This is a genomic window from Bilifractor sp. LCP21S3_F8, assembly GCF_052117805.1.
In the GTDB taxonomy this organism is placed as follows: domain Bacteria; phylum Bacillota; class Clostridia; order Lachnospirales; family Lachnospiraceae; genus Bilifractor.
Genome location: NZ_JBQKIK010000002.1, coordinates 1 through 57,671, shown reverse-complemented (window position 1 = coordinate 57,671; position 57,671 = coordinate 1). Strand labels below are relative to the sequence as shown.

The 57,671-nt window shown below is 50.9% G+C and carries 45 protein-coding genes, 1 tRNA gene, 1 rRNA gene and 1 other RNA gene (1 of these 48 running past the window's edge); 42 read left to right on the top strand and 6 right to left on the bottom strand.

What is annotated here, in order from left to right; translation table 11 throughout:
* The 11 genes from acsE to queA form a co-directional block, all read left to right on the top strand.
* Positions 1 to 581, top strand: partial view of a carbon monoxide dehydrogenase/acetyl-CoA synthase methytransferase subunit gene (gene acsE, locus ACTQ3A_RS01480; RefSeq protein WP_441099184.1) — the 3' portion only. The gene continues 205 nt to the left of window position 1, outside the view; 581 of the gene's 786 nt are visible here — the last part of the coding sequence; its start codon lies off the left edge, out of view; it ends in the stop codon at positions 579 to 581.
* 305 nt (positions 582 to 886) lie between these two features.
* Complete coding sequence (gene acsV / locus ACTQ3A_RS01475) at positions 887 to 2,815, top strand: corrinoid activation/regeneration protein AcsV (protein ID WP_441493947.1); 1,929 nt, start codon at positions 887 to 889, stop codon at positions 2,813 to 2,815.
* Between the two features lie 385 nt (positions 2,816 to 3,200).
* Positions 3,201 to 4,892: a formate--tetrahydrofolate ligase gene (locus tag ACTQ3A_RS01470; protein WP_441493946.1), complete on the top strand. Its 1,692-nt coding sequence runs from the start codon at positions 3,201 to 3,203 to the stop codon at positions 4,890 to 4,892.
* 428 nt (positions 4,893 to 5,320) lie between these two features.
* Complete coding sequence (locus ACTQ3A_RS01465) at positions 5,321 to 5,983, top strand: cyclodeaminase/cyclohydrolase family protein (protein ID WP_441099314.1); 663 nt, start codon at positions 5,321 to 5,323, stop codon at positions 5,981 to 5,983.
* A gap of 180 nt (positions 5,984 to 6,163) precedes the next feature.
* Positions 6,164 to 7,018, top strand: a complete 855-nt coding sequence (locus ACTQ3A_RS01460; protein WP_441493945.1) for a bifunctional 5,10-methylenetetrahydrofolate dehydrogenase/5,10-methenyltetrahydrofolate cyclohydrolase — start codon at positions 6,164 to 6,166, stop codon at positions 7,016 to 7,018.
* Positions 7,015 to 7,326: a hypothetical protein gene (locus ACTQ3A_RS01455; protein WP_441493944.1), complete on the top strand. Its 312-nt coding sequence runs from the start codon at positions 7,015 to 7,017 to the stop codon at positions 7,324 to 7,326. Before ACTQ3A_RS01460 ends, ACTQ3A_RS01455 begins: the two co-directional genes overlap by 4 nt.
* A 294-nt stretch (positions 7,327 to 7,620) precedes the next feature.
* A non-coding RNA gene (ssrS, locus tag ACTQ3A_RS01450) (6S RNA) lies at positions 7,621 to 7,804 on the top strand.
* A 907-nt stretch (positions 7,805 to 8,711) separates the two neighbouring features.
* The gene (pheS, locus tag ACTQ3A_RS01445) at positions 8,712 to 9,731 is read left to right on the top strand and encodes a phenylalanine--tRNA ligase subunit alpha (RefSeq protein WP_441099313.1); all 1,020 of its coding nucleotides are present in this window, start codon (positions 8,712 to 8,714) and stop codon (positions 9,729 to 9,731) included.
* Positions 9,732 to 9,900: 169 nt separating this feature from the next.
* Entirely contained in the window at positions 9,901 to 12,327 is a 2,427-nt protein-coding gene (pheT, locus tag ACTQ3A_RS01440) for a phenylalanine--tRNA ligase subunit beta (RefSeq protein WP_441493943.1), read from the top strand.
* Positions 12,328 to 12,346: 19 nt separating this feature from the next.
* A complete protein-coding gene (locus ACTQ3A_RS01435) occupies positions 12,347 to 13,051 on the top strand; it encodes a histidine phosphatase family protein (protein ID WP_441493942.1) in 705 nt (234 codons plus the stop codon).
* Positions 13,038 to 14,066: a tRNA preQ1(34) S-adenosylmethionine ribosyltransferase-isomerase QueA gene (queA, locus tag ACTQ3A_RS01430; RefSeq protein ID WP_441099312.1), complete on the top strand. Its 1,029-nt coding sequence runs from the start codon at positions 13,038 to 13,040 to the stop codon at positions 14,064 to 14,066. The genes ACTQ3A_RS01435 and queA overlap by 14 nt, the downstream gene beginning before the upstream one ends.
* 94 nt (positions 14,067 to 14,160) lie before the next feature.
* Here queA and ACTQ3A_RS01425 read toward each other — a convergent pair whose 3' ends face one another.
* The gene (locus tag ACTQ3A_RS01425) at positions 14,161 to 15,027 is read right to left on the bottom strand and encodes a DegV family protein (RefSeq protein WP_441099177.1); all 867 of its coding nucleotides are present in this window, start codon (positions 15,025 to 15,027) and stop codon (positions 14,161 to 14,163) included.
* Positions 15,028 to 15,486: 459 nt separating this feature from the next.
* On the opposite strand from ACTQ3A_RS01425, the gene ACTQ3A_RS01420 reads away from it, so the two are divergent.
* From ACTQ3A_RS01420 to ACTQ3A_RS01390, 7 genes are all read left to right on the top strand, one after another.
* Positions 15,487 to 16,833, top strand: coding sequence for a butyryl-CoA:acetate CoA-transferase (locus ACTQ3A_RS01420; protein ID WP_441099176.1), 1,347 nt, complete (start codon positions 15,487 to 15,489; stop codon positions 16,831 to 16,833).
* 263 nt (positions 16,834 to 17,096) lie between these two features.
* The gene (locus tag ACTQ3A_RS01415) at positions 17,097 to 18,287 is read left to right on the top strand and encodes an acetyl-CoA C-acetyltransferase (protein ID WP_441099175.1); all 1,191 of its coding nucleotides are present in this window, start codon (positions 17,097 to 17,099) and stop codon (positions 18,285 to 18,287) included.
* Positions 18,288 to 18,386: 99 nt separating this feature from the next.
* The gene (locus tag ACTQ3A_RS01410) at positions 18,387 to 19,181 is read left to right on the top strand and encodes an enoyl-CoA hydratase-related protein (RefSeq protein ID WP_441099174.1); all 795 of its coding nucleotides are present in this window, start codon (positions 18,387 to 18,389) and stop codon (positions 19,179 to 19,181) included.
* A 107-nt stretch (positions 19,182 to 19,288) separates the two neighbouring features.
* The gene (locus ACTQ3A_RS01405) at positions 19,289 to 20,164 is read left to right on the top strand and encodes a 3-hydroxyacyl-CoA dehydrogenase NAD-binding domain-containing protein (protein WP_441493941.1); all 876 of its coding nucleotides are present in this window, start codon (positions 19,289 to 19,291) and stop codon (positions 20,162 to 20,164) included.
* A gap of 213 nt (positions 20,165 to 20,377) precedes the next feature.
* Entirely contained in the window at positions 20,378 to 21,544 is a 1,167-nt protein-coding gene (locus tag ACTQ3A_RS01400) for an acyl-CoA dehydrogenase (RefSeq protein WP_441099172.1), read from the top strand.
* An 89-nt stretch (positions 21,545 to 21,633) separates the two neighbouring features.
* A complete protein-coding gene (locus ACTQ3A_RS01395) occupies positions 21,634 to 22,428 on the top strand; it encodes an electron transfer flavoprotein subunit beta/FixA family protein (protein WP_441099171.1) in 795 nt (264 codons plus the stop codon).
* 17 nt (positions 22,429 to 22,445) lie between these two features.
* Positions 22,446 to 23,492: an electron transfer flavoprotein subunit alpha/FixB family protein gene (locus tag ACTQ3A_RS01390; protein ID WP_441099170.1), complete on the top strand. Its 1,047-nt coding sequence runs from the start codon at positions 22,446 to 22,448 to the stop codon at positions 23,490 to 23,492.
* Positions 23,493 to 23,778: 286 nt separating this feature from the next.
* Here ACTQ3A_RS01390 and xylB read toward each other — a convergent pair whose 3' ends face one another.
* The 5 genes from xylB to ACTQ3A_RS01365 form a co-directional block, all read right to left on the bottom strand.
* The gene (xylB, locus tag ACTQ3A_RS01385) at positions 23,779 to 25,236 is read right to left on the bottom strand and encodes a xylulokinase (RefSeq protein ID WP_441493940.1); all 1,458 of its coding nucleotides are present in this window, start codon (positions 25,234 to 25,236) and stop codon (positions 23,779 to 23,781) included.
* Between the two features lie 78 nt (positions 25,237 to 25,314).
* Positions 25,315 to 26,808: an L-fucose/L-arabinose isomerase family protein gene (locus tag ACTQ3A_RS01380; protein WP_441099168.1), complete on the bottom strand. Its 1,494-nt coding sequence runs from the start codon at positions 26,806 to 26,808 to the stop codon at positions 25,315 to 25,317.
* Between the two features lie 181 nt (positions 26,809 to 26,989).
* Positions 26,990 to 27,610 (bottom strand): DUF4867 family protein, encoded by a 621-nt coding sequence (locus ACTQ3A_RS01375; protein ID WP_441099167.1) that lies wholly within the window; start codon positions 27,608 to 27,610, stop codon positions 26,990 to 26,992.
* Between the two features lie 327 nt (positions 27,611 to 27,937).
* Positions 27,938 to 29,230 (bottom strand): 3-phosphoshikimate 1-carboxyvinyltransferase, encoded by a 1,293-nt coding sequence (aroA, locus tag ACTQ3A_RS01370; RefSeq protein ID WP_441099166.1) that lies wholly within the window; start codon positions 29,228 to 29,230, stop codon positions 27,938 to 27,940.
* A gap of 131 nt (positions 29,231 to 29,361) precedes the next feature.
* A complete protein-coding gene (locus ACTQ3A_RS01365) occupies positions 29,362 to 30,456 on the bottom strand; it encodes a prephenate dehydrogenase/arogenate dehydrogenase family protein (protein WP_441099165.1) in 1,095 nt (364 codons plus the stop codon).
* Positions 30,457 to 30,750: 294 nt separating this feature from the next.
* Here ACTQ3A_RS01365 and ACTQ3A_RS01360 point away from each other — a divergent pair, with 294 nt between their 5' ends.
* The 24 genes from ACTQ3A_RS01360 to ACTQ3A_RS01245 all read left to right on the top strand — a co-directional run.
* Positions 30,751 to 32,841, top strand: coding sequence for an elongation factor G (locus ACTQ3A_RS01360; RefSeq protein WP_441493939.1), 2,091 nt, complete (start codon positions 30,751 to 30,753; stop codon positions 32,839 to 32,841).
* A gap of 337 nt (positions 32,842 to 33,178) precedes the next feature.
* Entirely contained in the window at positions 33,179 to 33,730 is a 552-nt protein-coding gene (locus ACTQ3A_RS01355; RefSeq protein ID WP_441099163.1) for a hypothetical protein, read from the top strand.
* Positions 33,727 to 34,578 (top strand): hypothetical protein, encoded by an 852-nt coding sequence (locus ACTQ3A_RS01350; RefSeq protein ID WP_441493938.1) that lies wholly within the window; start codon positions 33,727 to 33,729, stop codon positions 34,576 to 34,578. Before ACTQ3A_RS01355 ends, ACTQ3A_RS01350 begins: the two co-directional genes overlap by 4 nt.
* A 450-nt stretch (positions 34,579 to 35,028) precedes the next feature.
* Positions 35,029 to 36,063: a branched-chain amino acid aminotransferase gene (locus ACTQ3A_RS01345; protein ID WP_441099161.1), complete on the top strand. Its 1,035-nt coding sequence runs from the start codon at positions 35,029 to 35,031 to the stop codon at positions 36,061 to 36,063.
* A gap of 228 nt (positions 36,064 to 36,291) precedes the next feature.
* Entirely contained in the window at positions 36,292 to 37,911 is a 1,620-nt protein-coding gene (locus ACTQ3A_RS01340; protein ID WP_441493937.1) for an aminotransferase class I/II-fold pyridoxal phosphate-dependent enzyme, read from the top strand.
* A gap of 38 nt (positions 37,912 to 37,949) precedes the next feature.
* The gene (locus tag ACTQ3A_RS01335) at positions 37,950 to 38,702 is read left to right on the top strand and encodes an exodeoxyribonuclease III (protein ID WP_441099159.1); all 753 of its coding nucleotides are present in this window, start codon (positions 37,950 to 37,952) and stop codon (positions 38,700 to 38,702) included.
* A gap of 194 nt (positions 38,703 to 38,896) precedes the next feature.
* The gene (locus tag ACTQ3A_RS01330; protein ID WP_441493936.1) at positions 38,897 to 40,780 is read left to right on the top strand and encodes a Type II secretory pathway, pullulanase PulA and related glycosidase; all 1,884 of its coding nucleotides are present in this window, start codon (positions 38,897 to 38,899) and stop codon (positions 40,778 to 40,780) included.
* Positions 40,777 to 41,331, top strand: coding sequence for a DUF5662 family protein (locus tag ACTQ3A_RS01325; RefSeq protein ID WP_441493935.1), 555 nt, complete (start codon positions 40,777 to 40,779; stop codon positions 41,329 to 41,331). The genes ACTQ3A_RS01330 and ACTQ3A_RS01325 overlap by 4 nt, the downstream gene beginning before the upstream one ends.
* Complete coding sequence (locus ACTQ3A_RS01320) at positions 41,328 to 42,647, top strand: aspartate kinase (protein WP_441493934.1); 1,320 nt, start codon at positions 41,328 to 41,330, stop codon at positions 42,645 to 42,647. The genes ACTQ3A_RS01325 and ACTQ3A_RS01320 overlap by 4 nt, the downstream gene beginning before the upstream one ends.
* Positions 42,648 to 42,757: 110 nt before the next feature.
* On the top strand, positions 42,758 to 43,453 hold the full coding sequence (gene pyrH, locus ACTQ3A_RS01315; protein ID WP_441493933.1) for a UMP kinase: 696 nt from the start codon (positions 42,758 to 42,760) through the stop codon (positions 43,451 to 43,453).
* A gap of 22 nt (positions 43,454 to 43,475) precedes the next feature.
* A complete protein-coding gene (gene frr / locus ACTQ3A_RS01310; RefSeq protein WP_441099154.1) occupies positions 43,476 to 44,030 on the top strand; it encodes a ribosome recycling factor in 555 nt (184 codons plus the stop codon).
* A gap of 191 nt (positions 44,031 to 44,221) precedes the next feature.
* Entirely contained in the window at positions 44,222 to 44,923 is a 702-nt protein-coding gene (locus ACTQ3A_RS01305; RefSeq protein ID WP_441099311.1) for an isoprenyl transferase, read from the top strand.
* 58 nt (positions 44,924 to 44,981) lie between these two features.
* Entirely contained in the window at positions 44,982 to 45,818 is an 837-nt protein-coding gene (locus ACTQ3A_RS01300; RefSeq protein WP_441493958.1) for a phosphatidate cytidylyltransferase, read from the top strand.
* 180 nt (positions 45,819 to 45,998) lie between these two features.
* Complete coding sequence (locus ACTQ3A_RS01295) at positions 45,999 to 47,147, top strand: 1-deoxy-D-xylulose-5-phosphate reductoisomerase (RefSeq protein ID WP_441099153.1); 1,149 nt, start codon at positions 45,999 to 46,001, stop codon at positions 47,145 to 47,147.
* A 15-nt stretch (positions 47,148 to 47,162) separates the two neighbouring features.
* Positions 47,163 to 48,464 (top strand): site-2 protease family protein, encoded by a 1,302-nt coding sequence (locus tag ACTQ3A_RS01290; protein WP_441493932.1) that lies wholly within the window; start codon positions 47,163 to 47,165, stop codon positions 48,462 to 48,464.
* A 195-nt stretch (positions 48,465 to 48,659) separates the two neighbouring features.
* Positions 48,660 to 49,217, top strand: coding sequence for a phosphatase PAP2 family protein (locus tag ACTQ3A_RS01285; RefSeq protein ID WP_441493931.1), 558 nt, complete (start codon positions 48,660 to 48,662; stop codon positions 49,215 to 49,217).
* A 195-nt stretch (positions 49,218 to 49,412) separates the two neighbouring features.
* Positions 49,413 to 49,496, top strand: a tRNA-Leu gene (locus ACTQ3A_RS01280).
* 212 nt (positions 49,497 to 49,708) lie between these two features.
* Complete coding sequence (locus tag ACTQ3A_RS01275; protein WP_441493930.1) at positions 49,709 to 51,106, top strand: diguanylate cyclase domain-containing protein; 1,398 nt, start codon at positions 49,709 to 49,711, stop codon at positions 51,104 to 51,106.
* Entirely contained in the window at positions 51,084 to 51,650 is a 567-nt protein-coding gene (locus ACTQ3A_RS01270; protein ID WP_441099149.1) for a DapH/DapD/GlmU-related protein, read from the top strand. The genes ACTQ3A_RS01275 and ACTQ3A_RS01270 overlap by 23 nt, the downstream gene beginning before the upstream one ends.
* Before the next feature lie 763 nt (positions 51,651 to 52,413).
* Entirely contained in the window at positions 52,414 to 53,826 is a 1,413-nt protein-coding gene (ltrA, locus tag ACTQ3A_RS01265) for a group II intron reverse transcriptase/maturase (RefSeq protein WP_441493929.1), read from the top strand.
* A gap of 298 nt (positions 53,827 to 54,124) precedes the next feature.
* On the top strand, positions 54,125 to 54,517 hold the full coding sequence (locus ACTQ3A_RS01260; protein ID WP_441493928.1) for a GntR family transcriptional regulator: 393 nt from the start codon (positions 54,125 to 54,127) through the stop codon (positions 54,515 to 54,517).
* 45 nt (positions 54,518 to 54,562) lie between these two features.
* Entirely contained in the window at positions 54,563 to 55,258 is a 696-nt protein-coding gene (locus ACTQ3A_RS01255) for an ABC transporter ATP-binding protein (protein ID WP_441493927.1), read from the top strand.
* Entirely contained in the window at positions 55,252 to 56,034 is a 783-nt protein-coding gene (locus tag ACTQ3A_RS01250; protein WP_441493926.1) for a hypothetical protein, read from the top strand. The genes ACTQ3A_RS01255 and ACTQ3A_RS01250 overlap by 7 nt, the downstream gene beginning before the upstream one ends.
* 628 nt (positions 56,035 to 56,662) lie before the next feature.
* Positions 56,663 to 57,671 (top strand): 16S ribosomal RNA (locus ACTQ3A_RS01245); the annotation flags it as partial.

The following is a 57,671-nucleotide window of genomic DNA, read 5'->3' as shown; positions in this document are numbered from 1 at the left end:
GCAATTTTGATAACGTTCCGCTTGCGCTGGATACCTCCAACAAAGCAGCGATTGAAGCGGGAATTTCTGTTTACAACCGTTCCAAGGGCAAACCGATCGTGAACTCCGCGGACGCAGGAGACCGCATGAGCAACATCGATCTTGCAGCGGCAAATGATGCAATTGTTATCGCGCTTTGCTCCAACGGACCGATCGCTGCCGATAACGATGAGCGTATGATGCATTGCCAGAATATGCTTGAGCACGGCATGGAGCTCGGAATGGAAGCTGAGGACCTCTGGTTTGATCCGCTGTTCGTCGTTGTAAAGGGAATGCAGGACAAGCAGATGGAGGTTCTGGAGTGCATCAAGATGTTCTCCGATATGGGACTGAATTCTACCGGCGGTCTTTCCAACAACTCCAACGGAATGCCGAAGAACATTCGCCCGATCATGGATTCCGCACTTGTTGCCATGGCAATGATGCAGGGTCTTACCTCTGCAATTGTGAATCCGTGCGATCAGAGACTGATGGAGACAATCAAGTCCTGCGATGTATTCAAAGGCAACACACTGTATGCAGATTCCTATCTGGAGCTGTAATCACAGAGGATGGAAAAACAGGCTCCGGGAAGAATACTTCCCGGAGTCTGTTGCTGTATAAGGCTGTCGTCAGGCGGGCGGTTTCTGGGCATGCGAAGCAGAACAGCGGCGCAGGGACATATATAGCTTGTGACGCTTTTTATCGTATGCAGCGCGTGTAAGGATACCTCATGCTATTCGGTCTGCGATTGATAACACACAGGCTGTTTTATCATATGCAGCGCGTGAAATGATACAGATTGGTAACCAGTGAGTGAACGACCGGATCCGTTGCCGGAGTAAACAGTAGAAGGTGGAGGTAAGGTATGTACAAGATTACATTTGTGACAGAGGAAGGCAGCCGGACGGAAGCCTTTGCAAATGATGGAGAAACGATTCTGTCTGTAGCGCAGAAGAGTAATGTCGCGATTGACGCACCCTGTTCCGGGAATGCTTCGTGCGGAAAGTGCCGGGTAAAAATCGTGTCAGGGGAAGTGGAGTCCAGGCAGACGCGGCACATCACGGATGAGGACTATGCGGCAGGATGGAGACTGGCCTGCGCCAGCAAGGTGATCGGGGATGTCACAGTTGAAGTTCCGGATATTGCTTCCGCCTACAAGAGCAGAATGCGGGTCGCGGATTTGAGTTCTCCTGCTGAGCTGAAAATCTTCCGGGATGCGACGGATCAGGTAAAGAAGGCGGGGATTGAGTACCGGAATAATATGGATGTTATCGAGATCCGGATGGATGCCCCGACGCTGGATGATACCAGACCGGACAATGAGAGGGTTGTGGATGCAATCAGGAAGAAAACCGGGATCGGGAAGGTGAGGCTTCCTTATTCCGTCATGAGGAAAATGGCACATGTCCTTCGTGTGAGCGATTTTCATGTGAAATGTGTCGTCCGGACGACCGGGAAAGATGTGTTTGTATATGACATGCTTCCGGCCTCCGTTGATGTTGTGATCGGCGGACTCGCGGTAGATATCGGTACCACTACCGTTTCAGCGGTGTTGCTGAATATGAAAACCGGAGAAATTCTCGGAAAGGCGTCCTCGGGCAATGGGCAGATCCGTTATGGAGCCGACGTCATCAACCGGATCATTGAGTCTCAGAAACCGGGAGGTGGTAAAAGGCTTCAGGACGCGGTGATTAAGGAAACGATCAATCCGCTGATTCAGGAAATCTGCCGGGCGGCAAAATTTCCGAAGAGCCACATCTATCGGATGGCCGTTGCGGGAAATACGACGATGAACCATCTTCTGTTCGGCGTCGATGCGGATCCGATCCGAAAGGAGCCGTATATTCCCACTTTCTTCAAGACAAATTCACTGTTCGCCTCGGATATCGGAATCGACATTCACCCGGATGCACACATCATTCTGGCTCCGAATATCGGAAGCTATGTGGGAGGCGACATCACAGCAGGAGCGTTCATCAGCATGATCTGGAACCGTCCGGAGATGTCGCTGTTCATTGATCTTGGAACGAACGGAGAGCTGGTGTTGGGAAATTCCGATTTTCTCGTGAGCTGCGCATGTTCAGCAGGACCCGCGTTTGAGGGAGGCGATATCAGCTGCGGTATGCGCGCGACAGACGGCGCGATCGACGCGATCACGATCGACAAGGAGACGATGGAGCCGACGCTCAGCATCATTGGAGATAAGGGGCAGAAGCCCGTCGGCCTGTGCGGATCAGGGCTGATTGACACTATCGCTGAGCTGTATATCAACGGGATTATCAATCCGAAGGGAAAGTTTGTCCGTGAGGGGGAGAGAATCCGACACGACAAATACGGAATGGGAAGCTATGTCATTGCATATGAGAAGGATGCAGACAGCGTTAAGGACATTGAAATCACAGAGGTTGACATCGACAACTTCATCCGTGCGAAGGGAGCCATTTTTTCCGCAATCCGCACGATGCTCAGGCAGCTGGAGCTTCCTGTCGAAGTTATCGATGATGTATATGTGGCAGGCGGAATCGGCAGTGGCATAAACATGAAAAACGCGGTTACGATCGGAATGTTTCCGGACATACCTCTTGAGAAATTCCATTACATTGGCAATTCCTCTCTGACGGGTGCGTACAGCATGCTGCTGTCCGGAGATGCTGAACGAAAGGTGTATGAGATTGCGCGCAGCATGACTTATATGGAACTTTCCACAGTGAATACGTATATGGATGAATTCGTCGCATGCTGCTTCCTGCCGCACACGGACAGCACGCTGTTCCCGTCCGTAAAGCTCAGATGACGGCAGAAATCTTTAATTGAGCAAATTGTACAAATAATTTCAAAAAGATTCCGCAAAGATCACGGACGGCCTGATTGTTATTTATTTCACACAAATATTGGTTAGACTGAACAAAAAACAGGAGATTGAGTCAAAAAGATATGATTCAATCTCCTGTTTTTTGTAGGAGCTTGCACAATTTTTGAGGAAAATTATTTGCGCCAGAACGAGAAAATGACAGTAAATAAAAGATATAAAAGCATACATGATTGAATTATATTGAATATAATTAGAAATAACAGAATAATATTAAAAAAAGAAGTAGATGACTATTGTAAACTGTGTTACAATAATTACCGGTACAGTATAGTATATGAGATGCTGTCTTAAAGGAGGATATTTTAGTATGGGCTACAAATCAGACATTGAGATTGCTCAGGAATGTGTAATGGATCCGATCTCGAAGGTCGCTGAAGCAGCGGGTATCGACGAGGAGTATCTGGAGTACTACGGAAAGTATAAGGCGAAGATCTCCGACAAATTAATGGACAAACTGGATAAGCCGGACGGAAAGCTGGTTCTTGTCACCGCAATCAATCCGACTCCGGCAGGCGAGGGCAAGACAACGACTTCCATCGGTTTGATTGATGCCCTTTCCAGATTAGGCAAGCATCCGGTAGGTGCGATTCGTGAGCCTTCGATGGGACCTGTATTCGGTGTCAAGGGCGGAGCCGCAGGCGGCGGCTATGCTCAGGTTGTGCCGATGGAGGACATTAATCTTCATTTTACCGGCGACATGCATGCTATCGGAGCTGCGAACAACCTTCTCGCGGCAATGGTAGACAATTCCATTCAGCAGGGAAATCCGTTCAACATTGACCCCAGAAAGGTGATCTGGAGACGCTGCGTAGATATGAACGACCGTCAGCTCAGAAACGTAATCGATGGTCTTGGAACCAGACTTGACGGTGTTCCGCGTTCTGACGGATTTGATATCACGGTTGCTTCCGAGGTTATGGCTACCTTCTGTCTTGCAAAGGATCTGATGGATCTGAAGCAGAGACTGTCAAAGCTTATCGTCGGCTACACCTACGGCAAGGCGTCAGAGGAGAAGCCGGTTACAGCCGGAGATCTCGGCGCTGCAGGAGCGATGACCGCCCTTCTGAAGGACGCTATCAAGCCGAACCTGGTTCAGACGCTGGAGCATACGCCGGTTCTGGTTCATGGAGGTCCGTTCGCCAATATCGCGCACGGCTGCAACTCCGTTATCGCCACACGCACAGCTCTGAAGCTCGGTGATTACTGTGTGACAGAGGCCGGATTCGGCGCGGATCTGGGAGCGGAGAAATTCCTGGATATCAAGTGCCGTTTTGCAGGTCTTAAGCCAAACGCGGTCGTGATTGTCGCTACCGTTCGCGCTCTGAAGTACAATGGCGGAGTCGCAAAGGCAGATCTGAACAATGAGAATCTGGAAGCTTTGGAAAAGGGCCTTCCGAATCTGCTCAAGCACGTAAGCAATATCAAGAACGTATATCATCTTCCCTGCGTGGTTGCGATCAATGCGTTCCCGACCGATACAAAGGCGGAGCTTGATCTTGTTGAGGAGAAGTGCAAAGAGCTCGGCGTAAATGTCTGCCTGTCCGAGGTATGGGCAAAGGGCGGCGAAGGCGGTATTGATCTTGCAAAAGAGGTAGTTCGTCTCTGTGAGCAGGACAACTCCACATTCACCTACAGCTATGAGCTTGAGGGCACCTCAATCGAGGATAAGCTGAACGCCATTGTCCAGAAGGTATACGGCGGAGATCATGTCGAATTTACAGCGAACGCGAAGAAACAGCTGAAGAAGCTGGAAGATGCTGGATACAGCAATGTTCCTATCTGCGTGGCAAAGACTCAGTACAGTCTCACGGATGATCCGACCAGACTCGGCGCTCCGAGCGGTTTCGTAGTAACTGTCCGTAATCTGAAGATTTCGGCGGGAGCAGGCTTTATTGTAGCGCTTACCGGTGAAATCAGCACAATGCCGGGACTTCCGAAGCATCCGGCGGCAATGGACATCGATGTGGACGAGAACGGCAAGATCACAGGCCTGTTCTGAGATGATCTCCTGTGTCCGGCTGATCCGGTTAAGTCTATAAGGATTGTACATTCTTGTACAGGGTGAAATAATTAGTGTGCCTGCGGTTTTCTTGCTGTTCAACGGCAGTTGCCGCGGGCACATTCTGTATCTGCGCGGGCGGAAAAACGCAGCCGGGGCAAAGAGGATCAGAGGTCGGGATAATGTTACGAAATCCGCGGAGTGTACCTTATCTCGTCAGCTAAAAGATAAACGTCCAATACATTGTGCCATGAGCTGTATTAATTTATAAAATCTATAATGAAGGTCCGGATTTATATGCGCTGCGGATTCCGCGACGGGTGATCTGTCTGCGTTTCCGGATAATGAATAACGGATGGTGTATGTAGTGATCTAACGTTTCAGAATCAGAAAAGGAGGCAGACTATTCAGTGAGTGATGAAAAAGTAATGAATCAGAAGGATTCAGCGGGACAGACTTACAGATTCACAGATCTTTCCTGCGAAGAGTTTACGGAAAAGCTTTCCTCGAAGGCTCCTGTACCCGGCGGCGGCGGAGCTTCAGCTCTTGTAGGCGCCCTTGGGGCGGCGCTCTGCAACATGGTGGGGAATCTCACGGTTGGCAAGAAGAAATATAAGGATGTTGAAGCGGAGATTCTGGATCTGATGGAAAAGGTCACGAAACTTCAGCAGGAGCTGCTCGAGTGCGTGGAGGAGGATGCAAAGGCGTTTGCTCCGCTGGCAGCCGCATACGGACTTCCTCATGCGACACCGGAAGAACAGGCACATAAGGCAGAGGTTCTTGAGGAATGTCTGAAGGGCGCATGCAGCGCGCCGATGCAGATCATGCACAAGATCTGTCGCGTGATCTCTATGATCCGTGTCTTCCAGACGAAGGGATCGGTTCTTGCGGTAAGTGATGCGGGAGTTGCGGCGGCTCTCTGCAGCGCAGCTCTCCGGGGAGCGAGTCTGAATGTGTACATCAACACGGGATCCATGAAGGACCGGGAGTACGCGGAGATGCTGAACAGAGATTGTGATGAGATGCTGGATATCTATTGCTCCCTGGCGGATCAGATTTATCAGGAAGTACTCCGGAAGCTGAATCCGTGACAGGGTTCACTGTATCGACAGACCTCTTGCAATTTCATGGAGAAGAAGAGACCGGAATGGTCTGTCAGATCTTGTGACGTGGAGTCAAAGAGATGTGAGTGACTTTTTAAACCTGTGGAAAAGCAGAGCTTTGGGCGGCAATACGAATCAATATCATTATAGAAAGAGGGATTGACAGAAATGGCAAAACAGTTATTGGGCAAGGAAGTAAATGCGGATCTGAACCAGCAGATCATTGACCGGGTCAATGCGCTGAAGGAAAAGGGTGTCGTTCCCACCCTCGGAATCATTCGTGTAGGCGAAAAGGACGCGGATCTGTCATATGAGCGCGGTGCAACCAAGCGCTGTGAAAAGCTCGGTGTTGAATACAAGAAATTTGTATTTCCCGAGAACGTTTCTCAGGAAGAGCTGATGGGCGTCATCGATCAGGTGAACAAGGACAGTTCGATTCACGGAGTGCTGATTTTCCGTCCGCTGCCGAAGACGCTGGATGAGAAGGCGGTCATTGCGGCTCTCGATCCGGAGAAGGATATCGATGGAATCACAGACGGATCCATGGTAGGTGTCTATACTGGTCAGAAAAAGGGCTTTCCTCCCTGCACAGCACAGGCAGTAATGGAGATCCTCAGACATTATCAGGTGGATCTGAAGGGAAAGAAGGCTGTCGTCATCGGAAGAAGCCTGGTTATCGGAAAGCCGGTTGCAATGATGCTGCTGAAGCAGAACGCGACCGTTACCATCTGCCACACCAAGACAAAGGATATGGCAGCGGAGGCGAGAGAGGCGGATGTTCTTGTGGTCGCAGCGGGACACCGCGATGTGGTTGATGACACTTTTGTGAGACCGGGACAGATTGTAATCGATGTGGGTATCAACGTGAATGACGAGGGGAAGCTCTGTGGAGATGTTTCCTACGACAAGGTGGAGCCGATTGTTGATGCGATTACACCGGTGCCGGGAGGCGTTGGAAGCGTAACGACATCTGTTCTTGTAAGCCATGTTGTTGAGGCGGCTGAAAGGAGTCTTGAGAAATGAGTGCATTCGATGAGAAATTCGGGGAATTGAAGAATTCCGCGAAAGAGCTCGGAAGCAGAATCGGGAAGGGTGCGCAGGATCTCGGAAGCGCGGCTTCCACCAAGGCAAAGCTTGAGATGGAGAAAGCAAAGCTTAAGGATATCTATGCGGAGCTGGGCTCGCTTTATTACAGAGAAAACAAGGATACACCGCCTTTTGAATACTCGGATCTGTTCGAGAGAATTGAGAAGGGAGAACAGGCTGTCGCTGATTATGAGGAGATCATCGACAAGAACCTCAAAAATTTGAAAAAAACGGAACAGTCCTGAGCTGTGGCGGTATTCCATAACGCAGGGTCAGGCATACGCCGGAGAGATGATTTATTCGATTGCTCCTGGTTAGAAGATGCTTTTTGCGATTGAAAAACAGAGAACAATCATATATAATCTAATTAGATGAAGCGGTCGGCAAATTCACCACTAGTCATATGAAGTGGTCAGCAGATATAACGTTTATCTGGAGGATTGCGAGAACGCAGAGCACGGAGCAATCTGAAGCCTGTACAGAGTGTGGTAGAATGGATCGCATTTCAGTTTAATGAATAACACGAAATGTTGAAATGAATTTTCCTGGGGTGTTCGATCCCCTGTCTATTATGAACCTACATTTACTTTAAAACGGGATTCCTATATCAAGGTACGGCTGTCAGGCCTCCGTTTGCAGAGGAAGGCAAAAGTACGTTTGCGGTTGCCCACCTGGAATTTATTTCTAGGAGTCAAATGGCAGGAACGGCATTTCGGGTCGGAGGAGAGTGTATGCTCTCCTCCCTTTTTTTACGCGAACAGTGAGCCGCAGCCGAATGCGAAGTATTCGTGTGCGGCGAGCGTCGCGATAGCGAGATCTGCAAGTTCGGCGCTTCCGTTGGCATGACCGGGCGATCGTATGCTCCCCCTTTTTGCGAGAGCTGAAAGAGGAAATAAATCCACCACATACATTTTATGCCGTTTTTCTTGACACTGTTAGGGGAAGAAGCTAGAATAACAGGCAGTGAAAAGCGTTGAAGACGTATGTATGGGTATATTGACCCGCAGAGAGGAAGGATCGATGGCTGAAAGTTCTTCCGGGCTCCGGTATATTCAGAGTTTCGCGTCGGAGCTTCTTTTCTGAACGCCGGAGTTTTTCCGGCCGGTAGGATCAGACGTGTCTGCACGTTACAGCAGCTATGAGTGTCCGTTTTTTCTGTGTGGAGAACAGCCTGCGGCAGCAGGGAGAATCATGCGGGAGAATCGGGAATCAGGGTGGTACCGCGAGAGTTTTGCCTCGTCCCTAGACAGGGATGGGGCTTTTTTTACGCGAACAGTGAGCCGCAGCCGAATGCGAAGTATTCGTGTGCGGCGAGCGTCGCGATAGCGAGATAAAACTCGCGCAGCGTGTTTTATCTCGTTGCGCTTCTGTTTTCAGCTGAAGGAGCGGCATTCAGACGGAAATAACATTTTTTCGTCGGAAGGCGGCCTGGCCTTGACCGGAATGCAGCATTCGTCGGAAGCCCGTTGACAGGAATGGTGCCGGCGGCCTTCCAGTGATGCGGAGGAGTTACTGGTAAGACAGCGATGGGGCCCTGCCCGGGCGGTGAATCAGAGAGCACCGCTGAAGTATCATGTAAAGATCAAAAAAGATCAAAGATGAAAGAGGAAAAACAATGAGTGATGTAAGCATGAAGGAAAAACTGGAAGCGATTGTCGGAAAGACATTGGAGAGCCTTCGGGAAGCTCACACTCCGGATGCGTTGAACGAGATCCGTGTCAATGTACTTGGAAAAAAGGGTGAGCTGAAGAATCTGATGAAAGCCATGAAGGATGTGGCGCCGGAGGATCGTCCGAGGGTCGGGCAGCTTGTCAATGAGGCGAGAGATACAATTTCGGAGAAACTGGATGAGGCAAGGCAGAAGATTGAACTGGAGCAGATGAATCTGCGTATGAAGCAGGAAACCATCGATGTGACGCTTCCGGCGAAGAAGGCTGAGATCGGTCATCGTCATCCGAACACAATCGCACTCGAAGAGATGGAGAGAATCTTTGTCGGAATGGGATACGAGGTCGTGGAAGGACCGGAAGTTGAGTACGACGAGTATAATTTTACAAAGCTGAACATTCCGGCGAACCATCCGGCAAAGGACGAGCAGGATACCTTCTACATCACAAAGGACATCGTGCTGCGTACGCAGACATCTCCGGTTCAGGCCAGGAGAATGGAGCAGGGAAATCTGCCGATCCGGATGATCTCACCCGGACGGGTATTCCGCGCGGACGAGGTGGATGCCACCCATTCTCCTTCCTTCCATCAGGTGGAGGGCCTTGTCATCGACAAAAATATTACATTCTCAGATCTCAAGGGCACCCTGGAAGAGTTCGCAAAGGAAATCTTTGGACCGGACACGAAGACAAAGTTCCGTCCGCATCACTTCCCGTTTACAGAACCGAGTGCAGAGATGGATGTCAGCTGCTTCAAGTGTGGTGGAAAGGGATGCCGTTTCTGCAAGGGCGAGGGATGGATCGAAATCCTCGGATGCGGAATGGTTCATCCGCATGTACTGGAAATGTGCGGCATTGATCCGGAACAGTACACGGGCTTTGCGTTTGGCGTGGGACTTGAGCGTATCGCGCTTCTGAAGTATGAAATTGATGACATGCGCCTTCTGTACGAGAACGATGCGCGGTTCCTGAAGCAGTTCTGATGATCCGGAGAGATAGAAACGGAACATGGATGCGCCGGGTTCAGAGAAATAAAAAACTGAGGCATGGATAAAGCCGCAGGTGAGGATAAAGCCGCAGGCGAGGATAAAGCCGCAGGTGAGAATAAAGCACAGGCGAAGACAAAACCCTGATCAGATATAGGAGAGAAAAATGAATACATCTTATTCATGGATAAAAAAATACGTACCGGATCTTAATGTCACCCCGCAGGAATATTTTGACGGGATGACGCTTTCCGGAACAAAATGTGAGACCTACGAGGTACTGGATAAAAATCTGAAAAATATTGTGGTCGGACAGATCCGATCGATCGAGAAGCATCCGGATGCTGACCATCTGGTGATCTGCCAGGTGGATATCGGAACCGGGACGATACAGATCGTGACCGGCGCGCCCAATGCGCACGAGGGCATGCTTACCCCGGTTGTTCTTCCCGGAGGAAAAGTCGCCGGCGGACATGACGGAAGCGCGCTTCCCGAGGATGGCATTGAGATCAAGGACGGTATGCTCCGCGGAGTTCCGTCGCACGGAATGATGTGCTCAATTGAGGAGCTCGGAAGTTCCAGAGAATTCTATCCCGAGGCGCCGGAGAACGGAATCTATGAGTTTTCAAAGGATGACGGGGTGAAGCCCGGAGATGACGCGATTGCAGCGCTCGGTCTCCACGACGTGAACTTTGAATACGAAATCACCTCGAACCGCGTAGACTGTTATAGCGTGATTGGGATCGCCAGAGAGGCGGCAGCTACCTTCCATCAGAAGTTTTATCCGCCGGTGATCAGGGAGACAGGCAACAACGAGGATGTCAATGACTATATCAGGGTAACCGTTGAGGACCAGACTCTATGCCCGCGCTATACGGCAAGAGTCGTGAAAAACATTCATCTGGCACCGTCGCCGAAGTGGATGCAGAGATGTCTCGCTTCAAACGGCATCCGTCCCATCAATAATGTCGTGGATATCACGAACTATGTGATGGAGGAATACGGGCAGCCGATGCATGCTTACGATCTCGATACAATTGCCGGAAAGCATATCATCGTGAGACGGGCAGATGACGGTGAGAAATTCACCACTCTGGACGGAAAAGAATACACGCTGGATTCCTCGATTCTGACGATCCGTGACGATGAGAAGGCGGTAGGCCTGGCCGGAATCATGGGAGGAGAAAATTCCATGATTACGGACAATGTACACACCATGCTTTTTGAAGCGGCCTGCTTTGACGGTACCAATATCCGTCTTTCCTCAAAAAAGATTGGAAACCAGACGGATGCATCCAGAAAATTTGACAAGGGCCTCGATCCGAATACTGCCCTTGAAGCGATGAACCGCGCCTGCATGCTTATCGAAGAGTTCGGGGCAGGAGAGGTAGTCGGCGGAGCCATTGATATCTACCCAGTTAAACGAGAAGAGTCGAGAGTTACGTTTGAGCCTGACAAAATCAACCGCCTTCTGGGCACGAACCTTTCAGCGGAGGAGCAGCTGAAGTATCTTGCCTCTGTGGAACTCAGATATGATAAGAAGACGAATGAGATCGTGGCTCCGACCTTCCGGCAGGATATTCACAGAACCTGCGATATTGCGGAGGAAGTCGCGAGATTCTTCGGTTATAATAATATCCCGACGACACTTCCGACCGGAGAGGCAACTACTGGAAGACTGTCCTTCAAGAACAGGGTTGAGGCCAAGGCAAGAGACGTGGCAGAGTACTGCGGATTTTCTCAGGGCATGTGCTACTCCTTCGAGAGTCCGAAAGCCTTCGACAAGCTTCTGTTCCCGGAGGATGACCCGGTCAGAAAGGCTATTTCGATTTCCAACCCGCTTGGTGAGGATTTTTCGATCATGCGGACCACTTCTCTGAACGGCATGCTGACATCCCTGGCGACCAACTACAACCGGCGCAACAAAGATGTCCGTCTCTACGAGCTCGGAAATATATATATCCCGAAGGAACTTCCGCTGAAAGAACTTCCGGACGAGAGAATGCAGTTTACTCTGGGCTTTTACGGCAAGGGCGACTTCTACGATATGAAAGGTGTGGCAGAGGAATTCCTCGGACAGATCGGCATGCATGACAGGGTAGAATACGATGCGAAAGCCGGAAAACCGTTCCTTCACCCCGGACGCCAGGCACTGATCCGATATGACGGAAATATTATCGGGTATCTCGGCGAAGTTCATCCGATGGTACTGAAAAACTACGGAATCGGTGAGCGCGCATATGTGGCTGTACTTGATATGCCGGAGATCCTTCCGTTCGCTTCCTTCGATCGTAAGTTTGAGGGGATTGCGAAATTCCCCGCGGTAACCCGTGATATATCCATGGTAGTTCCGAAGGAAATCGAAGCGGCAGTTATTGAGAAAATGATCCGACAGAGGGGCGGAAAGATCCTGGAGGATCTGAAGCTGTTCGATATCTATGAGGGAGAACAGGTTGAGGCAGGACATAAATCCATGGCTTATTCGCTGACATTCCGTTCCAGAGAAAAGACGCTGGAGGAGTCGGATATCGCGTCGGCAATGAAGAAGATTCTGAACGGACTGTCAGGTCTCGGCATCGAGCTTCGGCAGTAATGTAAGAGGAGTGGTAAAGGTGAAAATATACGCAATCCGGCATGGCGAAACATCCTGGAACAAGGAGAGACGGCTGCAGGGACAAAAAGGCAGTGATCTGGACAGCGAGGGAGTATTGCTCGCGGAGATGACTGCGAAAGCGCTCCGGGAAGTGGAATTTGATCTCTGCTACACAAGTCCCCTGGTTCGTGCCCGTCATACGGCTGAAATTATTCTCGCGGACCGCAAGGTTCCGGTGATTCCGGAGCCGAGAATTGAGGAAATCGGATTCGGAGTCTGGGAAGGATTGTGCTGCGATGCGGATCATCCGGAGAGAATGCAGATTCCGCTGCATGAGTATATCCGGTTTCAGGAGGATCCGCTTCATTATATTCCGCCAGCGGGCGGGGAACGGATACAGGATGTTCTGGAGAGAACTCATAGTTTTTATGAGGAGCTGATTCACAACCCCGATCTGCAGGACAAAACCGTACTGGTATCCTCACATGGCTGCGCCGTCCGCGCTTTTCTGAACAATGTATACGAGGACAAAAAAGATTTCTGGCACGGAGGTGTGCCGATGAACTGCTCCGTCAGCATTATTGACGTGGAAAACGGAGTGGGAAGGCTGGAGGCATCGGATCAGGTATTTTATCCGAAAAAATACTATCACAGTTTTTACAAGCATCCGTCAGATGCCGGTGATCAGAAGGAGAAAAAGAAACATGCCGATGAAAACAAGTGATTTCTATTACGACCTGCCGCAGGAACTGATTGCCCAGGACCCGCTGGAGGACAGAAGTTCCTCCAGACTGATGTGCCTGAACAGAGAGACCGGAGAGGTGCGGCACGAACACTTCACACAGGTGATAGATCATCTGACAGATAAGGACTGTCTGGTCATCAATGATACAAAGGTGATTCCTGCCCGTCTTTACGGGACCAAGAAGGATACTGGCGCGGTGATCGAGGTTCTGCTTCTGACACGGAAGAAGGATAATATATGGGAGACGCTGGTGAAGCCCGGAAGGAAATGCAAGGTTGGAACGGAACTTGTTTTCGGACACGAGGGAATCCTGACAGGCACCGTCGTTGATGTGACGGAAGACGGAAACCGGTTTATTCAGTTTCATTATGAGGGAATTTTCGAGGAAATTCTGGACAAGCTCGGAGAGATGCCTCTTCCGCCGTACATCAAACACAAACTGAAGGACCGCACCAGATATAATACCGTCTACGCGAAGAATGACGGATCGGCAGCGGCACCGACGGCAGGGCTTCATTTTACAAAGGAACTGCTTCAGCAGATCCGGGACAAGGGCGTGAAGATTGCGCATGTGACGCTTCATGTGGGCCTCGGCACCTTCCGTCCGGTAAAGGTGGAGGATGTCACGAAGCATCAGATGCATTCCGAGATGTATATTGTAGAGCCGGATCAGGCAAAAATCATCAATGATACGAAGGCAGCAGGAGGCCGGGTGATCTGTGTGGGCACAACCAGCTGCCGCACACTGGAATCCGCGACAGATGAGAATGGAATCCTTCAGCCGGGCAGCGCCTGGACCAGCATCTTTATCTATCCGGGCTATCAGTTCAAGATCATGGACGGACTGATCACGAATTTTCACCTCCCGGAATCCACACTGATCATGCTGGTATCCGCGTTTGCGGGTAAGGACAATATCATGAATGCGTACCGCATCGCTGTGCAGGAAAAATATCGCTTCTTCAGCTTCGGGGATGCGATGCTTATAGAATAATAGCAAAATCTCATTATTTGCGGTTTGCGGCCGCCTGTGGCCGTAAACACGATTAAGGGCGGCTGTTCTGCTTATGCAGAACAGCCGCCCAAGCTTATACAGTGACCGCAGCGATGCCCATGGCACCTTTTCCGCCGTGGCAGGAAATGGTGCAGCCGGTCATGACATACTCAGTATTCCGGAATCCACTCTCGATGGCGATTTCCTTCATGCGGTCCAGAACATCCTGAGCGAGTCCCTTTCCGTACATCAGATACAGGGTATCCTTGCGGCAGTCATAACGGCTGAGAAAATCCCGATAGAACTTATCGACAATCTTGCGCATGGAACCCCGGTATTTCCTGGTTGCGATCAGGTGACCGGTGCTGTCAATCTCGATCAGAGGTTTCAGATTGAGGATGTTGGCGGCAATGTATGAGGCATTGGATACTCTTCCGCCAGCCCGCAGATATGCGAGTGTCGCCGGGATGAACTGGCATTCGATATGATCTGAGATGGATCGGAGTTCATCCGCGAAGGCGCTGTAATCGGTGATATGCTCCCCGCGTTCCCGGATCAGACGGTATGCTTCTGAAATGTAAGCGGTGCAGCCTCCGGATACAGACTTTGTATCAATCAGATAGACATCCTGAAAACCCTCGTCATCAATGGCAAGCCGGGCGTGGTCATATGTGCTTGATGCGGCGGCAGAGTAGGCAAAGTGATAAATCACACATCCGGGATGCTCTTCCTGCAGCTTGTGGAAAAAGTCGATGTATTCGCCTTCATTTACCGCGGATGTCGTCGGTATCCTCCCGGTTTCGTCAAAATAGTCAAAAACGCGGTCAATCGGAAAATGACCGTCGTCAAATGACTCGCCGTTCATAATGACATGCATTGGAACAACATGGATCTGATATTTTTGTACAAGTGATTCCGGAAGATCGGATCCGCTTTCTGTTGATATGAGAATCTCTCTCATATATATTCTCCTGTCCAGCGCCATGAATTTGAGTTGTTGCAGACGCTTAAACTCAGTATATCCTTTTTCGAAAGAAATGAACAGTGCAAAGCAGGAATTTTCGCTGTTCTTGCTGTTCCGGTCAGACTGTTGGTGGAAAATTGTTCCGTTTGTGGTGCTTCCTTCGGCAGGGCTGTTCCATGAAGACTGCCCTTGAGGTGTGGCGGATAATGTGAAAAAACTGTCTTTTCTAACTGTGATTGGTAACCAATGCAAAATTATATACAGAACCGGATGTAAACGGAAAATGGAGGAGGCGAAGAAACAGAAAGACAATAGCGGGAAAAGAAAATAGCAGAAAAATAATTTACATCTGTCACAAAAATGGTAAAATACAGATAGGTTGTTAAAAAAATATCATAAAAACGCGATCCCTGAAAATGGAAACGGAAAGGCGTCTGGAAGAGGAGGAATGAGCTGATGAATTACGATGAAAAGTATAAAGAGAAACTGGTAACGGCCGAGAAAGCAGCTTCCGTGATAAAGAGCGGCGACTGGGTTGATTACGGATGGTGTGTCGGTACGAATGTCGCGGTTGATAAAGCTCTGGCAAAGAGAATGCCTGAGCTTCATGACGTGAACATCCGCGGCGGTGTTCTCTGTCATGCTCCGGCTATCTTCGGAATTGAAAATCCGGCGGAGCATTTTATCTGGAACAGCTGGCATATGAACCCGGTGGAGAGACATTCGGTCTCCAAAGGTTTCTGTTTTTATACGCCGCTTCGTTATTCTGAGCTGCCGCGCCTCTACAGAGAAAGCACGATGCCGCTGAATGTGGCAATTTTTCAGGTATCGCCAATGGACAAACACGGCTACTTTAATTTCGGTCCCTGCGCGAGTCAGATGAGCGCTGTTGTGGAGACGGCAGATATCGTAATCGCAGAGGTGAACAAAAACATGCCGGTATGCCTCGGAACCCGGGATAATTACGTGCACATCGACCAGATCGATATGATCGTCGAGGGAGATGATCCTGCGATTGACGAGGTGCCGGCAGGAGGAGAGGCCAGCGATGTGGATAAGGCGGTCGCGGAGCTTGTGGTACCGGAAATTTCGGACGGCGCCTGCCTGCAGCTGGGCATCGGAGGAATGCCGAACGCGATCGGCAAAATGATTGCAGAAAGTGACCTGAAGGATCTTGGTATACACACGGAGATGTATGTGGATTCCTTTGTAGATATGGCAGAGGCAGGCAAAATTAACGGATCAAAGAAGAACATTGACCGGGGGCTTCAGGTATACGCTTTCGGCGCCGGTACCAGAAGAATGTACGATTATCTGGACGGAAATCCGGAATGTATGGCTGCCTCTGTCGGATATGTCAACGACATCGATACCATCGGCGCGATTGATAATTTCATCTCTATTAATAACGCTGTGGACATTGATCTTTACGGACAGGTTAACGCCGAGAGCGCTGGGATCAAGAATATTTCGGGAGCCGGCGGACAGCTCGACTTTGTACTTGGAGCGTACAAATCCAGGGGCGGAAAGAGCTTTATCTGCCTGTCGTCCGCGTACAAGGACAAAAAGACCGGGGAGATCAAGAGCCGGATCCGTCCGACGCTGACCCCGGGAAGCGTGGTTACAGATACCCGCGCGAACACGATGTATATCGTGACCGAATATGGAAAGGTCTGCCTGAAGGGGCTCTCCATGTGGCAGAGAGCGGAACAGCTGATCAATATCGCACATCCGAAGGTACGGGATGAACTGATCCGTGAGGCGGAGAAAATGAACATCTGGAGACGGTCCAATAAGAGATGACATGCGGCGGCGATGTCAAGGAAAAAACTATACAAGATTGCAATCCAAATTTAGTAAGTTTTTTCTGAAATAAAGATTGATAAATATTTGACAAAAAGGCGGAATAGGGGTATTATGATTACATCGTTAAGAAATAAACGAGCATTGTTCCGGCGGTCTGGATCAGAAGACGCGGTACAGCGTTCCGGCTTTTTCCTGACGGTGATTCATGAGGAAATACATATTTCACGTACTAAATATTTATTTTTTAAGGAGGCTTTAATATGGCTGAGAAAATTGTTATTGCTGGCGCCTGCCGTACTGCGATCGGTAAGATGGGTGGAGAACTTAGCACAGTTCCGGTTGCTGATCTCGGAACAATTGTTATCAAAGAGGCTCTGAAGCGCTCCGGAGTACCGGCGGATAAGGTAGACATGGTATACATGGGATGTGTACTTCAGGCAGGACAGGGACAGAACGTTGCCCGTCAGGCTTCCGTAAATGCAGGAATTCCGGTTGAAGTTCCGGCAATGACTCTGAATATTCTCTGCGGTTCCGGACTTGCGGCTGTGAACATGGCAGCAGACATGATCCGTGCTGGAGAGGCAGAAATCGTTGTTGCAGGCGGCATGGAGAGCATGTCCAAGGCTCCGTACCTTCTGCAGAACGGACGTTATGGATATAGAATGGGCGATGGAGCACTGATTGATTCCATGACGCATGACGCTCTTACCGATGCGTTCAACAATTATCATATGGGAATCACAGCTGAGAATGTTGCCGAGAAATACGGCCTGACCAGAGAAGAGCTCGACGAGTTCTCCGCAAAATCTCAGCAGAAGGCCTGCAAGGCAATAGAAGAGGGCAAGTTCAAAGATGAGATCGTTCCGGTAGAGGTAAAGGGACGTAAGGGCAAGGTTACCATCGTTGATACCGATGAGGGACCGCGTCCGGGAACAACAGCAGAAGGACTTGCAAAGCTTCGCCCCGCTTTCAAGAAGGACGGAATTGTAACCGCGGGTAATGCTTCCGGAATCAATGACGGTGCGGCAGCAGTTGTAGTAATGACAGAATCCAAGGCAAAAGAGCTCGGTGTAAAGCCGATGGCTTCCTGGATCGCAGGCGCGCTCGGCGGTGTTGATCCGGCTATCATGGGCGTAGGACCGATCGTAGCTACCAGAAATCTGCTGAAGAAGACCGGAATGACCGTTGCGGACTTCGATCTGTACGAGGCAAATGAGGCATTTGCTACACAGTCTCTCGCAGTTGCCAAGGAACTCGGATTTGATCCGGAGAAGCTGAATGTAAACGGAGGAGCAATCGCTCTTGGACATCCGGTAGGATGCTCCGGAACAAGAATCCTTGTTACCCTGCTCTATGAGATGCAGAAGAGAAAAGCGAACAAAGGTCTTGCAACTCTTTGCATCGGCGGCGGCATGGGCTGCGCTACCGCGGTAGAGAGATACGAGGAGTAAACGGAAACTTATCAGGAGCTGAAACGGAGCTGTTTTTCCCTGCACAGGGAGAGCCGTTTCCGGCTCCTGAATCATATTGGATAAGAAAGGGTTTCTATCATGGCATATGTTACATATGAAACCGAAGGCGCGGTAGCAATTGCCACTATTGACCGCCCGAAGGCTCTGAATGCATTAAACAGCGAAGTTCTTGACGATCTGGAGAAGGTGATTGAGGGCATTGATCTTGATACCATCCGTTGCCTTATCATCACCGGCGCCGGCGATAAATCCTTCGTGGCCGGTGCGGATATCGGAGAGATGAGCACCCTGACAGCTGCCGAGGGAGAGGCTTTCGGCAAGAAGGGAAATGACCTGTTCCGCAAAATTGAGACGCTCCCGATTCCTGTCATTGCCGCGGTTAACGGATTTGCTCTGGGCGGCGGCAACGAGATCGCAATGAGCTGTGATTTCCGCATCTGCTCTGAGAATGCCGTATTCGGACAGCCGGAAGCCGGTCTTGGAATAACGCCGGGCTTTGGAGGCACACAGAGACTTGCTCGTCTGGTAGGACCGGGAATGGCAAAGCAGCTGATCTACACTGCAAGAAACATCAAGGCGGATGAGGCGTTCCGCATTGGTCTTGTCAACCAGGTGGTGCCACAGGAAGAGCTGATGCCAACGGTGAAAAAAATTGCTTCCATTATCGCGGGCAATGCGCCGATCGCGGTAAGAGCATGCAAGAAAGCGGTTAATGAGGGCCTTCAGGAGAATATCGATGATGCACTTGTGATCGAGGAGAAGCTCTTCGGTTCCTGCTTCAATTCCGAGGATCAGAAAGAGGGAATGGCAAATTTCCTCCGCAAAAAGGATGACCCGAAGAAGGTAAAACACGTGGCATTCCAGAACAAGTAATCGTATAATACAGTACAGGTGTCCGGCGCCGGTTTTTTCGCGTTCCGAAGCCGGACACCAGATACTGTTTCCATCACTATAGAATAATCTATGCAGGAGGTACAGCAATGAAAGTTGGTATTATTGGCGCCGGCACAATGGGTTCCGGTATTGCACAGGCATTTGCACAGTGCGACGAAGTGGAGAAGGTATATCTTTGCGATATCAAGCAGGAATTCGCTGACGGCGGCTTCGCGAAGATCAAGAAGGGCCTCGATAAGAGAGTGGCGCGGGGAAAGATTGACCAGGCAACTGTCGATGGAATCCTTGGCAAGATCGAAACCGGACTGAACACAATCTGCACAGATGCTGATCTGATCGTAGAGGCTGCTCTTGAGAATATGGAAATCAAGAAAAACTGCTTCAAGGATCTTCAGGAGAACGTCGTAAAGAACCCGAACTGCATCTACGCGTCCAACACTTCTTCCCTGTCTATCACCGAGATCGGATCCGGACTTGCAAAACCGGTCATCGGAATGCATTTCTTCAATCCGGCACCGGTTATGAAGCTGGTAGAGGTTATTGCCGGAATCAACACTCCTGCTGAGATCGTTGCCCGGGTCAAGGAGATTGCGGTTAAGCTCGGCAAGACTCCGGTAGAGGTTAATGAGGCAGCCGGATTCGTTGTAAACCGTATCCTTGTGCCGATGATCAATGAAGGAATCTGTGTATACGCTGCAGGCGTTTCTGATATTGAAGGCATTGATACCGCTATGAAGCTCGGATGCAACCATCCGATGGGACCGCTTGAGCTGGGAGATTATATCGGACTTGATATTGTACTTGCCATCATGGATGTCATTTACAAAGAGACCGGTGATTCCAAGTACCGCGCATGCCCGCTTCTTCGCAAGATGGTTCGCGGCAAACAGCTCGGAGTCAAGACCGGAATCGGATTCTATGATTACTCCAATGGCGGAAAGGTTCCGACCGACAAGAAGTAATCAAATCATAAAGCATACATTTTCCGGCGGCGGAGCACTGCGTCCGTTTGCCGGATAAACGCGTGTCCTTTCAGGACACCTTCGAAAAGACGTCCGGCTCCGGTTTCCGGCGCTGCATCGAGTGGCTGTACAGACGTATCTGCCACCGGTTCACGCGTGCGGTTGCCCGTTTTGCTTTCCGGAAGAGATTATAATAACGTTTGGAGGTTAGACATGGATTTCACGTTAGATAAAAAACATGAAATGGCGAGATCTCTTTTCAGAGACTTCGCGCAGAATGAAGTAAAGCCTCTTGCGCAGGAGATCGATGAGGAAGAGAGATTTCCGCGCGAGACATTTGACAAGCTTGCAAAATACGGCTTTATGGGAATTACCGCGCCCAGAGAGTACGGCGGACAGGGCTGCGATGAGCTGACGTATGTACTCTGCCTGGAGGAGATCGCAAAGGTCTGCGGAACGACTGCGGTTGCTCTTTCCGCTCATACTTCACTGTGCATCGACCCGATCATGACCTTTGGTACTGAAGAGCAGAAGAAGAAATATATTCCGAAGCTCGCAAAAGGTGAGTGGCTCGGTGCCTTCGGTCTGACAGAGCCCGGCGCCGGAACAGACGCGCAGGGACAGCAGACAAAGGCGGTTCTTGACGGAGACGAGTGGGTACTGAACGGCTCCAAGTGCTTCATCACAAACGGCAAGGAAGCAGATGTCTACATTATCATCGCGGTAACGGGAACCGTTGAGAAACGCGGCAGAAAACAGAAAGAGATCTCCGCATTCATCGTGGAAAAGGGAACACCGGGCTTCACCTTCGGAACGAAGGAGAAGAAGATGGGTATCCGCGGATCCGCGACCTATGAGCTGATTTTCCAGGACTGCCGTATTCCGAAGGAGAACATCCTCGGCGCGAAGGGCAAGGGCTTCGGAATTGCCATGCACACGCTGGACGGCGGACGTATCGGAATCGCGACACAGGCACTTGGTCTTGCGGAAGGCGCACTTGACCTTACGGTTGCCTACACGAAGGAGAGAAAGCAGTTCGGACGCTCCATCGCGCAGTTCCAGAACACACAGTTCCAGCTGGCAAATTTGAAGACGACCTGTGACGCGGCTCAGCTTCTGGTATATAAGGCAGCCTGCGCGAAGGACGCTGCCGGATTCTCACCGGCATCCACATACAGCGTAGAGGCTGCAGAAGCAAAGCTGTTCGCGGCAAAGGCAGCGATGGATGTCACGACAGAATGCGTACAGCTCCACGGCGGTTATGGTTATATCAGAGAGTATGACGTAGAGCGTATGATGCGTGACGCAAAGATCACCGAGATCTATGAGGGAACCGCAGAAGTTATGCGTATGGTTATTTCTGCGAATCTATTGAAATAAGCTCTTCGAAAACGCAGACAGGATCGTCACACGCGAAGCGTGTGTAGGAGACTGTATGCGGTTTACTGAAATAACAGGAGGAATATACCGTGAAGATAATTGTTTGTATTAAACAGGTACCGGATACCGCAGGCGGTGTCAAATTCAAACCGGATGGTACCCTGGACCGTGCGGCTATGCTTGCCATCATGAATCCGGACGACAAGGCCGGACTTGAGGCGGCACTGAGAATCAAGGACGAGACCGGAGCAGAGGTTACGGTTCTCACCATGGGACTTCCGAAGGCAGCTGATGTTCTTCGCGAGGCGATCGCGATGGGCGCGGACAAAGGCGTTCTTCTGACCGACCGTAAGCTCGGCGGAGCAGATACCTGGGCGACTTCCTCGACGCTTGCTGCCGGAATCCGCAAAATCGGAGAGTATGATCTGATCATCACCGGACGTCAGGCGATCGACGGCGATACCGCGCAGGTTGGACCGCAGATCGCGGAGCATCTCGGCATTCCGGTGATCTCGTATGCGCAGGCGATCAAGGTGAACGAGGCGGAGAAGACCGTAGAGGTTGAGCGTCAGTTCGACGACAGATATCATGTGCTGAAGGCAAAGATGCCCTGCCTGATCACAGCTCTTTCCGAGCTGAATCCTCCGCGCTACATGACTCCGGCGGGAATCTGGGATGCGGTTGACGCGGAAATCACCACTTACAACCGCGATGATCTGACTACACTGAAGGATGAGGACTGCGGTCTCGCTGGTTCTCCGACAAAGATCGCGAAGGCTTCCGACAAGGTACGCAAGGGAGCAGGCACCATGTTCAAGGATCTTGATCCGGATGCCGGTGCGGCTGTCATCTGCGAAGAACTGACAAAGAGACATTATATTTGATGAAGGCGGTGAGTAGAATGAGTTTAGAAGATTACAAGGGTGTATATATCTTTGCACAGCAGGTAGATAATCACATTGACAACATTGCCTTCGAGCTCCTCGGAAAGGCGAGAGACCTGGCAAAGCCTCTGAACACACAGGTTACCGCGGTCCTGATCGGATACCAGGTTGGAGACCTTGCGGACGAACTTGCCGAGTACGGCGCGGACAGGGTCATCGTTGTGGATGATCCGGAACTGAAGGAGTACCGCACGGAGCCTTACGCACACGCACTGGCATCCGTTATCGAGAAGTACAAGCCGGAGATCATGCTGGTAGGCGCAACCGCGATCGGACGCGATCTCGGACCTACGGTATCGGCCCGTGTTCATACAGGACTTACCGCGGACTGCACCTCCCTCGATATCGGAGATTTCCCGCTTCAGCCGAAGCCGAATCAGGAGCAGAAGCACAATCAGCTGCTCATGACCCGTCCGGCATTTGGAGGCAACACCATTGCCACCATCGCATGCCCGGACAACAGACCGCAGATGTCGACCGTCCGTCCCGGCGTTATGGAGAAGATCACGCCGATCAAGGGCGCAAAGGCTGAGGTTATTAACTACAATCCGGGATTCACTCCGGATGACCGCTATGTCACGATCGAGAAGGTCGTAAAGAAGGTCACCGAGACGGTAGATATCCAGAAGGCAAAGATTCTGGTATCCGGCGGCCGTGGTGTCGGAAGCCCGGAGAACTTCCAGATCCTCAGAGACCTGGCGGATGTTCTTGGCGGAGAGGTGTCCTGCTCCCGTGCGGTTGTTGATAACGGATGGGCACCGAAGGACCTGCAGGTCGGTCAGACAGGCAAGACCGTTCGTCCGAACATTTATTTCGCAATCGGTATTTCCGGAGCCATCCAGCATGTAGCTGGTATGGAGGAGTCCGACCTGATCATCGCGATCAACAAGGACGAATCCGCGCCGATCTTTGATGTTGCAGACATCGGAATCGTCGGAGATCTGAACAAGATCGTTCCGAAGCTCACGGCGGATATCAAGGCTGAGATTGCAAAGAAAGCCTGAATGAAATATCAGAATGAGAGATTCTGATGTGATGGCTGATATTGTAAGGAAAGCCTGAGCAAAATATCGGAATAAGTAATTCTGACATCCGGGATAAAAGAAAACAGAATCCGCAGGATTTATAAAAACAGAAAAAGGAGGGCTTTCACGCGATGAAATTCGTGTGAAAGCCCTCCTTTTATTTTTTACGCGAACAGTGAGCCACAGCCGAATGCGAAGTATTCGTGTGCGGCGAGCGTCGCAATAGCGAGATAAAACTCGCGCAGCGTGTTTTATCTCGTTCATGTCAGAACAGGCCCTTGAGAGCAGGATAGAATTTACGGAACCGGTTATACTTCTCCTCGTATTTTTCCGTGAGAACCGGGTCTGGCTCGATTGTATCTGTGACATGTATGATGCGATCTGCCGCGTCCTCGACAGAAGCGAATTCACCGCAGCCGACAGCCGCCAGCATGGCGCCGCCGAGAGAGGGGCCCTCCTGAATGGCAGGGACATCGAGTGTCAGATTCATGACGTTGGCGCAGATCTTCATCCAGAGTTTTGATTTTGAACCACCGCCGACAATTTTGGAGCGGGTTACATTGAGACCAAGACCTCTGGCAATTTCGAGAGAATCACGAAGACCGAAGGCAACGCCCTCCAAAACAGCCTGCGTCATTTCGGCGCGCGTCGTATCCATGCGCATGCCGATAAAAGCTGCCTTGCAGGAGGGGTCATTGTGCGGGGAACGCTCGCCCATCAGATACGGAAGATAGAAGACATTGTTCTCCCCGAGCCGGGAGATCGATGCCTGCTCTCCGGAATAATCCTTTGTATTCAGAATCTCTTCATTCCACCATTTGTTGCAGGAGGCGGCACTGAGCATGCAACCCATCAGGTGATAGTGACCGTCTGCGTGGCAGAAGGAGTGAAGCGCGTGGTTGGGGGTATCCACAAACGAGGAACTTGAAATAAAGAGCGTGCCGGAAGTTCCGAGCGAAAGGTTGCATCTCTCATTTCCGACGGTTCCGGTTCCGACGGCGGAAGCAGCATTGTCGCCTGCACCCGCGATGATCTTCACCGTGCGGGGAAAGCCCAGCTCCTCCGCAACGGAAGGCTTGAGTGTTCCGACCGGCTCATAGCTTTCATAGAGCTTTGGAAGCTGTGATTCTGTGATGCCGCAGATCTCAAGCATTTCCGGGGACCAGCGTCTGTTTTTCACGTCGACGAGAAGCATTCCGGATGCGTCGGACAGGTCTGTGCAGAAGCTCCCGGAAAGCATATATGCAAGGTAATCCTTCGGAAGCATGATTTTGCATATTCTGCGGAAATTGTCGGGCTCATTTTTGCGGACCCAGAGGATCTTGGGGGCAGTGAAGCCGGCGAAAGCAATATTCGCCGTCCAGGAAGCAATTTTAGTCTCACCGACGGTATGATTGAGGTAGTCGGTTTCCTCCTGTGTGCGACCGTCGTTCCACAAAATTGCGGGACGGATAACCTGATCCTTGTCATCAAGGATGACGAGGCCGTGCATCTGGCCTCCAAAACTGATTCCGGCGATCTCGCTTCTGTCAATATCTTTGGTCAGGATCTTCATGCCCTCCAGGGATTCTCTGTACCAGTCCGAAGGGTCCTGCTCGGACCATCCGGGGTGAGGAAAGTGGAGAGGATATTCGCGGCTGATGATGTTCCGGATCGTACCAGCGGAATCCATAAGAAGAAGCTTGACAGCAGATGTGCCAAGGTCAATGCCGATATAGTACATAGAGCGGTTCCTCCTGTATATATTTCTGTGAAATATTGCAGCGCCCCGCCTGTGGGGCAGGGCGCTTACTGGTGATTGTCAGGCAAAAGGATTTTCGTCCGCATAGCGGTCTCCGGCGGGATGATTGTATCCGATCTCATCAACCGGGACACCGATGAATTTCAGGGTGTCGTAGAGAGTCTTTCCGTAGTGACCGAACATTACGGCGCCGTGGTGCGGGAAATTCTTCTCAATCAGCCAGTGACGATAGAAACGGCCCATCTCCGGAATCGCGAAGACGCCGATGGATCCGAAGGACCTTGTCGCAACCGGAAGGACCTCGCCCTGTGCGACATAGGCGCGGAGCTTGTTGTCTGCGGTTGACTGGAGTCTGTAGAAGGTGATGTCGCCAGGAACGATATCGCCTTCGATTGTTCCGTCGCACCACTCCTTCGGATGGGTGTTCGCCATGATGGCCTGATAAGCCAGATGTGGGTTTGTGAGCTTGTTGGAGCAGGTGTTGCCGCAGTGGAAGCCCATGAAGGTGTCGCTGAACTTCCAGTTGTATGCGAATTTGCCCTCGATACTTTCCTTGTACATATCCTTCGGTACGGAGTTGTTGATATCGAGAAGAGTTACCTCATCCTGGCTCAGGCAGAGACCGATGTACTCGGACAGGGTGCCGTAAATATCAACCTCGCAGCTTACCGGGATTCCCCTCTTCATGAGGCGGCTGTTTACATAGCAGGGAACAAAGCGGAACATATCCTGGAACGCGGGCCAGCATTTTGTGGTGAGTGCCACATATTCCTTGCAGCCCTTGTGGCTTTCCGCCCAGTCAAGGAGCGTCAGCTCGTACTGCGCAAGCTTCGGGAGCATCGCCGGCCGGTTTGCCTCGGTGTATCCCATTTCGTTGGACATGTCCTCGACAACAGATGCGATTCTTTCATCATCCGCGTGCTTGGTATAGGACTCATAGAGGTCAAGCTCGGATTCTTCCTCGATCTCGACGTTCAGATTGTAGAGCTGCTTGATCGGTGCATTGCAGGCAAGGAAGTTGGACGGACGCGGGCCGAAGGAAATAATCTTCAGGTTGTTCAGTCCGATGGAAACTCTGGCGATTGGAAGAAATTCATGGATGCGGTCTGCAAGATCATCGGCGTCGCCGACCGGTTCATCAGGGATGTAGGCTTTAACATTGCGCAGGGCCAGGTTGTAGCTCGCGTTGAGCATTCCGCAGTATGCGTCGCCGCGGCCGCCCTTCAGATTGGTCTGTGTCTCTTCGGCGGCGGCACAGAACATCACTGGTCCGTCAAAATATTTCGCGAGCATCGTCTCGGAAATCTCCGGACCGAAATTGCCGAGGAATACGCACAGGGCATTGCAGCCTGCGGCCTTCACATCCTTGAGTGCGTTCATCATATCTGTCTCGCTCTCAATGATGGTGATCGGACACTCGTAAATATCTGCGGCGTTATATTTCGCGGCATAGGCATTTACCAGAGCCTTGCGCCGGTCAAGTGTGAGACTTGCCGGAAAACAGTCACGGCTCACGCCGACAATGCCGATTTTTACAACTGGAATATTATTCATTATGATATCCTCCTGATAGATAAAAAGTCTGTGAAGCTTTCCCGGACAGATAAAGAATCTGTGAAGCATTCCGGGATAAATAAAAAATCCTGTGAAGCATTTCGGGATAAAATAAAAAACTTTTGAAGCGTTCCGGGATAAAATAAAATGATCTGCGAAGCTTTCCCGGGTAATGGGCTGGTCAGTCCACCCTGAGATTCTCGCCATCGAGACCGTTAAAAGCGCCTTCGATTCCGGCATCCGGATGTGCGATGAGCCATTTGTTGACAGCGGTAATCAGTTTGTCTTCGCTGTCTCCCCCGTGAGCGGAGGTCAGCTCGGTATTCGTGCCCTTCGGGAGTACCACGACACAGCGGAACGGCTTGCCGTCAACGCTGCACGGCGCGTAATGAAGGGTGGTGGCGTAAACCTCGATCACTGTACCTGCCGGCACGAGGAATGCCTCAACCTTTGAGGTGTCATAGTGAAAATCATCTGTGATATCCTGCTGCTTTCCGAGAAGGAGAATGAGATCATTCTCTGCAATATTGATCTCGGATGAACGGTGATATTCCAGAGCGTTCAGAAAAACATTATACCCATTGCAGTATCCGATCTGGACTGGAAGCTCGCCATATACAATCTGGCGGACTTTCTCTCCGGATGCGGTCTGCTCAAGCTTCGGATCCGATGCGACGTATATGGTGTGATCCGTCGGACACTCGGTATCCTTTAAAGCCTCCATAATGCCGGAAACATCGAGGCCGTTGATTACGCGGCCGTATGGATGAAAGGATTCATCGTGGACATTATGTATTACCATTCTAAAAACCTCCCTTAATATCTGTGAAGTTTGTCCTGATATAGAAAACTTCTCTAGTCATCGTCTATCATTATAACAGATTGTGCCGGAAATACGATGCATTTTCTTGACAAAAGGTACAAAAAACATAACAAAAAACAGAACAAAAACAGAACAAGGAAAAAGACAGAGATATAGACGAAGATTCCGAACAGAAACAGAACTGCAAGATAGAACGAAAGATCGGGCGGTCTTCGGCTGTGGGAAGACCGCCCGGTGTGTTGTGAAGCTTTTATTCAGGAAGAAGAAAATTGGTATGAGGCAGACCGCAGATCGACGTAGCCTACGTCATTGCTGCAGAAGAGACTTCAGATCCCGGTAGAATTCCGGATAGGATATGTTCACGCATTCGGCGTCCCGGATCTCTGTCTCGCCATCGGCGGCGAGGGAGGCAATGGCAAAGGACATGGCGATGCGGTGATCAAGGTGGCTGTCGATGAGCGCGCCGTGAAGCGGCTTTCCTCCCTTGATAATCATTCCGTCATCGGTACCGGTGATGTCGACACCCATGCGGGAGAGATTGTCCACCATAATGTCAAGACGGTTGGATTCCTTTACCTTCAGCTCTCCGGCATCCCGGATTACGGTTGTTCCCTCGGCCGTCGCGGCGAGAACGGCAATGATTGGGATCTCATCAATCAGGGTCGGAATCAGGCTGCCTTCAATGACGGTGCCATGAAGCGGAGTGTACCGCACCTCGAGGTCTGCCGTGGATTCTCCGCCGGAAGCCGAGAGCCTGCGGTAGGTCACAGTTCCGCCCATGTCCTGAATGACGCGCAGTATACCGTCGCGGGTCGGATTGGTGCCCACGTGCCGCAGCAGAATCTCGGAGCCGGGGATCATACAGGCGGCCGCCAGAAAATAGGCGGCGGAGGAGATGTCGCCGGGTACTTTTACCGATATTCCGGAGAGCTCATTTCCGGGATGAATCGTTGCCGCAAGACCGTCGGAGGACAAATCGGCGCCGAAATGACGAAGCATCAGTTCCGTATGATTTCTGGAAAGAGCCGGCTCAATGACGGTCGTGGCAGAATCAGCGTAAAGCCCTGCAAGCAGAAGGCATGATTTTACCTGGGCGGATGCCACCGGAGAATGATAGGTAATGCCGTGAAGCGGCTGACCTATGATCTGAAGAGGCGCGCATCCGTTGTCACGCTCGCTGGTGATGCATGCACCCATCTGCGTCAGTGGTTCGATGATCCGGTTCATGGGCCGCTTTTGTATGGAGGCGTCTCCGGTGAGCGTACAGGGAAAATCCTGTCCGGCGAGAATGCCGGAGATGAGGCGGGTCGTTGTTCCGGAATTGCCGCAATCGAGCACAGTGTCCGGAGCGTTGAGCCCGTGGAGCCCCTTCCCGTGGACGATGACATGATCCGGGTGTTCCGGATCGGTTTCGATGTCGATCCCCATGCTGCGGAAGCAGCTGATGGTGGAAAGACAGTCAGCGCCGGGCAGAAAATGGGAGATCTCAGTCGTCCCGTTTGCGAGACTGCCGAACATGACTGCCCGGTGAGAGATGGATTTATCTCCCGGAATATCCAGCTGTCCGTGAAGCGGTTTATCTGTAGGATAAAATTTCATGACACGGTTCCTTCCTTCTGAAAGATATGCAGAATCGTTTGCATTGTATCTGAAAGCTCTGCAGAATCGTTTGCATTGTATCTGAAAGTTCTGCGGAATCATTTAGAGAGACGGCGGGAAGCAATCTTTTTTCAGACCTTGCGCCGGACGAGGTAGTTTCGCTTTCGCAGAACGTCATCAGCGTCATTGCGGGCGTTTTCATCATAAAATTCGATCCGGAGGACTCCGTCTTCAAATTCCCGGTTGTGAATGATGCCGATGTTCCGGATGCTGATCTGATTCATGGCGAGCAGCGTCGTGACGGTTGCGATTCCGCCAGGTTCGTCGTAGATATCCACGTACAGAAGATATTGCCTTGGAACCGATCCCCTCTTGATGTCATCGATGGAATCCCGGTAATCCTTGGACGAGGAGAAGGTGCGGTAGAGGCCGTCGGCATCAGCCGAATCGATCATGGAGCGGAAATTGGAAAGAAATTCCATGTAGCGATCCAGCACCTTCAGGATATCGTTCCGGTTGGCGAGGCAGATTTGCTGCCACATAACCGGAGACGAGGAGGCAATCCTTGTGATGTCGCGGAACCCGCCCGCGGCAACGAGCTTCATCTTTTCGTCCGGGGTATCGATGCTTTTCACTGTATTTACCAGAGATGAGGCAACGATATGCTCGAGGTGGCTGACACCTGCGACGATGTAGTCGTGTTCTTCAGCGGAGACAACGATCGGGAGAGAGCGGATGGACCGGATCAGGTCCGAGTAACGATGAACCTTTTCTGTGTCAGTTTCCCGGTTTGTCGTTATAAAATAGTACGCGTTCTCCAGAAGGTAATCCGTGGAGCTGGAAAAACCGGTTTTTTCTGTGCCAGCCATCGGATGGCCGCCGATGAAGTTCGGCGCCAGGCCTGTCCGGATCGCGGCCTCGGTCGTCTCGCCCTTAACGGAGCCTACATCGGTCAGTATGCAGTCTTTCCGGATGATGGATTTGAGAAACGGAAAATAGGTGATATTGGTCTGTACAGGTGCGCACAAAAAAATAAAGTCACAGTCTCCGAAGCGCGGGTCATTCTGGCAGAGGGCTTCATCGATTGCGCCTGCCGCAAGAGCCTGCTCAAGCGTGGAAGGAGTGTGAGAGTATGCAAGTATATGAAAATCCGGATGGAATTTTTTGATGGATCTGGCCAGGGAACCTCCAATCAGTCCGAGACCTATAAAGCCGATACAAGTCATAGGAGTTTTTCCTCACTGTAATATACATCAGCACGTCAAAGTGCTAAAACAACTTATGTCAGTGTACTGGATAAACAGAGAAAAGTCAATGAAGGCAGATCAGACGATAATCGTTTAAAAACAAGACGTAAATGCGGCGGAATAACAGCTCTTTTATGATCACACCTCCGGAAATGTTGGGTAAATGACACAAAAAGGTTGATAATATTGCGAGTTTTTAGTAAAATATATCCATAGCGCCGAGAAAGAGAGAAAGCGCTTTCGAGGCGACTCAAATGTATGGAGGTTAACATTATGGAGGTTTTCAGAACTGACAGGGTCAGAAACGTCGTAATACTCGGACACGGCGGAGCAGGCAAGACTACCCTTGTTGAGGGAATGGCATATCTTTCCGGCATCACCAGCCGTCTCGGAAGTGTTAACGACGGAAATACAATCAGTGATTACGATAAAGAAGAGATTAAGCGCAAGATTTCGATCAATACATCCATTGTTCCCGTTGTGTGGAACAAGTGCAAGGTAAATGTACTGGATACCCCTGGTTATTTTGATTTTGTCGGCGAGGTTGAAGAAGCAGTTTCTGCCGCGGATGCGGCGGTAATCGTGGTTTCCGGAAAGGCCGGCGTTCAGGTAGGCACAGAGAAGGCATGGGATCTTTGTGAGAGATACAATCTTCCAAGAATGATTTTTGTTACAGACATGGATATTGATGATGTATCCTACCGTGATGTTGTGCTGAAGCTTCAGGAGCTTTACGGCAAGAAGATCGCGCCCCTTCACATGCCGATCCGCAAGGACGGGAAGTTTATCGGCTATGTGAACATTGTGAAGAACAAGGGCCGCAGATATATTAATAAGAATGAAAAAGAGGAAATCCCGATACCGGACTACCTGATGGATTACCTCTCTGAATATAGAGACGCGCTGCTGGAGTCGGTTGCGGAGACCAGCGAAGAGATGATGGATCGCTATTTCAACGGAGAAGAGTTCTCTCCAGCGGAGATCGGCGCCGCGCTTGCAATGAATGTCGGCTCCGGCGATATGGTTCCGGTCTGCATGGGATCTCCGATCAATCTGCAGGGCGTGAAAATTCTCCTAGACGATATTGTGGAATATTTCCCGGATCCTTCCCGGAGAGCGCGCGCGGGACTTGACCGCAGCAGCAATGATGTATTCAATGCCGACTATAATTTCACCAGCCCGAAGAGCGCGACGGTCTGGAAGACGATCGCGGATCCGTTCCTCGGAAAGTATTCCATGATCAAGGTCTGCTCCGGCGTACTGAAGTCCAATGACGTGCTCTACAATGTCACGCAGGATTCCGAGGAGAAGATCGGGAAGCTGTATGTCATGACCGGCAACAAACCTGTGGAGGTTCCGGAGCTTCATGCGGGTGATATCGGAGCGCTGGCAAAGCTCGGCGACGCAAAGACGGGCGATTCTCTGGCGACAAAGGACCATCCGGTTGACTTCGGCCCGGTTGCAGTATCGAAGCCTTATACGGCGAAACGGTACAAACCGCTGAATAAGAACGATGTAGATAAGATTGCGCAGGGCCTTTCCAGACTTCAGCTGGAAGATCTGACGATGAAGGTTGTCAATGACTCGGCAAATCATCAGTCCCTGATCTATGGCATTGGTGAACAGCACATCGAAGTAATCGCAGCGAAGCTGAAGGAGAGATATAAGGTCGATATCGAGCTCTCTGAGCCGAAGATCGCTTTCCGTGAGACGATCCGCAAGAAATCCGACGTGGACTCCAAGTACAAGAAGCAGTCCGGCGGACACGGTCAGTATGGACACGTGAAAATGCGCTTTGAGCCTTCGGGCGATCTGAACACACCGTTTGTTTTTGAAGAGGAGGTTGTGGGAGGCTCTGTTCCGAAGAACTATTTCCCTGCGGTTGAGAAGGGCCTGGCAGAATCGGTGACATCCGGACCGCTTGCGGCGTATCCGGTAGTCGGCGTCAAAGCGATTCTTTATGATGGATCCTATCATCCGGTTGATTCCTCGGAGATGGCGTTCAAGACCGCAACCATTATGGCGTTTAAAGATGGTTTTATGAAGGCGGATCCGGTATTGCTGGAGCCGATTGTAGATCTTAAGGTGACTGCACCGGATGCGTTCACCGGCGATATAATGGGTGACCTGAACAAGAGACGCGGACGCGTCCTGGGAATGAACCCGGCAGGGAACGGGAAGACGGAGATCGAGGCGGAGGTACCGCAGCTCGAGCTGAGCGGATATTCCAATACGCTTCGTTCCATGACCGGAGGTGCCGGCGATTTCTCCTATGAGTTCGCGAGATATGAGCAGGCTCCGGCGGAGATCCAGAAAGCACAGGTTGAGGCGAGAGCAGGAAAGGTTACGAAGCTTGATGACTGACCGGACGGCTCCTTGCTGCTGAGACTGTTTTGTTGAATATTGCTGTCTGCTGCATTGGCTGAGAGGCTGGATGCGGCAGACAGTTTTTTTACGCGAACAGTGAGCCGCAGCCGAATGCGAAGTATTCGTGTGCGGCGAGCGTCGCGATAGCGAGATAAAACTCGCGCAGCGTGTTTTATCTCGTTTTAGAGTGTTTTAACTCGCTTTCCGGACAGCCTTTGTGTTATGATGAGAAAGGTTATAGAAATGCATCACAGGCGGAGGGGCAGGATCCATATAAGCCACCGCGAAGACGGAGGCGGAGATCAGGGCGCCTGCAATGGAAAGGAGACAGAAAATGGGGAATGATAAGGAATTTGAGGCTGGCAGTACAGGAAGGAATCCTCTGGGAACTGACATCAGTGCGGAGGAAGTGCGGGATCTGGCGGAGAAGTTCATTTACTCCAGATATATTGTGGGTAAGGAACAGAACCAGAAATTTCTGCATAACCTGAAGATGCCGGAATACCTGGCATTGCATATCGTGCGGGAATATGTAAAGGATCTTCCTGAGGACAATCGGAAAATGTATCTGAATGTTCTGTCGGAGAAGCTGGAGCTTCCGATAAACGAAACCTCCCATGTGGCCGAGGCACTGAAAAACCGCGGTTACGTGACCTGGACCTTTGATGGGAAGGGAAACGGAGGCACTTATCTCAATATTACCCAGCGCGGGCTTGATATGCTTGCGGATAATGAGAAGCGCGTGGACAAGTTTACGAAAAAGGTCGTTAATCGTTTCGGACTCGACCGGATGCTTCAGTTTATGGAAATGAGCTCGGAGCTTTCCCGGATCATGAAGGATGAGCGGGAGGAAACAGAGTCCGGAGAAAGTGACGGTAAGGCATGATTTCTCCGTATAATTTCCGCAGACTGGAGATAAGGTGGCAGGGCCTTTTGGGCCCCTCCGCTGATGCCCGGGACGGGATACCGGAGTATTATCAAAGGGAATACGGGCAGGACGCGATGCGCATGTATGTCCTGTTCTCCGGAAAACTGCCCGGAAACAGTGAACGGGATGAAGCGTGCGCCGAGGGAATTCTTCGGTATCTTCGCAGATACTGGAGAATCGCGGAGGCGATTCTGGAACGGTCGAATGAGTCAGAGTCAGCAGATGAAACAGAGACTGGTGACAATTTCGACGCATGCAGCGTGGAAAAACTGCCGGGAGAAGCCCGTGAGCTGATATATACTGTGAATGAGAGAGTCAGCCGTTCTAAGTGGAATACAGCGGCAGCTTCGATGATGGAAGGCCTTAATCTGCTGCGTAAGGAGGAGCGTGGCCGGGGATTGATGAACCCTGCGGAAGAACTTCTTTTTATGAAGAATTACATTCTTCTGTCAGCTCCGTTCACTCCTTACATCGCACAGGAGCTTTGGGAAAGGTACGGCGGGTGCGGATATCATGATGGGCGCGGATATCATCGCGGTGTGCCGGACGTTTTGGAAGATGAAGACAGAAGAAGCGTCATGGATGAGCTCTGGCCGATTGCCGGGGATGCAGATAGGTCCGGTGATCCGGTTCGCCTTCCAGTCTGTATCGATGGAAGAAAAAGAACCGAGATACCGGCACTTTTTGGGTGGACCCGGGAACGGGCGGAAAGGGCAGCGGCCGCTGCCCTCGGGAGCAGGATGCCATCAGATGTCGGGAGAATTGTCTATGTGCCGGGGCGCATTCTGAACCTTGTGACAAAGTAAACGGCCATACGATAAGTCGTGACACATATTGTATAAGCTATGGATTGCTCCGTGCTTCGCACTCCCGCAATCCTCCAGGTATTCGCACTTCCGTGCCGCTTAAGCGTCACTTCGTGCTCATACCTGTTGCCTTCGAAATCGCATACAGTCTCTTACACACGCTTCGCGCGTGACGATCCTGTCTGCGTTTTCGAAGAGCTTATACAGTAAACGGCCATACGATAAGTCGTGACACATACTGTATAAGCTATGGATTGCTCCGTGCTTCACACCGCTCCATGCTCATACATGTTAGCGTCGTTCAGGCATGCAGTTTTCTGTGCATGCTTCGCATGCCCGAAAACTGCCCGCTTGACGACGGCTTTATACAGTAAACCTTTTCGTTTTTTTGTTTGCAAAGTGAAATTTTGGTGTATAATATCAACAGATTATCATTAGGAGGACAAATCAATGGCTACAAAAGATATTGACTGGGGAAGCCTGGACTTTAATTACAGAGAAACAGATTACAGCTATGTCTCCATGTACAGAGACGGAAAGTGGGATGAGGGCAGGCTGACGAAGGATCACACAGTTACGATGAGTGAGTGCGCGGCGGTTCTTCAGTATTCTCAGTCCTGCTTTGAAGGCCTCAAGGCATATAGAACGAAGGACAACAAGGTGGTATGCTTCCGCCCGGATATGAATGCGCAGCGTATGTATGACTCCTGCAAACGGCTGGAAATGCCGCCGTTCCCGGTTGATCGTTTTGTGAAGGCTGTTGAAGAGGTGGTAAAGGCGAACGTTGACTGGGTACCGCCATATGGCTCCGGCGCAACGCTCTATATCCGTCCTTATATGTTCGGATACAATGCGGTTATCGGAGTAAAGCCGGCTGAGGAGTATATGTTCCGTATCCTCGTGACGCCGGTTGGCCCGTATTTTAAGGGCGGAGCAAAGCCGGTTGTTGTGCGTATTCCTGACTTCGACCGCGCCGCGCCGCATGGAACCGGTGGAATCAAGGCCGGCCTGAACTATGCGATGAGCCTTCACCCGATTATGGAGGCGCACAGAGAGGGATTCAACGAGAACCTGTATCTGGATCCGGCAACCAGAACAAAGGTGGAAGAGACCGGCGGAGCAAATGTAATCTTTATCAAGGACAACGGGAAGACACTGGTAACGCCGAAGTCCGATTCGATTCTTCCGTCCATCACCCGCCGTTCCCTCTGCTATATTGCCGAGAATATGCTGGGCATGAAGGTGGAGCACAGACCGGTTATGTTCAGTGAAGTACCGGAATTTGAGGAAATGGGTCTTTGCGGAACCGCAGCCGTTATCAGCCCGGTAGGACAGATCAATGACCATGGCAGAATCATCAACATTCCGAGCGGCATGGAGAAGATGGGACCGGTTCTCACAAAGCTTCGCAGCACACTGACAGGTATTCAGGACGGAGAGATCGAAGGACCGGAAGGCTGGGTTCATGAGATAGACGTTGACTGAAGAAAAGTGAATCCGTGACGTTCTTTTTACAGGTTAATTGAATTAACAGAAAATTGATGCTAATATGAGACTGTCGCATGATATGCATACAGTGAATCAGCGGACCGGCCGCAGGAGGAACACGTACTGCGGACCGGGATAAGCAGAGAAGATTTTGATTCACGGGTAGGCTCAATGCGGTGGTCTCATTTTTTGTGAGTCCGGAAGAAAGACAGAGAGGCATCATAAGTGAATCAGAATAGTACACCGATTTTGGACGCAATTGAAAATTTCCGCAGCGAAAGGCCGGCATTTTTCCGTATTCCGGCGCATCGCTTTGAGCGCGGAGCAGACCCGAGAGCTTTGGAAGTGCTCGGGGAAAGGGCGTTTATGAGCGACCTTACGGAGGCAGAGGGACTGGATGATCTGCATCAGCCGGCGGGACCGATCCGGGAGGCTCAGGATCTGGCTGCAGAAATCTGGGGATCGGATCATTGCTGGTTTCTGGTGAACGGTACAACGTGCGGAAATGAAGCTATGATTCTCGCCTCCGTACAGCCTGGTGAAAAGATCCTGGTTCCAAGGAATGCACATAAATCTGTGCTGATGGGCCTGATTTTGAGCGGAGCTGTTCCGGTATGGGTAAACACGGAGACGGTTCCCGGATGGAATATTTCCGGCGAAGTGAAGCCGGAGGAGATTGAAAAGGCACTGGAGCGGGACAGCGAAATCCGGGCTGTCTTTGTGGTGAGCCCGACTTATTACGGGATCTGTTCCGATTTGCGGAGAATTGCGGACATCTGTCACCGGCATGGGATTCCTCTGCTTGTCGACGAGGCACATGGATCCCACCTGTATTTTTCGGACGAGATGCCGGAAGGAGCGATCCGGGCAGGGGCGGACGTGGCGGCACAGAGCATTCACAAGACATCCGGAAGTATGACGCAGAGTTCAATGCTTCAGTGGAAGAGCCGTTTTATCTCGCGACAGAGGCTGGATGAGTGTCTGAAGCTCGTGATGAGCACGAGCCCGAATTATCTGCTCATGGGTTCACTGGACGGAGCACGCCATAATCTTGCGCTCCATGGCGGAGAACTGATGAGCAAATCGATGGCGATGGCAGACATACTTCGTGAGGAGCTTGCGCGGATTCCTTACGTGGATGTACTGACGACAGATGTGTGTTATGAGATGTCCGGAGAAGAAAAAATTGCCCTTGCGACTGCAAAGTCAGCGGGAATTCCTGTGGAAGAGCTTTTCGGGAAGGGAAAAAATGTGCCGGAACACCTGACGATGGATCCGCTCCGGATCGTTTTTTCGGCAAGGAGAGCGGGAATCACAGGTTTTCGCCTGCAGAGACTGCTCTATGATAAGGGCAGAGTCAGCACGGAACTGGCAGATTTTGAAAACGTAGTGGCAGTCGTCACGTGGGGAAATAACGGCGACGATATCCGGCGGCTGGTAGAGACACTGAAGAAGATCCTGAGGGAACAGACGGGCTGCGGCACAGAGGACATTCCGAGGGAAAGTGCGGAAGAAATTGGGAGCTTGTCGGACGGGAGACGCGAGGACTATCTCAGGCATGCTGCATCTGTGCTTCCCCAGGTGGTAATGACACCGAGAGAAGCTTTCTACAGTGAGAAGATTCTGGTGAAATGGGAAGATGCGGTCGGCAGAGTTGCCGGGGAAAGCATCATCCCGTATCCGCCGGGGATTCCGCTGATCTGCCCGGGTGAGGTGATCACCAGGGAGATTTTCGACATTGTCCAGCGGTACAGGGAAAACCGGCTGCCGATCCACGGACCTGCGGACCGTGATCTGGAAACCATGAGGGTCATCCGATATCGAACAAAGCTGGATATCACCTGAGGATGGCATGAGGGAAAAATATTAACCGGGAGGTATGCATGAAATTTATATCCTGGAATGTGAATGGGCTGCGAGCCTGTGTGGGAAAAGGATTCAGGGAGTATTTCGACAGCACCGGCGCGGATTTCTTCTGTATTCAGGAGAGCAAGCTTCAGGCTGGTCAGATCGATTTTGCGCCGGAGGGCTATTACTGCTACTGGAATTATGCCGACAGAAAGGGATATTCTGGCACAGCGGTTTTTGCAAAGCAGGAGGCGCAGAATGTCACTTACGGGATCGGAGTGGAGGAGCATGATCATGAGGGACGCGTGATCACTCTGGAATATGAGAAGTTCTATCTCGTGACCTGCTATACGCCAAATTCCCAGAGTGAACTGAAACGGCTGGATTACCGGATGCGCTGGGAGGATGATTTCCGCGCATATCTTCACGCCCTCGCGGAGAAAAAACCGGTGATTGTCTGCGGGGATCTGAATGTGGCGCATGAAGAAATCGATATCAAAAATCCGAAGACGAACCGCAGAAATGCCGGATTTACCGATGAAGAGCGGGAAAAGATGACGGAGCTTCTGGATTCGGGGTTCACGGATTCCTACCGCTGGCTGCATCCTGATAAGATTGAGTACTCCTGGTGGTCGTACCGCTTCCGGGCGCGTGAGAAAAATGCGGGATGGAGAATCGATTATTTCCTGATCACCGATAATCTCAGGGATCATGTCACCGATGCAATCATCCACACAGATGTGATGGGATCGGATCACTGCCCGGTTGAGCTGGATCTTACGATATGATTTCAAACCGGATGAGATCGGATTCGGGGAAGCCGGCTATCTGACAACAGGTATGGGATGAAGCTGCGAAGCAGCGAAGTGACGCGCAAGCGGCACGAAAGTGCGAATATGCGCGGGCGGGTGAGCCACATTTGCGCACACACAGTGTGAAGCGGTTTACCTGTCTGTGATCAGGGAAGAACCGGAGGAAGAGAATGGCAGAGAAGACAGAATTCAGGGTAACACCATCAGATCCGGAAAGACTTGGAGTGCACGGCATTACGACGAACGGAGTACGGAACGGAAACCTGTTCGCCTGCGTGATTCCGGAAGGGAAGCGGGCGGAGCTTCTGCTCTATCATACAGGGGAGATTGAGCCTTGTCAGGTGATTCCTCTCGAGGAAAAATACCGGATCGGCGACATCAGCGCAGTCTTTGTGGAGATGGAGAATGCGGGAGCGTATGAATACAATTATCGGGTAGAGGGGAAGACCGTTGCGGATCCCTATGCCAGATCTGTTCGTAGAATCACAAATCCGGTCAGCGGGGAGGAAGAATACCGGTGTTCCATGAAGGTCTATTTCAAGGCAGGAACAGAGCCCCTCAATATACCCTATGAGAACAGTATCTTCTACAAACTTCACGTGAGAGGCTTCACAAAGACCCGGCCGGCGGGCGTGAAGCATCCCGGAACATTTCTCGGCGTCACGGAGATGATCCCGTATCTGAAGGACATGGGGGTGACTTCGCTGATCCTCATGCCGTGCTATACGTTCGAAAATCAATCAGATGAGGAAAAATATTATTATCTGGATCAGCAGGTGCAGGTGAAGGAACCGGAGAATAATGCGGACCCGGTTTTGAATTACTGGGGGTACACGAAGGGACTTTATTTTGCGCCGAAGAAGGCTTACTGCGCCACGGATAATCCGAACAAGGAGTTCGCGGAAATGGTGGATGTCCTCCATGAGGCCGGTCTGGAATGCATCCCGGAGTTCTATTTTCTTCCGGAAGCGGATGCAAGACTTGTCACTGATGTGCTGCGCTACTGGCGCCTTCACTTCAAGGTGGACGGTTTCCATCTGGTCGGCGACGGGAGCTGGATTCACGCGGCCGTTACTGACCCCCTGCTTCGGAGAACGAAGCTGATTACCTCCGGCTATGATACCTCCGTGCTGTACGGAGGCAGAAAACCGGCTTTCCGGAACCTTGCGGCTATGAATCCGTCCTACGAGCAGGCAATGCGCCGGTTTCTGAAGGGCGATCCGGATGTCGGTACGGACGAGGCCGGCTGGTATCTCCGGAGAAACTCCGAGGACCAGGCATTCATCAATTATTTTGCGGATCAGGACGGCTTCACGATGTATGACATGGTTTCCTATGAGGAAAAACATAACGAAGCCAACGGTGAGCAGAATCACGACGGGACGGATTTCAACTTTACCTGGAACTGCGGGGAGGAGGGGCCATCCAGAAAGAGCGCGGTTCGTGCGCTGAGGCGGCAGCTGCTCAGGAATGCTTTTCTGATGCTGATGACCAGCCAGGGAGCACCGATGGTCTACGCAGGGGATGAGATAGAGAACAGCCAGGGCGGGAATAACAATGCCTGGTGCCAGGACAACCGCACGGGCTGGGTTACCTGGAGCAGATCAAAATCAGCGAGAGAAATGCATGATTTTGTCAGGAAGGCCATTGCGTTCCGCAGAGAACATCCGGTCCTCCGATCTGCGCGGGTGCTGCGGATGGCGGACTATAAGGCCTGCGGATTCCCGGATCTTTCGTTTCACAGCGAGGTGGCATGGATGAGCGCCTCCGGAAAGACGAAGACAGGATTCGGCGTCATGTATTGCGGGCAGTATGCGGAGAAAGCGGACGGAACATCGGACGACACAATCTATATCGCGTACAACATGTACTGGCAGATGCAGCGGTTCGCGCTTCCGGACCTTCCAGAAGACCTCCGGTGGGTGATCTGCGCGGATACGTCGCGTGAGCAGGCGTTTCCGGAGAAAGGCACGGAGATGGAAATCGATTCGGACGAGAAGTCGGTGGAGGTATCTCCGAGGAGTATCGTGATCTTAATGGCGGTGCGAAAATGAATAAAAATTACGCGTGGCAGCATTTCAAGACAATTACACATCATAAATGTCTGGTCCTTCATTATTGTTTCCGGATGGGGCTTTACTGGCAGGGAATCGTGCATGATCTGTCCAAGTATTCTCCTACGGAATTCCGTGAGGGGGCCAGATACTGGCAGGGAACCAGAAGCCCGAACAACGCGGAACGCGAGGATACGGGAGTTTCCCTTGCCTGGCTTCATCATAAGGGACGCAACAAGCACCATTTCGAATATTGGATTGACTATGGAATAAACTGTGATACAATCATCAAAGGCGTGCCGATTCCCCGCAAATATGTGGCGGAAATGGTCGCGGACCGTATCAGCGCATCCAGAGTGTATCTGGGAGACAACTACAATGACCGTGCTCCCTACGAGTACTGGAAGAAGGGCAGAGACAAGCTATGGTTTGTTGATGATTCCGTGAAGAATCAGCTTGATCTGCTGCTCTGGATGCTGGCAGAGAAGGGTGAAGACGTAACTGTTTCTTACATAAAACACACATTTTTGAAGGGTGGACAACAGGAATGAAAAAAGTAGTGAAATTCGGTGGCAGTTCTCTCGCAAATGCTGAGCAGTTCAAGAAGGTCGGAGATATCATCCGGGCGGATGAGGGCAGACGCTATGTTGTCCCGTCGGCACCCGGCAGACGGTTCAGCAATGACACCAAGGTTACCGATATGCTGTATGACTGCTACCATCGCGCGGAGGAAGATCAGGATTTCTCCGACGCGCTTCAGAATATTCGCGATCGCTACGATGAGATCATCAACGGACTGGGATTGTCTCTCAATCTGGACAGTGAGTTCGAGACAATCGCTGAAAATTTCCGCAGCAAGATCGGAACCGATTACGCTGCGTCCAGGGGAGAGTATCTGAACGGAATTGTGATGGCGGAATACCTCGGATATGAATTTGTCGATGCCGCAAGAGTAGTGGCCTTCGATGAAGAGGGAAAGTTTGACGCGGTAAGGACAGACAAGCAGATGGGTGCGGTGCTTGAGCCTCTTGAGCATGCGGTGATCCCGGGATTCTACGGCGCAAAACCGGATGGTACCGTTGAGACCTTCTCCCGGGGCGGATCTGACATCACCGGATCCCTTGTGGCAAAGGCAGTTCATGCGGATCTGTATGAAAACTGGACGGATGTATCCGGCTTCCTGATGGCTGATCCGAGAATCATCAAGGATCCGGTTACCATCAATACCATTACCTATCGTGAGATGCGCGAGCTTTCCTATATGGGAGCAACAGTTCTTCACGAGGATGCGGTATTCCCTCTCAGAAAGGAAGGAATACCGATCAATGTTCGAAATACAAACCGTCCGCAGGATCCGGGCACGATGGTTGTCGAGAACACCTGCAACAAGCCGAAATATACCATCACCGGTATCGGCGGCAAGAAGGGATTTGCTTCCATCACAATTGAGAAGGCGATGATGAACGCGGAAGTCGGATTCGGCCGCAAGGTGCTTGAGGTATTCGAGGACTGCGGGATGACGTTCGAGCATACACCTTCCGGTATTGACACCTTCTCTGTGTATGTCAACCAGAACGAATTCGAGAAGCATGAGCAGCAGGTTATCGCCGGACTTCACAGATCCGTTCATCCGGACATGATCGAGCTGGAATCCGATCTGGCGCTGATCGCAGTCGTGGGCAGAGGTATGAGAAGAACGAGAGGAACCGCGGGGCGAATCTTTGCTGCACTGGCTCATGCGCATGTCAATGTCAAGATGATCGACCAGGGATCCTCCGAGCTGAACATTATCATCGGTGTGGAAAACCGTGATTTTGAGACGGCGATCAAGGCAATTTACGATATCTTCGTTGTTTCGCGGCTGTAACCATTAGATTTCGTAGCGATAAAGCCTGTCTTTATGCTATAATATAAGCAGTTGCCGTACGAATCATTGGCGGCAGGGCCGTAAACAGAAAAAGAACAAGGAGATCGTGCATGAAAAGACTATTGCTGAAGCTTAGTGGAGAAGCGCTTGCAGGAGACAAGAAGACTGGATTTGACGAGGAAGTTGTAACAGGTGTCGCGAAACAGGTCCGGAAACTGGTCGATGACGGCTTTCAGATCGGAATTGTCATCGGAGGCGGAAACTTCTGGAGAGGCCGCTCCAGCAAGAATATCGACCGCACGAAGGCTGATGAGATCGGTATGCTTGCGACGGTTATGAACTGCATCTATGTGTCCGAAATTTTCCGGTCGCAGGGGATGATGACATCGGTTCTGACACCCTTTGAGATCGGCGGAATCACGAAGCTGTTCTCGAAGGATCGGAGCAATAAGTATTTTGCGCACAACATGGTTGTATTCTACGGCGGAGGAACGGGCAGTCCGTATTTTTCGACAGATACCACCGCCGTTCTCCGCGCGATTGAAATCGATGCTGACGAACTGCTTCTGGCGAAGGCTGTCGACGGCGTCTATGACAGCGATCCGAAGAGCAATCCGAACGCAAGGAAGTACGATGAGGTTTCGATTCAGGAGGTCATCGACAAACAGCTTCAGGTGGTGGATATGACCGCGTCGATCCTGGCAAAGGAGAACAGGATGCCGATGGTAGTATTCGGCCTTGACGGGGAAGACAGCATCGTCAATGCTGCGCACGGGAAGATCACCGGGACAAGGGTGACCGTGTAAGAGACCAGGGAGGAATTTTACAATGAATGAGAGAGTAAAGGCATACGATGCCAAAATGGAGAAGACACTCGCAAACCTTGCAAATGAGCTCGGCGCCATTCGTGCCGGCCGTGCGAATCCCCATGTCCTGGATCGTATCACGGTTGACTATTACGGCGCTCCGACACCACTGAATCAGGTGGCGAATATACAGGTTCCGGAGGCCAGAATCATTCAGATTCAGCCGTGGGAATCCTCCATGATCAAACCGATCATCAAGGCAATCCAGACGTCTGATCTCGGCATTAATCCGAATACGGACGGCAAGGTGATCCGCTTGATTTTCCCGGAACTGACAGAGGAGAGACGTAAGGAGCTCACAAAGGAGACAAAGAAGAAGGGCGAGGAAGCCAAGGTGGCTGTCCGCAACATTCGGCGGGATGGCAATGAGGCCTTCAAGAAGCTGGAGAAATCCGAGGATCTGTCCGAGGACCTCATTGCGGAGCTTCAGGATGACCTTCAGAAGGCAACCGATAAGAGAATCAAAGAGATCGACAAGGCTGTGGAAGAGAAGTCCAAAGAGCTGATGAAAGTCTGATCGGCACAGACGGCTTCGTGAAACAGAAATGAGGGGGAGCTGACGTACGAAATGCTTGTTGTATCATTTGCCGCAGAGGTTTTGCTCCGGGGCATTGTGCAAAAAAGTATTTCGCACGGCAGCTTCTTTCTGTACTTGCTGCCTTTACTGCAGCTGGAGGAAAAATGAAAGAAGAAGACCGGCTTGAGGGCCTGAAGGTCCCGAACCATATTGCAATTATTCTGGACGGCAACGGAAGATGGGCAAAGCGCAGAGGAATGCCGCGCAGCTACGGCCATATCGTCGGCTGCAATAACCTGGAGAAGATGTGTGATGAGATCTGCGAAATGGGGGTAAAGTATCTCACGGTCTATGCGTTTTCCACCGAAAACTGGAAACGGTCGGCGGATGAGGTGAAGGTGCTGATGAATCTTTTTCGGAAGTATCTGAGGCGTGTCGAGATGAAAGCGCACAAGAACCGCATGAAGGTGCGGATCATCGGTGATCCTTCCGCGCTTGCGCCGGATCTCCAGGAAGAGATCCGCGAGGTTGAGGAGGCATCTGCAAATTACGATCAGATGTATTTTCAGATTGCCCTGAATTACGGTGGAAGAGATGAGATCGAACGCGCGGTCACAAGGATTGCGGAGGATGCCAGAAACGGCAAGCTTCCGGAGGGACGGGTGACCGGAGAGATCTTTGAGAGATATCTGGATACAGCCGGAATACCAGATCCGGACCTTCTGATCCGCACAAGCGGAGAGCAGAGGATCTCGAACTTTTTACTGTGGCAGCTGGCTTACACGGAATTTTATTTTACCGATGTGGCATGGCCTGATTTTCATAAGAAGGATCTGATTGAGGCGATCGAAAAGTATAACGGGCGGGACCGTAGATTCGGAAACGCAAAGTAAGGACAGCAGGGAGGAAATACTAATGTTTTATATTCTCGGCCTTGTCGGGGTACTTGTGATGCTTGTCGTTCAGTATCTGACAAGAAAGACGACAAATTCTTTTCTCACAAGACTGGTCAGCGGTGTGATCCTGGTTCTGATCGCGCTGATGGGAATCAATGCCGGAGGATGGGTGCTCTATCTCATCTCTCTCGCTCTGGCTCTGATCGGCACATTTGAATTGTACCGTGCCCTCGGCATCCACAAGGGCGGCAGGACGATCGATATGCTTGAACTGTTCGGATATATCTCGGTGGTTCTCTACTATGTGAGCCTCGTTTATATGTGGGGCAGTTATCAGGTGTTCGCAATCATCTGCAGCCTGGTCATCGTGATGTTCGTCTATGTATTTTCTTATCCGAAGTATAATGCCCGTCAGATTATGGAGACGTATTTCGGTGTGATATATGTGGGTGTTATGCTGTCCTTCGTCTACCAGACCCGGTGTCTTGAGGGCGGACAGTTTATTGTCTGGCTTATTTTCCTGTGCTCATGGGGATGCGATACCTGCGCCTACTGCGCGGGAAGACTTTTCGGCAAACATAAGATGGCGCCGGTGCTCAGCCCGAAGAAGACCATCGAGGGAGCCCTCGGGGGAGTCGCCGGAGCAACGATTCTGGGCATGATCTATGCATTTCTCACACGGGGACCGGTGATGGAATATATGATCATCTGTCTCGTCGGGGCGCTGATCTCAATGGTTGGTGATCTCTCGGCATCTGCGATCAAGAGGAATGCCGATATCAAGGATTACGGGAAGCTCATCCCCGGTCACGGCGGTGTTCTGGATCGCTTTGACAGTGTGATCTTTACCGCTCCGATTATCTATTTTCTGGCAGTGACACTGGTAAAGTGAGCAGAATTCAGGCGGTGACGCCGGTGAAGTGTGTGGTATTTAGGCGGCGCCACTGGTGAAGTGAGGATTATCCTGGCGGTAACACTGGTGAAGTGAGAAGAATTTTGGCGGTGACACCGTTGAAGTGAGCAGAATTCAGGGGTGACACCGTTGAAGTGAGCAGAAAGGGGGCAGGCAGGAATGAAAAAAATAGCCATCCTGGGTTCGACCGGATCAATCGGGACCCAGACGCTGGATGTGGTGAGGAACAATGGGGATATCCGCGTGGTTGGAATTTCCGCGGGACACAATGTAGATAAGGCAGAAGAGCAGATCCGGGAATTTCATCCGGAGATTGCGGTTATCTACGATGGGCAGGCGGCGGAGGATCTCAGAATCAGAGTCCGGGACACGGATACAAGAGTGCTGTCGGGCATGGACGGACTTCTGGAGCTGGCGGTGATGCCGGATGCGGACATTCTGGTCACCGCTATTGTAGGGATGATCGGGATCCGTCCGACACTTGCCGCCATTGAGGCCGGAAAGGATATTGCTCTTGCCAATAAGGAAACCCTGGTGACGGCGGGACATCTGATCATGCCGCTGGCGCGGAAGAAGGGCGTGCGGATTCTTCCAGTTGACAGTGAGCACAGCGCGATTTTCCAATGTCTGCACGGCGAGGACAGAAGGCAGATACATAAGCTCCTCATCACAGCCTCCGGAGGACCCTTCCGGGGTAGAAAAACAGCAGAGCTTTCGAACATCCGGCCGGAGGATGCCTTGAAGCATCCGACGTGGTCGATGGGAAGAAAAATTACCATTGATTCCGCGACACTGGTCAATAAAGGTCTTGAGGTCATGGAGGCCCGATGGCTGTTCGATGTGCCGCTGGAAAGAATTCAGGTCGTTGTCCAGCCACAGAGCATCATTCACTCTATGGTGGAATTTGAAGACGGGGCGGTTATGGCACAGCTCGGTTCTCCGGATATGCGGCTGCCGATTCAATATGCGCTCTATTATCCGGAGCGAAGATATCTTCCGGGAGAGCGGCTTGATTTCACAAAGCTGCGCTCCATCGAAATCGATGAGCCCGATATGGAAACCTTCCGGGGTCTGCCGCTTGCAATTCAGGCGGCGAAAGAAGGCGGCTCAATGCCTACGGTCTTCAATGCAGCAAACGAGGAGGCAGTGGCTCTTTTTCTGGATCACAGAATCGGTTTTCTGGATATATACCGCATTATCGAGGGGGCAATGAACAGACACAGAACGATTGAGAATCCGGATCTCGGGCAGATACTCGGCGTTGAGGCAGAGACGAGGAGACGGATCTCGGAAGAATGGTACAGATAATATAGGGGAAACGTATTGAAATATATCATCGGAATCCTGGTGCTGGGACTTGTCGTTCTTTTTCATGAGTTCGGCCATTTTATCCTGGCGCGGAAAAATCACATCGTTGTTGAAGAGTTTGCCATCGGCATGGGACCGAAGATTTTGTCGTTCAAAAGCAAAAAGAGCGGAACGGTCTTTGCGTGGCGCCTTCTTCCCTTCGGAGGATCCTGCGCGATGCTGAATGAAGATGAAGGAGAGGAGATCCCCGGCAGCTTCATCGGCGCTCCGGTGTGGAGGAGGGCGCTCGTCGTCGCGGCAGGACCCGTCTTCAATTTTATTCTGGCATTTCTGCTGTCTCTTGTGATCGTCGGGGCAACGGGAGCGGACCCGGCAGTAGTCGCGGAGGTTCCGTCCGGCACACCGGAGGCAGAGGCGGGTCTTCGCGCCGGGGATGAAATCGTATCCTACAATGGAGAGTGGATCGTAAATTCCAGGGATTTCTATATGGATCTTCTGATGAAGGAGATTCCGACAGATAAGATCGCGCTTGTCGTAAGGAGGGACGGAAAGAACGTCCGGATCAATTATCAGCCGTCATCACAGACAAAATACCTGCTCGGAATTCACTGGCAGGAGGCGGAAGACGGAAGCGGCCTTCAGCTGACCATGGTGAACAAGGGAACAGCCGCCCGGAAGGCAGGCCTTGAAATGGGTGATATTGTAACTGCACTGAACGGGACGAAGGTTCGCAGTACGGAGGATATCAGCAATTATCTGGAGGAGCATCCTCTGGACGGGTCTCCCGTGAAAATCACCTATGAGAGAAACGGTAAAGAAGGAACGGTGACGGTAACTCCGGAAAAGACCGTTACTGCCACATTGAATTTTTCGTATCAGTCGATCCGCGTAAAGCAGGGATTTTTTGGTGTAATCCGTTACTCCTTTTATGAGGTGATTTTCTGGATCAAGATGGCCTGGAAGTCGCTGGCAGGGATGCTGAATGGGACTTTTGGTATCAATGACATGTCCGGACCGGTGGGAATCGTCAAAACGGTAGGAGACACCTACAGCGCGGCAGCGGCAGAGGTATCGCCGGCAGCGGCTCTCCTCACGCTCCTGAGCGTAATGTCCATGATATCCGTCTCTCTAGGATTCATGAACCTGATTCCGCTTCCGGCACTTGACGGAGGAAGACTCCTTCTGATGCTTATCGAAGGCATACGCAGGAAGCCGGTTAACCGCAAGATCGAGGAAAATATCAACTTCTATGGCCTGATGGCGTTGCTGGTATTTATTGCGTATATAACGGTGCATGACATTATGAAGCTTATCTGAGCCAGACGGAGCCGCGGCGTGGCTGTCGTATATGCATCGCGATGCGCGCGTGAGATCGCGATGCCCGCTGCACAGAGGTCGCCATTTTTTCGTGAGATCGCGATGTCCGCTGTGTTGTGGTTCGTTGTAATGGCGGGAGGACGAATGGCCGCGTGTCCTGGCGGGTTTCCGGTTAAAAGAAGAAAGGAAATAAGAATGATTTCATCAATTACGGCAATGGATGTGAGGGTACTGGTATTCTTCCGGGATCACCTGCGCTTTTCGTGGATGACACCGATTATGCAGGGAATTAGTGCCTTCGGTTTTTTCGGCTGGTTCATTCTGACGATTCTTCTGCTGGTATTTCGGAAGACAAGGGATGCGGGTAAGGTGGCTGCGGTTTCACTCGTGATCGAGGCAATTGTTGTCAATCTGATGATGAAGCTGATCTTTGCGCGTATAAGACCCTTTAATGCCTTCGACTTTTTGATGCCGATCGGAAAACTGCCGACGGACTACTCCTTCCCGTCAGGACACACGGCGAACAGCTTTGCCGTAGCGCTTTCGGCTGTACACATGCTGCCACGGAAAGAGGGGATACCCCTTGTGATCCTCGCATCGCTTGTCGCGTACTCAAGGATGTATCTTGGGGTTCATTACCCGTCTGACGTGATCGGCGGCTTTCTGGTAGCACTGGTGATCAGCCAGGCGGTGTGGTACTTCATGGTAAAGAGACCGGTGAGAATGGTATCCAAAGCCACAGAGTCCGAGTAGACTGTTGATTAATCGGTGAGGCGGCAGCGTTTCTCGCCGGACCGCTGTTATGCTGAGAAGGTCAGATGGCGGGCGCGAGAAAAAACTAAAATTTTTTCTCATAAATTTCAAGAAAACTGTTGACGAATCCGGGTACAGGTGCTATTATAATATTCGTTGTCGGCGAGAACAACGGCGACAGCAAAATGAATAGATGCGGAAGTGTCGGAACTGGCAGACGAGCAAGACTAAGGATCTTGTGGTAGCAATACCGTGTGGGTTCAAGTCCCATCTTCCGCAGACCGAAACCGTCTGATTTCATCAGGCGGTTTTTTCGTGCCCTGAAATGCCCGAAAAGCCGCGAAAATGGGCCTGAAAAAGAGGCTTTAGATGGCGTTTTACAGAGGATGATGTCGTATCTGAAAATTACACGCTGTTTTTTCTCTAATTCGTGCTTTCTGCGACAAAATATGTTACTATATACTAATATATTTGCGCAGAAGGAGAAAATTTTGGACAAAAAGACAAAGATGAAGGGGAGCGCACTCCGCAAAAGGTGGATCATTACCGGTATCGTTTTTTTGCTATGTGCAGCTACATTATGGCTCTTTATCGGGGCGGTACGCAGAAAATCCGCAGCACAGATGAGAGAGATGTGTCGTCTGAGCGAGCAGGCACGGATAAGCGAGCTTAACGCAGACATTGATCAGTGCAAGGATATCACGCAGACGCTGAAATTACTGCTGCAGGACAGCAACAGTGGAGAAATCCGGAATTTTACCATGATCTCCAGGAATATGCTGTACGGCCGTAATGAAGTGGCTTGCCTGCAGCTGGCTCCGGATGGAATCGTCAAGGAGACATATCCTGAGGATGCCGGATACTCGGATAAGAAAGATCTTTTCCAGGATAAGGAAACAAAGGAAATATGTGAGTATTCCAAAACATCTGGCGCAATTGTGGTTCAGGGGCCGATAGAGATGAAGCAGGGCGATTCATGTATCGTGGTGCGGAATCCTGTTTATCTGTACGGGCAGGACGGGAAGAAGCACTTCTGGGGCTTTACCATTGCGATTATCCGTGTTTCCAAGGCATTTCAGGCAGCGCTGAATTCCCTGAGTTCCTTCGGATATGATTACCACCTGTATAAGACAAATCCGCTGGAAACAAAATATCATCTGGTGAATTCTTCAAAAAGATACCTGGTGAAGCCTGAGACGGTTTCCTTTGTAAATGGTGGCTGCACCTGGCGACTGGATGTGACGCCGAAAAAAGGCTGGCAGGTTACCGATTCCTTGAAAAATTACTATTATTTCGGCACGGTAATCTGTGTTCTGATCACGGTGCTGGTATATCTGGTGCTGATGATTTCGGAGGATCGGAAGAAGCTTGTGTCGATGTCAGAGCATGACAGTCTTACCATGTTGTTAAACGGACGAAGGTTCGGCACAGATGCCGCTGCCGCTGCCGCAAAGGCAGCTTCGGACGGATGCGGATTCGGAATTATTTATATCGATCTCAACTGCTTCAAGAAGATCAATGATCAATATGGCCACCAGACCGGTAATGATGTTCTGGTGGAGGTGGCTAAGAGGCTTTCTGCGTCGGTGCCATATGCAGCTTATCGGCTTGGCGGGGATGAATTTGCTGTTCTTGTAACAGATGATTTTACGGAGGACGGATATCGGGACATCATTCGGGGCATCAAAGCCTTTTTTGAGGAGCCGGTTGTTGTGGGGAGTCATCTGATTTATGTCAGTATTAGTGCGGGATATGCGCTTTCTTCCAGGGATGGAAACGATCCGGAGAAGCTCAGGTCAATTGCGGATCAGTGGATGTATCGGGAGAAGCAGAAGTATCACAGAATGAAGGAGATAGAGAATATTGATGGGACTAAGCAAGCTTATTGAGTACTTTAAAACCAGCGATACCATTGGCGAAAATCAGGAGGCTATAGAGACTATGCGTTACTATAGCCGCGAATCCCAGAAGCTGACCATGGAATTAAATACCAGTTTTCATGAGCCGGAAGAAATCGCGGAGCTCTTCTCCAAAATTATCGGAAAACCGGTAGGAGAGGGATTTGGGCTGTTTCCTCCTTTTTATACGGATTTTGGAAAGAATATTACAGTAGGAAAAAACGTCTTCATCAATTCTGATTGTAAATTTCAGGATCAGGGCGGAATTTTTATTGACGATGATGCCCTGATCGGGCCAGGAGTTGTGCTTGCAACACTGGACCATGATTTCAACCCGGAAAAAAGACATCAGATGCATCCCGCACCTATCCATATTGGAAAAAGAGTCTGGATTGGTGCAAATGCAGTGATTACCAGGGGAGTAACCATTGGAGATAATTCTGTTGTCGCAGCGGGTGCGGTTGTAGTGCGTGATGTACCTGAAAACACGGTTGTTGGGGGCGTACCTGCCCGCATGCTCAAAAGTATTACCTGAGAATTCTCCGGGTGAACTACTCCGACTTATAGAAGTCGGAGTAGTTCACGTCCGGCCACAGAGCACTGATGATGACGCAGCTTGCCACAGGTTTATTGTACGTGATTGCATTTTTCTTTGGGAAAAGCAGCATCGTGCTTCTGTTTGTAGTTTCGTTTTGCGCAACCGCAGTAAGTGGAAAGGAAAAAGTAAAAGAGAATAGAAAGCATTTGATTCAGGAGACCTCAGGCGGATACTGCAGAGGTCTTTTTTTACGCGAACAGTGAGCCGCAGCCGAATGCGAAGTATTCGTGTGCGGCGAGCGTCGCGATAACGAGATAAAACTCGCGCAGCGTGTTTTATCTCGTTGGTGCGCCCGGCGGGCGCACGTTCCAAAGGGTGAAAGTCCCGACCCCGCCCGGCAGTGGGAAGGGGATAGCCGAACAGCAAGGGTGTCCACCGCGAGATGGAATCTGAAGGAAGCTGTAAGCAAACCACTGGGCTGACGAACAGGAAGCCCATCAGGCTGTGAAGCGCGGATGAGACTGCCAAGCAAGTCAAAGTCCAATAACTGCACGGAGCGCCAGCAGTATATGGGACAGTCATAAGTGGGAAAGAACGTGTGAGTACCCGGGGAGGTCTCACGGACGTATCCAATGCGACATAATACTCGCGGATACGGTCGAAATAAGGTTTACCGTGAGAAGTCAGCAGGAGCCGTAATACAAGACCGGCAAACGTACGTAAACCGGAAAGGGCTCCACATAAGGAGATGCAGCAAATCTTGGCAACCGAGGACAGACTTAACGGCAGACAACTTCATATCGAAGACTACCTGCGTGTGATACCTGCAGAACAGGGAAAGGAAACAGGAGTGCCGGACTATCGGAGGATTGCGGATGACGACAGCATCAGCAGATACTTTCAACCGGACAACCTGCTGGAAATCATTCTTCGCGCAGACAACCTGAATAAGGCGTACCTGAAGGTGAAGAAGAACAAGGGCAAAGGCGGGATTGATGGAATGCAGGTGGATGAACTTCTGCCCTACCTGAGAGAGAACCAGAGCGCACTTATCCGGCAGCTGCGGGAGGGGAAATACAAGCCCAACCCAGTCCGCAGGGTAGAGATCCCCAAGGAGGAGAAAGGCAAAGTCAGGAAACTTGGAATACCGACGGTGGTGGATCGTGTGATCCAGCAGGCGATTGCGCAGGAGCTCATGCCAATATACGAGAAGCAGTTCTCGGACAACAGCTTCGGGTTTCGGCCGGGAAGAGGATGTCATGACGCCCTGAGGAAGTGCCTCAGTCTGGCGGACGAAGGCTATGTGTATGTAGTGAGTATGGATTTAGCGTCATACTTTGATACCGTGAACCACAGCAGACTCATAGAGGTGCTGTCGCGGACAGTCAGGGACGGACGTGTCATATCGCTGATACACAAATACCTGAATGCCGGGGTCATGGAAGACGGCGGCTTTCACGCAACAGAAGAAGGTGTGCCTCAGGGCGGACCTCTGAGTCCATTACTCGGAAATGTAATGCTAAACGAGCTGGATAAAGAACTGGAACGCCGCGGGCACAAGTTTGTCAGATACGCGGATGACTGCATGATCTTCTGCAAATCCCGGAAAAGCGCGGAACGCACGCTGGGAAATATCGTCCCATTCATCACAGGGAAACTATTTCTGAAAGTCAATCTCCAGAAGACGACAGTGGCACACATCAGCAGGGTGAAATATCTGGGCTATGGGTTTTACCGATTCAAAGGGAAATGCAGGCTCAGATTACACCCGAGGTCGAAAGCCAAAATGCAGAAAAAACTCAGAGAACTGACGTGCAGAGGCAATCGGTGGTGCAATCCGGAGAGGGAACAGAAGCTGCGGGACTATGTCCGCGGCTGGATGAATTACTTCCGATATGCGGATATGCGGGCACTGATGGCAAAGACAGATGAGTGGCTTCGCAGAAGAATCCGGGCGGTGTACTGGAAACAGTGGAAGCGGGTGAGAACCCGCTACCGGATTTTCAGGGCATTGCACTTAGAGGAATGGCGTGTACATGAACTGGCAAACTGTCGTAAAGGCACATGGCGGGCGGCACAAATGCTCCGCTCTGTGCTGACAAATAAAATACTGGAAAAGCTGGGCTATCCGTCCATGCTCTCCCAGTATTTGAAAGTAGCTGAAAACTTATGAACCGCCGTGTACCGAACGGTACGCACGGTGGTGTGAGAGGACGAAAGTCTCCACTGGAGACTTTCTCCTACTCGATATGATGGAAAATACCGCGGAATCTTCAGATGTGTACTGCTTCTTACAAAGAACAAAAATGAATGTTTGTCTGCATGTAGAATCATGTTGAAATTATTTTTTGTCATATTGTATTAATCTATTGACACAGATAAGAACTCGTGATATTGTTCTAGTGTACTAAGAAACTAATACAGACATGCGAAAGAGATGATTGCAAGCCCGTAGGGAGGTGGTTATACAGATGGCATGGGAATTTAAGAACGGTATTCCGATTTATCTTCAGATTATGGAAGGAATAAAAACCCGGATTGCTGGCGGACTGCTTCCGCCGGGAAGCAAGCTGCCTTCGGTCAGAGACCTTGCTGCGCAGGCAGGGGTGAACCCGAATACGATGCAGCGGGCGATGACGCAGCTGGAGCAGGAAGGGCTGCTTTATACACAGCGGACAAGCGGAAGATTTGTGACGGAGGATGAGGAGAAGATGAAGGAATTAAGAAGCAGCCTGAGTGAGAGGTATGTGGAGGAATTGTTCACACAGCTTTCGCGGCTTGGTATGACAAGAGAGGAAATCATTTCTGAAGTCAGCCGGTGGAGACCACAGGAAGATGAGAATGTTAATAAGAGCAGTGAATGAAAATCATATTTATTTTTCATAGAAAAGGATGTAAGGAGAAAAATAATGGCAGAAATAGAATGCAGGGATCTGGTAAAAAAATATGGGGCGAAGGTCGCGCTGAATGGAGTGAACCTGTCTCTGGAGAAACAGAGAATCATCGGGCTGGCGGGGCCGAACGGAAGTGGAAAGACGACGCTCATCAAGCTGATTGAGCGTCTGCTTACGCCGACGTCCGGAGAGCTCTTAATTCACGGATTGCAGCCGGGAAAGGAAACAAAGGAAATTGTTTCCTACCTTCCGGACCGGGATTTTCTTCCGGATTGGATGAAGGTAAAAGAACTGCTGGATTTCTTTGAAGCCTTCTATGACGATTTTGATCGGGTTAAGGCTGAAAATCTGATGGATAAGCTGGAAATCGACTACAATTTGAACTTTAAAAAGATGTCGAAGGGGACCCGGGAAAAAGTGCAGCTGATTTTGTGCATGAGCCGTAAGGCAGAGGTATATCTGCTGGACGAACCGCTTGCCGGCGTGGATCCGGCGGCGAGGGACTACATTATTCATACAATATTGGAAAACTATAACGAGGACGGATTGGTTCTGCTCTCTACACATTTGATTACAGATATTGAATCGATTTTGGATGAGGTGATTTTTCTTCAAAACGGAAAAGTCCTTCTTCACCGGAACGCAGATGATCTCCGCGCGGAAACGGGAAGAAGTATCGATGATTATTTCAGGGAGGTATTCGCATGCTGAGCAAGTTAATCGGTTATGAAATGAAAGCTTTTGGAAGGATCCTGTTTCCGGTTTATCTGGCGATCGTAGTGGTTGCGGTACTGCTGGGCATTGATTTCCGTCTGTTTTCGGCTCCGGAAGGTGCGGCCGGATCTGTTGCGCTTACCATTATACTCGTACTTTTGATTGTGGCCGTGTTCCTTATTACGATTATTCTCTCTGTAGGGCGTTTTTACACAAATCTTCTGGGGCGGGAGGGATATCTGATGTTTTCCCTGCCGACGGGAACGGGAAGCCTGATCTGGGCGAAGGTTATTTCTTCTGTTATCTGGAGCCTGTTCAGCGTAATCGTGGCAGCTGCATCGGTCATTCCGTTTTTCCTGATCCCGTCTTTTTCTGAGGAAGTGGAGAAAATCGAAATCAGCAGCATCGTCTCAAAGGTTTTTGAAGCGGCGGCGCCGTATACGGCAACTATTGTGCTGGGAGTTCTAATCGTGATTGCTTCGACTGTTGCGGCGATCGTTCGGATATATGCGGCCATATCCATCGGACATTTATGGTCGGATCACAGAATCATCGGTGCGGTTCTGACGTATATAGGATTTGAGATTCTGGAATTGATCATAATGGCCATTCTGGGCAGCGGGCTTTTCGTAACGGGTAATCTTCCGAATATATACCGCGCGATGGGATCGATCGGAGCGGAGGTGTCCGTTTTGCTCGGGTGTATTGTGATAATTGCAATTTATAGTATCGTTACCTGGATCGTTCTCGACAGGAAACTCAATCTAGAGTAAGAGCGAATCTGGAACGAAGGCTGAAAGGACTGGAATTAGTGGTTTAAACAGGAAGCTCCGACTTCTATAAGTCGGAGTAGTTCACTGGCTGGATCGAGAAGAGGCTGACACATCGAGGGAGCAGATCGATTATTCAGGTAAGGCCTGTTGTATACGAACAGGATTGAAGCCGGTAACGCCGGTTGAGAAAAAAGTCTCACCGGTGTGTTTGTCTTTGCGGTGTGGTCATGCCAACAAATGTCCAAATTACGCAGACAATAGATACAATAAGATGCGGTATGTTGGGAAGCCGGGTGAAAAACGCATATTTAAGGGAAATGTCAGTGATAAAATTTTTTTTCAAAAATCTACAATTCATGGTTGACATTTATACCGTACGGTGTTAAAGTACCATTTGTCGCCGAAATACAGCGACAGCACAGAAGTAACACAGAATGAACATTGACAACTGAACAGTAAAACACATCCTCGAAAATTCAAATGAAGTTTTATAAAATTTTTGTTTGAACGATCGATGAGTATTCATGAATGTAACGTTCAGATGAACGATACATGAATTGATTACGATCCTTTAAAACAGTAAAAAGGGATGAATTAGCCAAGTGTTAATTCTGAACGAATCAATCTTTTTTATGAGAGTTTGATCCTGGCTCAGGATGAACGCTGGCGGCGTGCTTAACACATGCAAGTCGAGCGAAGCACTGAAGAAGATTTCTTCGGAATGATTTTTGAGTGACTGAGCGGCGGACGGGTGAGTAACGCGTGGGGAACCTGCCTCATACCGGGGGATAACAGTTGGAAACGGCTGCTAATACCGCATAAGCGCACAGTACCGCATGGTACGGTGTGAAAAACTCCGGTGGTATGAGATGGACCCGCGTTGGATTAGCCAGTTGGCGGGGTAACGGCCCACCAAAGCGACGATCCATAGCCGGCCTGAGAGGGCGACCGGCCACATTGGGACTGAGACACGGCCCAGACTCCTGCGGGAGGCAGCAGTGGGGAATATTGCACAATGGAGGGAACTCTGATGCAGCGACGCCGCGTGAGTGAAGAAGTATTTCGGTATGTAAAGCTCTATCAGCAGGGAAGAAGACGACGGTACCTGACTAAGAAGCCCCGGCTAACTACGTGCCAGCAGCCGCGGTAATACGTAGGGGGCAAGCGTTATCCGGATTTACTGGGTGTAAAGGGAGCGTAGACGGCGGTGCAAGTCTGAAGTGAAAGGCGGGGGCTCAACTCCCGGATTGCTTTGGAAACTGCATGGCTAGAGTACCGGAGGGGTAAGCGGAATTCCTGGTGTAGCGGTGAAATGCGTAGATATCAGGAGGAACACCGGTGGCGAAGGCGGCTTACTGGACGGCAACTGACGTTGAGGCTCGAAAGCGTGGGGAGCAAACAGGATTAGATACCCTGGTAGTCCACGCCGTAAACGATGAATACTAGGTGTCGGCAGGGAAGCCCTGTCGGTGCCGCCGCAAACGCATTAAGTATTCCACCTGGGGAGTACGTTCGCAAGAATGAAACTCAAAGGAATTGACGGGGACCCGCACAAGCGGTGGAGCATGTGGTTTAATTCGAAGCAACGCGAAGAACCTTACCAAATCTTGACATCCTTCTGACCGGTCCGTAACGGG

Bases quoted from the DNA above. Each gene is read 5' to 3' on its own strand.
- ACTQ3A_RS01360 (WP_441493939.1), top strand. From the start codon at position 30,751: ATGGAGGTTTTCAGAACTGACAGGGTCAGAAACGTCGTAATACTCGGA.
- ACTQ3A_RS01400 (WP_441099172.1), top strand. From the start codon at position 20,378: ATGGATTTCACGTTAGATAAAAAACATGAAATGGCGAGATCTCTTTTC.
- ACTQ3A_RS01345 (WP_441099161.1), top strand. From the start codon at position 35,029: ATGGCTACAAAAGATATTGACTGGGGAAGCCTGGACTTTAATTACAGA.
- ACTQ3A_RS01355 (WP_441099163.1), top strand. From the start codon at position 33,179: ATGGGGAATGATAAGGAATTTGAGGCTGGCAGTACAGGAAGGAATCCT.
- pheS (WP_441099313.1), top strand. From the start codon at position 8,712: ATGAAGGAAAAACTGGAAGCGATTGTCGGAAAGACATTGGAGAGCCTT.
- ACTQ3A_RS01420 (WP_441099176.1), top strand. From the start codon at position 15,487: ATGAATTACGATGAAAAGTATAAAGAGAAACTGGTAACGGCCGAGAAA.
- ACTQ3A_RS01425 (WP_441099177.1), bottom strand. From the start codon at position 15,027: ATGAGAGAGATTCTCATATCAACAGAAAGCGGATCCGATCTTCCGGAA.
- ACTQ3A_RS01325 (WP_441493935.1), top strand. From the start codon at position 40,777: ATGAATAAAAATTACGCGTGGCAGCATTTCAAGACAATTACACATCAT.
- ACTQ3A_RS01460 (WP_441493945.1), top strand. From the start codon at position 6,164: ATGGCAAAACAGTTATTGGGCAAGGAAGTAAATGCGGATCTGAACCAG.
- ACTQ3A_RS01365 (WP_441099165.1), bottom strand. From the start codon at position 30,456: ATGACTTGTATCGGCTTTATAGGTCTCGGACTGATTGGAGGTTCCCTG.
- pyrH (WP_441493933.1), top strand. From the start codon at position 42,758: ATGAAAAGACTATTGCTGAAGCTTAGTGGAGAAGCGCTTGCAGGAGAC.
- ACTQ3A_RS01285 (WP_441493931.1), top strand. From the start codon at position 48,660: ATGATTTCATCAATTACGGCAATGGATGTGAGGGTACTGGTATTCTTC.
- pheT (WP_441493943.1), top strand. From the start codon at position 9,901: ATGAATACATCTTATTCATGGATAAAAAAATACGTACCGGATCTTAAT.
- ACTQ3A_RS01455 (WP_441493944.1), top strand. From the start codon at position 7,015: ATGAGTGCATTCGATGAGAAATTCGGGGAATTGAAGAATTCCGCGAAA.
- xylB (WP_441493940.1), bottom strand. From the start codon at position 25,236: ATGTACTATATCGGCATTGACCTTGGCACATCTGCTGTCAAGCTTCTT.
- ACTQ3A_RS01255 (WP_441493927.1), top strand. From the start codon at position 54,563: ATGGCAGAAATAGAATGCAGGGATCTGGTAAAAAAATATGGGGCGAAG.
- frr (WP_441099154.1), top strand. From the start codon at position 43,476: ATGAATGAGAGAGTAAAGGCATACGATGCCAAAATGGAGAAGACACTC.
- ACTQ3A_RS01270 (WP_441099149.1), top strand. From the start codon at position 51,084: ATGGGACTAAGCAAGCTTATTGAGTACTTTAAAACCAGCGATACCATT.
- acsV (WP_441493947.1), top strand. From the start codon at position 887: ATGTACAAGATTACATTTGTGACAGAGGAAGGCAGCCGGACGGAAGCC.
- ACTQ3A_RS01335 (WP_441099159.1), top strand. From the start codon at position 37,950: ATGAAATTTATATCCTGGAATGTGAATGGGCTGCGAGCCTGTGTGGGA.
- ACTQ3A_RS01250 (WP_441493926.1), top strand. From the start codon at position 55,252: ATGCTGAGCAAGTTAATCGGTTATGAAATGAAAGCTTTTGGAAGGATC.
- ACTQ3A_RS01470 (WP_441493946.1), top strand. From the start codon at position 3,201: ATGGGCTACAAATCAGACATTGAGATTGCTCAGGAATGTGTAATGGAT.
- ACTQ3A_RS01380 (WP_441099168.1), bottom strand. From the start codon at position 26,808: ATGAATAATATTCCAGTTGTAAAAATCGGCATTGTCGGCGTGAGCCGT.
- ACTQ3A_RS01405 (WP_441493941.1), top strand. From the start codon at position 19,289: ATGAAAGTTGGTATTATTGGCGCCGGCACAATGGGTTCCGGTATTGCA.
- ACTQ3A_RS01300 (WP_441493958.1), top strand. From the start codon at position 44,982: ATGCTTGTCGTTCAGTATCTGACAAGAAAGACGACAAATTCTTTTCTC.
- aroA (WP_441099166.1), bottom strand. From the start codon at position 29,230: ATGAAATTTTATCCTACAGATAAACCGCTTCACGGACAGCTGGATATT.
- ACTQ3A_RS01320 (WP_441493934.1), top strand. From the start codon at position 41,328: ATGAAAAAAGTAGTGAAATTCGGTGGCAGTTCTCTCGCAAATGCTGAG.
- ACTQ3A_RS01465 (WP_441099314.1), top strand. From the start codon at position 5,321: ATGAATCAGAAGGATTCAGCGGGACAGACTTACAGATTCACAGATCTT.
- queA (WP_441099312.1), top strand. From the start codon at position 13,038: ATGAAAACAAGTGATTTCTATTACGACCTGCCGCAGGAACTGATTGCC.
- ACTQ3A_RS01350 (WP_441493938.1), top strand. From the start codon at position 33,727: ATGATTTCTCCGTATAATTTCCGCAGACTGGAGATAAGGTGGCAGGGC.
- ACTQ3A_RS01330 (WP_441493936.1), top strand. From the start codon at position 38,897: ATGGCAGAGAAGACAGAATTCAGGGTAACACCATCAGATCCGGAAAGA.
- ACTQ3A_RS01415 (WP_441099175.1), top strand. From the start codon at position 17,097: ATGGCTGAGAAAATTGTTATTGCTGGCGCCTGCCGTACTGCGATCGGT.
- ACTQ3A_RS01390 (WP_441099170.1), top strand. From the start codon at position 22,446: ATGAGTTTAGAAGATTACAAGGGTGTATATATCTTTGCACAGCAGGTA.
- ACTQ3A_RS01410 (WP_441099174.1), top strand. From the start codon at position 18,387: ATGGCATATGTTACATATGAAACCGAAGGCGCGGTAGCAATTGCCACT.
- ACTQ3A_RS01260 (WP_441493928.1), top strand. From the start codon at position 54,125: ATGGCATGGGAATTTAAGAACGGTATTCCGATTTATCTTCAGATTATG.
- ACTQ3A_RS01375 (WP_441099167.1), bottom strand. From the start codon at position 27,610: ATGGTAATACATAATGTCCACGATGAATCCTTTCATCCATACGGCCGC.
- ACTQ3A_RS01295 (WP_441099153.1), top strand. From the start codon at position 45,999: ATGAAAAAAATAGCCATCCTGGGTTCGACCGGATCAATCGGGACCCAG.